The organism is Bacteroidales bacterium (assembly GCA_013141385.1).
Classification (GTDB): Bacteria; Bacteroidota; Bacteroidia; order Bacteroidales; family Tenuifilaceae; genus UBA8529.
Genome location: JABFRB010000008.1, coordinates 1 through 57671 on the forward strand (window position 1 = coordinate 1; position 57671 = coordinate 57671).

Genomic DNA, 57671 nt, shown 5'->3' on the forward strand with positions numbered 1-57671 from the left:
GACTTTAACAACCAATAAAATTATTATAATTAAAAACAAAAGAAAAAAACCTCTTTTTGAACCCGACAGAAAAACAGGTAACGAAAAAAAAAGTAATAAAAGATTATATATAATATTTTTTTTAATAGAGATAGTTCGTTGCAGATAATATATAATTGTTATAAATCCAAAAATAATTGGAATTAATGAAAAATTATAATCATAACTTAAATAATTGTTTATAGGGTCGATTGGGAATTCACTAATCGACAAAATATTTGAAAGTGAAATAATATCAAAAATAATCAATAGATTAACAAACGTAATAAATACTCCAAACAGTAAAATCAAATGAATAAAACTTAAAAAAAAATAATTGATCGATAATTTAGTGGACGATATAACATTCAACATAAAAACAATAGAAATAATAATAAAAAGGTTAATAATATCCTTGAAAATAGATAAATAAATTTTATCTGAAAAATAAAAAGATAATACCAATATTATGAAAAGGATAATTATTATATAAATATTTTTAAAAAAGGAAATACTATCTTTTATTGCCTTTTCTCTATAAAAGATGATAAAATGAAAAATAGAATAAGGATATAAAATAAGAAAAGGATATTTAAATAAAGGAATAGAAGGTCTAAATATAAATAATAATAAAGTAATATTTAAGATATATATTTCAATTTGTATCTTTCTTATTGACTTTGGTAGAATCATTAACATGAAAACTATTATTTAAAAGAAATAAAATTAATTTTTAATGTAAGAAAGTTCTAATAATTCTACTATAGTATTTGTTTAATAGTGAAAAATATAATTTTAAAATATCTACTCGTTGTTGGATTATTAATATATTTCATATTCAAATTTATTTTATTTGGCATTATTTCTTCAATATATGTTTTTTCAGGATTATTTGAAAGAGCGAGGATCTCATTTTCTTTTGAATATTCCAGAGAGGCATAATCTGTAATACCAGGTTTTACAGTTAAAATGATTTTTTGTTCTTCGTCATACAAATCTACATATTTTCTAACCTCAGGTCTTGGACCAACAAAACTCATATTGCCAATTAATACATTAACTAATTGAGGTAATTCATCAATCTTATATTTTCTAAGATAATAACCTATTTTAGTTATTCTATTATCTTTTGCCCCCACTGTTAATAATCCCTTTCTATCAGAATTAACAATCATAGTACGGAATTTATATAATGTAAAGTCAACATTATTTTTACCTACTCGTTTTTGCAAAAAGAAAACATTCCCATAATTGTCAAATATGATTATAGTAGAAATAATTAAAAAAAATGGAATAAATAATATTAGCCCCACTAAACTAAAAATAATATCAAAAAATCTTATTAACATAATAACTATTTTAGATTACCTCATTAACTGATTGAATAACAGCATTTATGACTAATTTAATTTGTTCTTCGTTTAGATCATAATAAACAGGTAAAGAAATTTCACGGGAATAATTATCAAATGCAATAGGATAATCTGATATTTTATAACCTAAATTCTTATAAAAACTTAACATCGGAATAGGTAGAAAATGGACATTAACCGATACATCTAAGTCAAATATTCTTTTAATTATTTCATCTCTTTGACTTTCTGAAATTCCCTTAATCCTCAAAAGGTAAACATGAAAAGATGATATTTTATCTTTTGTTTCATAGATTGGAATTTGAGCCCATGAATATTTCTTAAATATTTGATTATAGGTATCAAATATTTGTTTTCGTTTAATTAATGTGTCATTATCATAACGACTAAGTTCCACCAGTCCAATTGAAGATAAAATATCAGTCATATTAGCCTTGTAACCCGCTTCAATAATATCATACCTCCAATTCCCTTTTTGTACTTTAGAAAGAGCATCCTTATTCTGACCATGTAAGGAATATATACACAAGTATCTATAAATTTCATCATTATCAAATGGCTCCGGTAAATTTAAAGCAATTGCCCCTCCTTCTGCGGTAGTTAAATTTTTTACTGCATGAAAAGAAAAAACTGATATATCTGTTGTACAACCTACTTTTTTACCTTTATAAGTAGCTCCTAACGAATGAGCAGCATCTAAAAGTATTAAAATTCTACCCAATTTTTCTTGATTTTCATTATTTGCTTTAAATAGTTTTATTATTTCTTTTTTTCTTACCAGTGTATTTATTTCATCGATATCAACAGGAAAACCGCCCAAATCAACGGGCATTATTACTTTAGTTTTATCAGTTATAGCATTTTCTATTGCTTTCAATGAAATATTAAAATCCTCTGAATTAACATCTACCATAACAAGTTTGGCCCCACAATGGATAACAACATTTGCTGTGGCACAATAAGTATATGCAGGTACAATTACTTCATCTCCTTCCTTAATACCATACCATCGTAAGATTAATTCTAATCCAGCTGTTGCAGAGTTTAAAGCTATTGCGGACTGACAATTACAGTACTCAACTATTTTTTTCTCAAACAATTTGGTTTTAGGTCCTGTTGTAATCCAACCTGACTTAAGGGTATCAACGACTTCATCAATAATTTTCTGATCAATTCGAGGTGGTGAAAATGGAATCATAATATTGTAATAGATTATTAGTTTACATTATATAATAAAGTAATTTTTAATTAACAATGGAGTAAAATCATTTTAATAATAATTATAATTAATAATAAATCCAAAAATATTTCAAGAAAGTATTAGTTAATTTATTTTGTTAAAGTTCATTCTCTATTTTATTAATAAAAAGTGAAGCCAAATTCTTATAATCGTAATTATTAAATATAAAATTTTTTCCTCGTTCTCCCATTGAAACTCTATCATTATCAAGCATATTATAAATAATCAATATTGCATTAGATACTTGCAAATGATCTTCAGCGGGAATTGTTATTCCACAATTACATTTTTCAACAATCTCATTTTCTACATCAGCTGATAAAATAATCGGTTTTGCAGCCAACATATAATCAATTAACTTATTTGGGGAAATTCCGTGTTTATGCAATTCCGTTTTTACTCCGCCTATATATAAAACATCTAATTTAGCTAATAGTTTTGGAATGGTTCTTTTTGGTATGGGTGGAAGAAAGATAACATTATTTAATGATTTAGCTTGTTTTTGTAAATCTACTTTTGAAGATCCATTCCCTACTAAAATAAAATAAATATCTGAATTATTAATTAGCAGTTGGGCAGCATTGATAAGCACATGCATTGCATTTGATGGTGCATGCCCTCCAGTATAACCAACTAAAAATTTTCCATTATTCTTTAATTCATTTATAATTGCAAAATGTTCAAAAGGAACTTCTTCTTGTATTGATTCCAATTCAATCTTATCATAACCATTTGGAATATGAATGAATTTACTAGGCTCAAGACCATGATTTACCATATGTTTCTTTGCATTTCCCAAAAGAGAAACAACGACATTTGATTTTTTATACGCAAAATTCTCAGCCATTTGTAAAAGCATTATATATGGATGATACTTGGAATATCCTCCAATTATCATTGGTGAAAGCGGCCATAAATCATGAACTTCAAAGCACAATTTGGCTTTAGATATTTTTGCAATCATAAATGATGGGTAAATATCTAAGGGATAAGTTGAAGATGCTATTACCAAATTGGGAGAGAATAACTTTGATATTTTCTTTCTAAAATAAATAAGTTTTAATACAAAAATTAAAATATTTAAAATACGTTTTATATTGCCTGAATATGAAGGTGTTTTAATCCAATAATATGTTATACCCTCAAATTCATCTTTTGATAATTCTTTAACTACACCAGGTTGTGAATTTCTTAAATGAGAATTTGAGGCTCCTATAATAAATACTTTATGACCTAGATTTACCCATTCTTTTGCCAAATAATAAGGTCTAAATTCCATTCCTAGTTTAGGATTGCCAGCATAATGGTTAATAATTAAAATATTCATCTTTTAAAAAATATTTAATTCTAATTTATAATCAAAATGTCTCAATTGTTGAAAAATTTTTAGGTTGTTTATATAAAGCCTTATAGAAATGAACTTTAAAGAAATATTCTTTCATTTTTAGTTTTATAAAATTCATATAACCTCAAGGATTATAGTAGAAAATATATTAAATATGTATCCGTTTAAATAAAAAAATCAAACCTTTGCGCTGTCATTCCTGCGAATGCAGGAATCCGCTTCTTTATATCCAGATTAAGGGACTTCGCCCAGAATGACAGTTAAGTTTGCTTATCAAAATAACCTAAATGGATACTCATATATATTAATATCTTATTGATGATATTATGTTAAAGAATAGAAACAAATCACAATTGTAAAAAACACCTGAAGGTTGAATTGTTACCATAACTATCTTGACTGCTCGTCCTTTAAAGGTAACATCGAATACTCCCTAAAACATCTTAAAATTAACTGAGGCTGCACAATAAATTCTGAAAAAATGATTTACCCATCAAATCCATAGTTTCCTGTTGGGGTGATGACCCGCATATTCACATTTCGCCGTGAAGCTATATAGCATAACATCAACTCGAAGCATTTGATAAACAACATGATATGCTTGTTCTGAATAATATTGTTTAATATGTCTCCAAAAAAACGTATTTCTATTAATTTTCAATACAGGTGATTGTTATAGTAAATAATGTATCCTTTAAGTTTTCTTTTCAACAGTGGGAAGTTAATGACCTAAGTGTAAGAAATTTATAAACGTTGATCCTCCTCTAACTCAATATATAGCGAAACTTTTATGAACTACTATTTTGAAAATTATATTACTAAAAAGAGAAAAAGTAAACAAATTAGAAGAGAAAACATTAATTTTTATAAAAAACTGATTACATAGTCTAATAATACTATAGAAACTATATTCAGTCAGATTATAAAAATATTTTGTAATAGAGAATTAATGTAACAATACTCATCTAATTGATTATCGCACTATTGATACTTGTATTTGCTATTACTTTTCAAAAGTATTTTATAAATAGCAACTTAAATTATATATTTTAAATAAATCATATCTTTAAAATTATTAATTCTCATTAATAGTCAATAATTCTTGCTGGATTTCCAAATACTTTATTCCCTTTTTTAATATTTTTTATTACAACAGATCCTATTCCAATAAAAACATTATCTTCAATATTTAATTGATTTAATATTTTTACTCCAGGTCCAATCCAACAATTTTCACCAATTACAGTGCTTCCTGCAATACAAACATGCCCTGTGATTAAACTATTTTTCCCAATAATTACATTGTGAGCTATAATTGTTCCATCATCAATTTTAACTCCATCATAAATAATTGTATCTGAAAGCGCTCCTTTGTGTATTAAAACATTTGAACCAATATCGACATTGTTTTTTATTACTGTTTTTCCTAACTGAGGGAAAGATTCCCACTCTCCTTTTTCGTTCTTTTCGTAACCAAAACCATCTTTACCAATAATTGCTCCAGCATGTATTTTACAATTTTTTCCTATTTCAACATTATTATAAACATAACAATTACCATAAATAACTGTATTTTCCCCAATCACAGCCTCTCCAACATATGTAAATGCACCGATTGCGGTGTTTGGATGTATTTTTGCATTTGGATGAATTATTGCAGTGGGGTGAATGCCCCAAACTAATTGTTTGTTTAATAAAAAATTAGCGATTCTTAAAAAAGTTAGTTTTGGGTTTTCAGTTTTTATAAAACACTTTACATGAATTAGATTTTCCTCTATCTCAACTTTATTATCGACAATAAAGATTTTTGCATGTGATGATTTTATTATTTCATTCTTATTTTTTTTTGTTGACTTAATCCATACTAACGAAAATTCATTTGCTTTCTCTAATGAATTGAAATTCGTAAAATAAATATTAGATTTATTTCCAATTATTTGACAATTAACTAATAAATTTTCTATTTCTGAAAGAAAATACTGTTTCATCTAACAAATTTTATAGTGAAAAACATATAATAGAACTACTTTATGTATCTCATTCTTGAGTTGTTATCCAATTTTATTCTAATTATTTCAACTTATAGTAGGGTTTTAGGATAGTAAAAAATTCCAATAACACTTCAAGTAATTATATTTAAGGTAACACATTGATATATAATTTTTTATAAAAATAGAAGTATATGGTTTCATGAACCATTGTTAAAATTTCACCAACAAGAATTTATACTATTAACTGATAACAAAAAATTGCATGTTACCTTATAATAAGACCAAATTAAAAATAACTTAAAAAATATTTTAGATTTTTAAAATTGTACCTCCCCAAGAATATCCTACACCAAAGCCAGCAAGAAGTATATTCCCATTTAATTTATTTTCTTTTTTTGCTTCCTTCAATGCTATAGGAATGGTTGATGAAACAGTATTCCCAACATTTTCTAAATAGAAATAAAACTTATCTTCATCTATTTTAATTTTCTTGCGAAGAAAATTCATCATATACTTATTTGCTTGATGGAAGATGAATAAATTAATTTCTTCTTTTGTTAAATTATTTTTAATTAAAGTATCGGAAACCAATAAGGGAACAGCATCTAATGTGAAATTAAATATTTCAGAACCATTCATAAATAAATTATCAGAACATATTGGGTTTTCATTTTCATCAAAAAATAAATCATTTGATTTCAATGGATCCCGTAGCCCACCTGTTTTAATAATTAGATTTTCAGCACCTCGACCATCAGTCCCTAAACTAAATTTCATAATTTCTGCAAACCCTTCAACTGAAACTAAAGTAGCTGCTGCAGCATCACCAAAAATGGTGCGATTACCTTTATCTCTTGAGTGAATATGCTTTGTATATGTTTCCGATGTAATGAGCAATATATTGTTTGCTATACCCCCAGCAATTAGACCTTTGGCTAAAGCTAAACCATAAACAAAACCAGAACAACCTAAGTTAAAGTCCAATGCTCCAGCCTTTGTAGAAATTCCTAATTTGTTTTGTAAAATACATGCAGTTGTAGGTAGAAAATAATCAGGACTTTGTGTACATAATAAAATAAAATCAACCTGAGATGGCGAAACAGAATATTCTTCAAATAACAATTTGGATGCATGTATAGCCATATCACCAGCCGTTTCATTTTTTGCTGAAATGTGCCTTTTTGTTACTCCAATTTTTTCAGCTATCTTATCAACAGACCATTCGGGGAATTCTTTAACGAGGTCATAATTAGTTAAAAAACCTGAAGGTAAATAATAAGAAACCGCTTTGATATATGCTTTCATAATTTATAATAATGTATATCCACCATCAATTAATAAATTGGAACCTGTTGTCCATTTACTTGCATCTGAAAGTAGATATATTGATGCAAAGGCAATTTCCTCAGGTTTTCCATATCGATTGAGAGGATATTTCTTTGTGTCTTCTTTTAGTTGCTCTTCTGATATTATTCCGGCATCTAAAATACTTGTCTGAATCATTCCTGGACATATTGTATTTACTCTAATATTTTTGGGAGCTAATTCAATAGCAATATTTTTAACAATACCATTAATTGCTCCCTTTGATGCAGAATACATTCCACCTGCAACATAGGAACAGTATACTCCCGAAATTGATGAAATAAAAACGATTGAGGCTCCATTCTTTATTTTCTTTTGTTTCAAAAGTGCTTGGGTAATAAGTGTAGGAGCAATAAAGTTCACTTGCATAATTGCCATTAGATCACTCTCATTAACAAAACTAAAAGGAACTGTTTTTGTGAATCCAGCGCAATGAACTAAACCATCAAGAGATGACGCTTTAATAATAAGTTCTTGAATCTCATCCTTTTTTGATAAATCAGCAATTATATATGAATGACCTTCACCATCGAGTAAGTCATAAGTTTCTTTTAATCGACCTTCATTTCTACCTACAATAACAACTTGTGCATTCATCTTTGAACATTCAATCGCAATTGCTCTTCCAATACCTGACGATGCACCAGTAATCAAAATAGTTTTACTATTTAATGAAAACGGATTATAACTCATTTAAATTTCAATTAACGTTGAACATACGATATTAGATAAATCGAAATAAACACTTCCCCAGGAAAGGCCAACTCCAAAACCACATGCTATAACTTTTTGTTTTTTATTAATAAGATTTTTATTACATTCAGTAACAAGAGTTAAAGGTATTGAGGCTGAACTTGTATTACCAAAATCTTTTAATGAGTATGGAACTTTTTCAGGTGGAAGTTTTAACTTTTTCCTTATTTTTTCGTTCATAAATAAATTTGCTTGATGAAAAACAAAAATATCAATTGAGTTTTTGTCAATGTTGAAATGCTCACACAATTTATCAATAGTTTCTGGTGCTTTTGAAATACCAAAGGAAAAAACATCCATTCCATTTAAAAACAGTTGCACATTTGATCGCGCAATACCAAATTCAATCTCATGTTCTATCAATGATAATTCATTAAATGGTACCCTATAACCTCCATCAGATATTTTAATAGCCTCATAACCACTACCATCAGTAGCAAGATGGAAATTAAAACCATAACTTTTTTCATTGAATTCTAAACAAGTTGCGGTACCAGCATCTCCAAAAAGAGGCCAAGTGCTTTTATCATTATTTGAACAAAATTTAGTAACTGAATCTCCAACGAGCAATAGTCCTTTTTTGAAACTATTGTTTTGCATTAGTGATGCTATAACGCTTAATCCATATATCCATCCTGAACAACCCATTGAAATATCCAATGCATAACAATCTGTAGACAGTTTAAGTCTATCTTGTAAAAGACAGGAACTTGCTGGAAGAATATAATCAGGTGTTTGTGTTACAAATATCAGACAATCTATTTCATTTTTATTCCAACTGATATCTTTTAGTAGTTGCTCAGCAGCATGAAAGCATAAATCAGCAGTAGTAGTTTGATTATTAGCCAAGCGATGACGTTCAACACCTGTTGTTGAAATAAATTTTAATGCCTCATCGTTTTGGAATAAATGGTAATTTATATTTTCCTCAATTGTTTTGGGTACACAAGCAGAAATTCCACTTAATCTTACATTTTTAACATCAAGATACGCCATTATTTTTTCAGTTTAACAATATTATATAAGTCTTCAATCGTCTTTGAATTTTTAATGTCATCCCCTTTTATCCTTACATTATACACATCATCAACCATAGCTATTATTGAAAGAGCCAATAATGATGACCACTCTTCTAAACTTCTAAATTCTGTTGTAGCGGTAAATTTATTTGCTTCAGTTTCTTCAAATTGTGAAGCAAAATTTTGAATGAAATCGTTAATTTCCATATTAGTATCTATTAATATTAATTTATAATCTCTTGTACTTATGTATACATTATGTGTTTAAAAATCACTTTTGTCTCTTTTAAAAAGGTCATATTCTTTGTGTAATCAAATTTTACAACTATGCAATTTTAATTTAAACTCATACTTTTCCATAAAATATAAAAATATTTTATGGAAATTTAAAAATAAACTCGAAAGATAAGAATAATTATTCAATAACTAATCTAATTACTTCAAAAGACTCAGCATAATTTGCACCGATTTGAACCCCTCTTGTTCTAGCTAAAGAAAATATAAATTCTTCTGACATATAATCTCTTATTCCTTGAGATTTATATTCTTTTAAAGAGTTAACTTTTGCCTGAATATGTCTTTTTTCTAATCTTATAAAAGATGTAGTATTAAAAGTTAAATTATTCCATATTAACTCATAACCAAGAATAGTTTTTGTTTTAAAAGCTCTCAATCCTTCATTTGCTATTGTGGAATGATCCTGATGAATATCATTAAAACAAGGCATAAAGATTATATCTGGTTCAATTATTTTTTTTATTTTAATAAGTTCTTCAAGAATTTCTTGTCTAACATAATTTAATTTTCTTACTTGATAATTAAAAATAAATAAATTATCATCTTTAATTCCTAATTTTTTTGTAGCTTGCTTTACTTCGGTTTTTAAAATATCTTTTGGCCAACCAACTGGAACTGATTCTTCAGCAGTGGAAAAGGCAGCATAAAATACGGTTGCTCCTTTTTCAATAAAATTATTAATGGTTCCTCCCGCTCCTAATTCACCATCATCTGTGTGAGGTGCTAGCACCAATACTTTTTTAAATTTTTCGATCATCAATTTAGTGTTTAAAAGGATTATTTAATTTAATTTAATTTAATTTAATTTAATTTAATTTAATTTAATTTAATTTAATTTAATTTAATTTAATTTAATTTAATTTAATTTAATTTAATTTAATTTAATTTAATTCAATTCACTTATACTTCAAAATGCTTTCTAGCCCATTTTTCTGCAATAAATACTTTAGAAATATCATCGCAAGATATTTTGTTACTTCCTTTTAAAAACAAGTCATAATAGTTAAGAAATTTCTTTTTATCAATAATTCCTAATTCATCTAATGTACTTTTACTAAATATATCTAATATGTCATGCTTTAAATCTTTTCTTAACCATTTATCTTCTGGAACACTAAAGCCTTTTTTATCACGTCTCCATCGAATCTCTACTGGAAGTTCATTAATGGATTTTCTTAAAATATATTTTGTCCAACCATTTTTAATTTTTAATTCAGTATCAATACTTAATAGCAAATTCACTAAACGATGATCTAAAAATGGTAATCTTGATTCTAAAGAATTAGCAGTAGAATTCCGGTCTTCAAAATGAGCGAGGATAGGCACTGAATATTTATCAATATCAAGTATTTGTCGATCTCTCATAGAATCACATTGCCATGTATTTTCTAATTCACCATTTAATGTGATATAACTATCCTTTTTATTGACTAAAGATGGAATGTAACGTTTTGCAGAACTTAATTTAAATTGCCATATAACAGTGCGATAAAAAATAGATAGTAGTATTTCTTTGCTCATTCTATAATACTTACCTTGTTTCTTCAATTGATCCAAGTAAAAGAAAAAGAATTTCAAATAACCCAACATTATTTCATCGCCTCCTTGTCCGCAAAGGACAACTGTTATATCAGTCTGTTTTTTAATTCTTTCAAAAATTAAATACTGTGCTATCACACTAAAGCCACCAAATGGCTCATCTTGATGAAAAATTACTTTATCGATGTTTTTAAGTACATCATCATTTGTAAATATAAGTTTTTCGTTTTTTATATTTTTTTCGACTGAAAGAATATTAATAAAATGCTCTTCTGAAGCCTTTCGATCATTCGACACTACAGAGAATGTTCGTAAATTATTATTCGATAATTCATTTGCAATTAAAGAAATAGCAGACGAATCAAGTCCTCCAGAAAGAAGTGCCCCAAGATTAACGTCGCTTCTTAAACGTATATTAATGCTATCCGTAAATAGTTCCTTAAATTGTTCAAATACATTTTTTATATCAAAATCAACATTTTCATAATCCCAATATTGCTCCTCATTAATCAATCCATTTTTCAAATTGATAATTAAATTCGTTTTAGGTTTTACTTTTAATATATCTTTAAAAAATGTTTCATTATTATAATCAAGCACAGATTGTTGAAGGTATTTATAAAATACATCATTATTAATTGATTTTTGATTTAAAAAAGGTAATAATTGTTTTATTTCACTGGCAAAATATATTTGATTTTCATTTTCATAAAAATATAACGGCTTAATTGAAAAACGATCGCGGCTAACAATAATTTTCTGCTCTTTTAGGTCAATAATAATAAAAGCCCACATACCATTAAATTTGTAAAACCCTTTTGAACCATATTTTTGGTATATTTTCAAAATTACTTCTGTATCCGTTTTTGTTTTAAAAATTATGCCCTCAGATTGTAATTGAGTTCTTAGTTCAACATAATTAAAGATTTCACCATTAAAAATTATAATATAATCATTATCAATCATTGGCTGATTACCTTCAACTGACAAGTCTATAATAGATAATCTACGATGTCCTAGGAATATATTATAATTTTCACTATCAAATTGTTTATTCTCAGAATTAATAGTTAATAAGCCACATGCATCAGGTCCCCTATAATCTATAATATTAGTAGATTTTTTAAAAATATCGTAATCGTTAGTACTGAAACTAGACTTTAAATTAATGGCTGAAAATATTCCACACATAGATTTACTTATTTAGTTACAAATTCTAGTATATAAATCAATTAAAATAGCTTCTTCTTTTTCCCAGTTGTATTTTTCCTCAACTACTTTTCGTCCATTCTCACCCATTTTTTGAGCTATATCATTGTTATTCAACAAATAATTTATAGCTTGGCTAATATCATTTGTATTCAGTGGGTCCACACATATACCACAGTTATTTTCTTCTATTATATCTTTCCATAAGGGGAAATTTGAAGCTATAACTGGCAACCCAGCGGACATGTATTCAAACATCTTTATGGGTAGTGAATCCATAAAAGTTGTAATTGGATGTAATACGACCAATCCTATTTTAGTTGTTCTTAATATTTCTTTTGTTTTTTCTCTGTTTACAAAACCATAATATATAACCTTTTTCCATCCTTCTAGTGTAGTTACTGTTTCTTTATATTTAATATCGTCAAACAAACCAGCTAAATGTAATTTACACTCTATCAATTCAATTGCCTTAACAGTTTCATACAATCCTCGTACAGAGGTAATTGAACCTAAATAACATATCTCATTTTCCTTTTTATTCCACCTTTTTGTTTCATGAAATTCAGTTAATGATGGATAATTTTTTATATCAATAGTATTAATGTTAATTGCATAAAATCTATTTCTAATATACGGAGTAGAGGTAATTATTGCTGAAAATCTTTTGGCAGCATAATGTTCAAATAATTTAAAACAATTTGAAAGAATTAGTCTGAAATGTTTATTAATATAAGATTTATACAAAATATCTTTGGGAACATCTTCATGAACATCATAAATAACTTTTTTTCCCATACTTAATAATCGTAATCCAACAGGAATAAGTTCAGGGTCATGAAAGTGATATAAATCACAATTTAATTCTTTAGCAGTTTTCAAAATCAGTTTGGAAACACTAAACATCCTGGAAATTCTATTTCCTTCATGCTTCCCAACATCAACTATATCAATGTTATTAATTTTCTCCCTACCAAAACCATCAGATACAATTAAGTAAACAATAAAATTCTTGGATAGACTACAACACTCCTTATAAAAAATTCTTACATCGTTACGCGAATGAACTGATGTTAAATGACAAATGCGTTTCATTAAAAAAGTAATTATTTTTCTTTTAAAACTAAAATACTTAAAATAATCAATAAAAACATGCCACTTGAAAGAATTGATGTTAAAAAAGCACTACTTAAAATTTCTAAAATGAAAATGAAAATAACACCAAAATATCTTTTATCAATATTAATCGAATTAAAATATGCTAAAATAAGTGAAACTAAAAATCCCCAAACTACTCCACCAATTATTCCAAAATTCATATAGCCATCTGAAATAATTCCATTATTAGCATGATTGCCTTTATTAAAAAAAGTTTCGCCAATTATAATTGCAGGATCCGCAGAATATGGGTATTTAATAAAATGACTTAAAATACTATGTGATAAATACAATGGTTGATGTTCAAAAAATTGAAAATAATAATGATTTAGTAATGCTGGCAAAAAAAATATTCGCTGAACTACAATGCTTTCATATATTTTAGTCGAAAATACTAAATCTACTAATGGACAAATTAAAATTATCATTAAAATATAAGTAAGAATTTTTTTTGTTTTTATTTCATAGGTACTTCCTAACAAATAAAATATTACAATTATAAAAATTGAAAAAAAAACACTTTTATGTCCTGAAACCATAAAAATAAACAACATCATAAATAATCCTGTTAAAGCAAACAAATACTTTTTATGAGTAAATCCATAAATAATTGCTATAGGAGCAATTACCTTAATTATCCAAAAATAAAAATATGAAACCGGAAAAGTTAGATTTTTTGTAAAAATCGCTCTTGTAGAGTAGATGTCATGTAATAACAAAGTTTGTAAATTTATTGAATGAATATATTTAAAAAAAACGGGAATAAATAAAAGTAATGGTAGCACAAATAAAACAAGAAATGTACTAGTTTTATTTAAACTAATTTGGGGTAATTTAAAACGAATTGTTGAGACAAAACAAATGAATATTAAAAATATTCCTATAATACAAATAATGCTTCTTTCAACATTCATATATGAAAATAAAATCAAATTTGGAATAAAAGACCAAACAAAGACAATAACATATACCAGGTATATAAAGCGGCTTTTACTGTATATGTATGTTAATAGTAATAAAAATAAAAAAAACAATATTTTAGCCTCAATATATCTAAACCAATTAAAGTTTAGGGTAAAACCATAGTATTTAAAATTAGAAACTATATAGGTACAATATAATACTTCAAGTAAAATTGAAATTATTATTAATAAACCTGCAACAATTAAAATATTTCTATTTATTTTATAAATCATTAACCTTAAATCTTAACTTGATTGATAAGCATATTATTTCAAATAATAATTTCTTCGTTAATCATTTTATGGTTTTTTAAATAACCCATCACCGGCAGAGCCGGTGGCTTTAATATCAGAACCGTCTAAAAGAGGGAAGATGGATTACTCTCATCTTTAAGTTCTTCATTTTCTTGATATTTTACATACCGTCTAATCATATCGGAATCAAGTCCGACTGAACTGATAAAATATCCCCTCGCCCATAAATGGTGGTTTCTTTTTCAAATTAGGGCAACTTTTGAATAACTTAATGGCTAACTTCTCTTTTAATATCCCCATGTAATCTAAAATGGAAATCTTTGGGGGAATCGAACACACCAGATGGACATGATCCTCTTGAACGCTGAGTTCCTGAACCTCGACTTCTTTCCATTGGCTGATGACGTTGACGTCATGTTCATCTAGGTTTTTTAGCAAACCTGTCAAAATTCTATACCGGTATTTTGGTACAAATACGATGTAATACTCGCATTGGTAATACACATGCGATAATTGTCTATATTTACCCATGATGTAAATGTATTAGTTCATGGGGAAAGCTAATGGCATGGCCTAATTTACATTACCACCGTCAAAGACGGTGGTTTTTTACTAAAAAATAAATTCTGTAAACTTCCAATAATCCATTATTTATTTTATCGATTTTAGAAATTTGTTGTAATTTTTTTTTATTTCAATTAAAAAATTCAATTGAGTAACATTAAACATTACCCTTTGCAAATGAATATGTCATCCTCAAATTGATCAAATAAACAAAACTTCTCCCTATTGAAAAACAAATCAGCGTATACTTGATATCATGAAAAACTATATGTCCAATAACAATTGAAAATATTGTAAAGAATAGGAATTGTGATTGCCATAATAAAACAGATTTCATCTTATTTGCAATAAAAAACATTCCCCAAAAACATTCTGCAACAAAACTTATCATAATAGTTGGGCATAGTATTCGAGCATAAACTCCAGCCTCTCTCCACTTACTCCCAAAGAAAAAAGAGATAAAATCAGGTAGGATTAGAAATAAAATAAGAAATATAACTATTGATAATGCTAAAACAATCTTAAATGTCTTCATGTAAATTGAATGGCAGTTTCCTCTTGCCTTAAACTCTTCATTTGCTCGTTGTCTAAATACATCCCTTACTGTTAAACTAATCAGTGATGCCGGAACAGAAAGAATTAATCCTGTCATAGAGTAAAGGCCAACCTCTGTCTCTGAAAAAAAGGAAGCTATGAGTAAAATGGCAACTTGACCTGCAATTGTATTTAAAAATTGACCCGGTAATACATATTTTGGACAACTACTATTTTTTTGAGATAAAAAAAGCATTCGTTTCCAAGAGATCTTTTTAAATATCTTATAATCTATCCTAAATGCACTATAAACGCAAGAAACTGCCGATAAAAATCGACCTGTCAATTCTCCCAAAATTAAACCTCCCTGAAATACTCGTATTATCCCATAAAACAAATTAGAAATAGTTATTGAACTTGAATTAATTATCTTATTAATCGCCAAATTTGAAAATTTATTTTCTCTAACCACCCACTCATTGTAACATTGATAAATAGAAATTAAAAAAGAGAGTAGTGGGCATAAAAAAATCCAATTTCCTAATCGAGGTTGATTTAGTAACTTTATTAGAATATCGGAAAAGAAAAATAAGAATATAGTTGCAAGTACCGAAATAATGAAAGAAAGAAAAATTGAAATCCCAATAATATTAACTGCATCTCTTTTATTCTTTGCGATTAAAACAACTGTTTCATATTTACCTGTTGATATTACATTTATAATTGAAGTTATTGATCCAAGAATTGCTAGTAATCCAAATTCTTCTGGTAGAAAAAGGCGAGTTAAAATAGGAGAAACAATAACAGGTATTGCCTGAGCAATAACTGTCCCTAACGTAAGAATAATAGATTTGCGAATAAAATCATTTTTATTCGTAATATCTTTAATAATTAAACTTATATCGGAAAAGTACCTTTTAATCAATTATTTTATATTTTGTCAATATCATTTATTAATAATTTTCCATGTAATATGATTTTATTTTCAACACACAAACGGGAAAATATCAATAAAATTAAGAATATATATTAATATTTATCAATTAAATAAAAAAACACCAACCATTAATTACTAATTTTTTATTTCTTTAATTCAACCTTTTTAATAACCACATCATCATAATAATAGAAAAATCCATCGTTATTGCCCAAAGTAACACAAACATACAAAAGAGGCGAAACAGCTTTTCCGTAACCACTAATTTTTGTCCAAATATTGGGTGGTACTACTTTTTTAATTGATGAAGCTCCTCCTCCGATATCAATTGAAAACTCTTTCCATTCATTTGAATAAACCCATGCTTCGCAATAATATAATTGACCCTCTTCAAGTATTTTTTGCATAATCCCTGCAAAAACATTATTTGGAGCAGTTATTCTGGTGGAATAAGGTTTGCTATGAAAAATAAGACTATCCTTTGTTGCTAAAGTATTTTCTCTGATTTTATTCCATGATTTTGCTAATCCGTTTTCAAAAGTTGACATAGCATTATTCATAACTATGTTTTCACTTATAATTTTATGCATATTTTTTGTAGCACCATATAGTTCAAACATTTTATTTGAATAAATCAAAATATAATTACTTTTAGCGTATTCTTTAAAATAGGTATAATTAACTAAATCGAAATCATATACGGGAAATTCTTCATCTATCGGCCAATTAGGGTTTCGTGGATTTTTAATCGAAAATATTAAATAATCAGGTGGGGCTTCTTTTTCTATTTTTTCTTCAAATTCTTTATGTGGAACGTTCCATAAATCTGATAGGTAATATTTAAAGTTAGTTAAATAATAAAACATTTGATTTGCATTTATAGTTAAAACGGTTTGATTCTTTTTAGCAAGTTTATTAAAATTAACAATCAATGAATCTATTGCGTTAACTCTTTCAGGATGACTATATATACCCCATAATGCTTTTGTTTCAAATTTCGTTTTTAATTCATTACGCGGTCTTTCTCTATAAACATCAACTTTTTTTCTATCGTACAGTAAAAGTATAGAGAAGCCAATTAAGATGTAAATCACAGGCTTAAAATTTAAATTATTGTTTAATAAGTTAAATGAAAGTTTTTCAATAAATAAAAAAGATAAGGATATTGCTAAAATGCCACTACCCGAATAAAATATCATCTGTATTCCACTACTTGACCCAATGAATGAAAAAAGCATAAATAAATAAGAGCATAAAATTAATTCCACATGTCTATAATTTTTTGTATTGAACAAGTATAAAATTATTGAAGCAAAACTTAGTGCAATTGTCACGTAAATCCAATTCTGCGAATTTCCTTTTTCAGTGGCATAAATGAATAATAAATATCCTAATAGTATAAAAAAAATGTATTTTAAATATTTACTAATTGAAGCCTTAGAGATAATTGCAGGAATAAAAAATAAAAATATAAAAATTAAGGTATTCATAGACGTAAACCAAAGATTTTCTTTATAAATAGCAATTAATTGATTTTGAGTATGCCCTTGAATTTCAGATGTATTTGATAATAAATAAAATGTCTTTGCTATTGTATTAATATAAATATTAAAAGAAGAAGTAGCAATCAGAATAATAAGACCAATTATTAAGCCTATCAATATACCAAATGAAGAATATAATATCTGTTTTTTTAATATTTTGATTTCGTTATTTTGGTAATAACGCCAAATAAAAATAATAAATGGCAAAAATATAAAGCTTATAAAAAATAAACGTGTATATATTGTGAAACCTATGAGAATTCCTGATATAAATAATGCTTTAAAGTTTTTTAAATATTCATTCTTTAATAAGAAGAAAATTGAAAGCAAAATTAACAATACAGGTAAATTATTATAGTTTATAGTCTGGGCAGCACTACTTGTAATTAAAATAGTAACAATAAATACCATCCAAAAAGATTTTATTGGATTAAAATATTTTTTTAGAATGATAAATGAAACACAAGATGTTCCTGATGTTACTAATACAAATCCAAGTCGCGCCCACAGAACTGATGGTGCTCCGATAATAGAAAGCCATAATCCATTTATTAAATTACTACCCCAGATTAAATCCATATTCTCATGCCACATACCATGTAGCATAAACCACGATTTAGAAAGAGTAAAACCCTCATCAGTTATATCTAAGCCCTGAGAAATCCAATAAAGGGAATATATGAGTACTAATACAAAAATTTGTAAAGATAAGTACGCTTGTTGTAGTTTTTTTCTGAAATGCAGTTGAGATGCTAATATTATAAAAAGAATAATCCATAATAAATAGCCGATATTATCAAGAATAAATTTAATCATGTTATTAACTTTTAAAATACTTAAATATATTTGAGACCATATAGTTAATTTGATCATTAGAAAGATCTATAAATAATGGAAGCCGAATTATTCTATCGCTATAAAATTTACTCCAATATAAATCTTTGTCATAGTAAACATGTTTATAAAATTCAGAATTATGCAATGGTAAATAATGAAAAACTGCATGTATATTATTTTTTTTTAAGAAAGCAATTAAAGAATTACGATCATCTAATGATCTACAAATTAAATAAAATAAATGTGCATTATTGGATGCATATTCATTAATATATGGTAATGTTATGTATTTATTATTTTGCAATTCGATTAGCTGAGAATAGTAATGCTTCCATATTTTAGTTCTTTTTTTTTGAATTAATTCAAGATTTTCTAGTTGAGCATATAAAAATGCCGCAATTATTTCTGATGGTAAAAATGAAGAGCCAATATCTACCCAACCATATTTATTTACCTCACCTCTAAAAAATTCAGCTCGATTAGTGCCTTTTTCCCAAATAATTTCAGCCCTTTTAAAAAATCGCTCATCATTAATCACAAGCATTCCGCCTTCTCCGCATTGAATATTTTTAGTCTCATGGAACGAAAAACAACCTAGGTGTCCTATCCCTCCTAGCGGTTTCCCTTTATAATATGAATCAATTGCTTGCGCAGCATCTTCAACAACTAATAGATTATACCGTTTTGCAATATCCATAATGACATCCATATTGCAAGCAACACCTGCATAATGAACAGGAACTATGACTTTCGTCCGTGAAGTAACCAGTGACTCAATTTTATTTTCATCAATACCTGGATGATCCTCTCTACTATCTGCAAAAACAACCTTAGCCCCACGTAACACAAATGCATTAGCTGTAGAAACAAATGTATACGAAGGCATTATAACCTCATCGCCAAGTTGAATATCACAAAGAATGGCAGCCATTTCTAGGGCATCCGTACAACTTGTGGTTAATAAACATTTTTTAAATCCATATTTTTGCGTAAAAAAATCATGACATTTTTTTGTAAATATCCCATTACCTGAAATATGACCATTTAGTATTGCTTGTTCAATATAACCTATTTCATTTCCTGATAAATAAGGTTTATTAAATTGAATCATCATTTAACGATAATTAAATTCTAACAAAAACTTTTTTAAATATATTAAGCCGCTAATCAAATGACTTAACCATACGAAGCATAACAAATAATCCTTAATATTATATTCACTTCTTTTAAATAAATCTTTTAAATAAAAAATGGTAGTAATTAAAAAAAGTAAATAATTAGTCATCGGAACCTGCCAAAAAAAATTCCAATGCCACATTCTAGGTCCATCTTCATATAAAACTGATGCAATTATTAACGCAGTCAAAAAAAGCAACCAAACATATAAAAACAGATATGATTCTTTTATTTTATTTCTATAAATAATTGTCACCAACAATGGGAAAGTAATTGAAGATAGTAAATCAATAACTATATTTTCTGAATAATGCCTCCATTCTCTAAAAAGTTCTATTCCAACGCTTCCTTTTTCATTATTATATAGAATTCCTCCATAATTATTAAGAATATAAATAAAATAATACTCAATTAAAAGAAATAAGCCAAGTATAAAAAGTATAATAATTCCTTTTAAAAAATATTTCGAAAATCGAAATTTTAAAAATAATATAATTGGATAAACAATTATAAAACAGATTACAAATGAAGGTTTTATTAAAACATTTAGAATAGAAAAAATTAGTATTAAAAATAACTTTTTATTTGAAGGTTTTTCTAAATATATGTATGAGTAATAAAATAGAAGTATGACAAAGGGCATAATAAATATTGTAGTCGAATTATGCCAAATATTTATACTTGCCTTGCCTAAGTAAAAATATCCATTTTTAAAGTCTAATGGAGTTATTATGGGATGTATTATTAATAACAAACTACATATCAACAGAATAATAATTAAATACTTGCTGTTTGAAGACATTTCTTCAAATCTTAATATTTTATTCATCATAATTACCGAAAAATAATATTTTAATGTAATGGCAATAGATAAAACTATTAATGAAACTGTAAAAAGAGATGTAATATTTCCATTAAATCCACTTATTATATATATAACTAGATAATATAAGAAATTAGCTGGAAGCGTATTATTCTCTATTGATGTTTTTATCATTTCAGAATGCGTGTGAATATCTGTACTAATATCATTTAAGCCAATAGATAGGAATACATAGAGAGAAAAAAGTTGTACAATGATTAATACAAAAAGAAAATTTAAACGATGTTGTAAATTCATGAATAAAATCTAGTTCGATAATTTTTTAATGGTAAAATACTATTTTTAGTTTCAGAAAATATGGCTTCAGTAATTTTTAATAGTCCATTACCGCAAATAACAATTGGATACTCTTTATCAAGTAGTATTACCTTGCCAATGTCGTTTATTTCTATTTTTAAATCTGAATACACTTCACTGTTAATAATAATAATCTCCTGATTTTTAATATAAGTTCTTGCTCCTAAGTATGGATACCCAACTGCATCTACAAAACGCTTAATATAAGAGCTACTTCTATTCCAATCAATAAAATAATCTTTATACTCACGCCAAATGCTATAAGATGCTGATTCTTCATCCTGTTTTATTCTTGGTAATTTTATATTCGCTATAATTAATTCTAAAATATGAATTATTATTGAGTTGTAAATCTCGCTAACTAGTTCAATTGCCTCATTAATTTTAATTGGATAATTAATACTAATCTTTTCTTGAAAAATAATATCTCCCTTATCGAATTCATTAGTAGCATAAAAAGCAGATACACCAATCTCTGTTTCAGCATTTAATAATTGATTAACCAACGGGCTAAATCCTCGATATTTTGGAAGTAAAGATTCATGAAAAACAATAAGTTTTGTTTTTTTGTATGGTATAATCTTATTCCAGGAGATTGCAAATGTGTATTCACTTTCATCAAAATCTGATTCTGTATTATTTTCTAAACAATACTTTAATTGATAGAAAGCACATAAATTAATTATTTCATTTGAATAATCATTTTCGCTATTTTTATCAATACCTATAATAACTCTATTAACTAGATAATGAAAATTTTTACTAATAATAGCTTTTAATACGGATAACCCTTTATAAGTTTTAAGGTATAAATCTATTTTATATTGCATTTATTATAAATTAAGTTTGTCAGAAATAATATACATTGGTCTTTGTTTTATTTTATCAAATATTTGTCCTATATATATACCAACTATTCCTATTACCGAAATAATAATTCCGGATAAAAACCATATCGAAATAATTAAACTTGTATATCCTGTTACAATTATATTCCCTTTAAAATATTGTAATAGATTATAAAAAGCAAATAGAATAGATGTAAATACAATTAAAAATCCAAATTTAATGACTAGTTTTAATGGTTTGTTTGAAAAAGCAATGATATTATTAAAAGCCAAATTCAATAAACTTTTAAAATTATATGATGATTTTCCATTGACCCTATAGCAATGTTCTACACATATTTCAATTTTTCTAAATCCGACCCAATGAACCATTGTAGGAAAATATCTGACATTATCTTCCATTCTAGAAATACTTTCAATAACTTTATATTTGTAAATTCCAAAATTGGCTATTGTTCTATCTTGCTTAGTATCTGTAAAATAACTTAGTGCTTTATAAAAAAGATATGACCAAAATCGCTTAAAAAAAGTGTCTTTTCTCTTTTCACGTCTTGCTAATACAATATCAAATCCTTCTTTCGCTTTATTATATAATTTAACAATTTCCTCCGGTTGATCCTGGAGATCACAATCCATTACAACCACCCATTCACCATTACAATGATCTAATCCTGCAGTTATAGCATAATGCTGACCAAAATTGCGGGAAAGGTTAATCCCTTTAACTCTTTTATCTTTATTTGCAAACTCCAAAATAGTATCCCAAGCACCATCAGGACTTGCATCATTTACCATAATTATTTCATAATCAGTATTTAAGGTTTCAAGTACCCCTGTAAGTCGAAAATACAATTCATACAAACTGGTTTTACAGCCATAAACTGGGGTTACAACAGAAAAGTATGGCATAGTTTTTTATTTAAATAATGTCCAACTTCATCTTTGGTAAAGCCGAAAATTCATTAATCTCGAAACCCTCTCTCAAACTATCATTCATAATACTCTTTATACCATTCTATAAACTTATCAATACCCTCTTGAACATTAGTTGAAGGCTTGTAGCCAGTAGTTTTTATTAGATCTTCGACATCTGCCCAAGTAGCAGGAACATCCCCTGCTTGAATTGGTAAAAAGTTTTTAATAGCCAACGTCCCAAGTGAATTCTCTATTGCCTTAATAAAATCCATAAGTTTAACTGGATTACTATTACCAATATTATAGATTTTGTATGGTGCAACTGATGATGAAGGATCAGGTACATTACCTGTCCATTCTGAGTTTGGCCTGGGAGGATTATCTATGACCCTTACAATTCCTTCAACAATATCATCAACATAAGTAAAATCTCGTTGCATGTTGCCATTATTGTAAACATTGATTGATTTACCCTCAAGAATTGCCTTTGTAAATAGAAACAGAGCCATGTCGGGTCTTCCCCAAGGACCATATACAGTAAAAAATCTCAAACCAGTTGTTGGCAATCCATATAGATAACTATATGTATGAGCCATAAGCTCATTGCTTTTTTTACTAGCGGCATAAAGACTAATAGGGTGATCTACGTTTTGATGGGTTGAAAAAGGCATAATTTCATTTAGCCCATAAACGCTTGAACTACTTGCATAAACTAAATGCTTAATTTCATTTTGCCTACAACCTTCAAGGATATTAATAAATCCAACTATATTACTATCGATGTATGTAAATGGGTTTTCAATACTATAACGAACACCTGCCTGTGCCGCTAAATTGCAAACTTTATTAAATTTTTCTTTTTGAAATAGTTCAAGTATAGATTCTCTATCTTCGAGTTTCAACTTGATAAACGTGTAATTATTGAATTTTGAACTTTGAACGAACTTTCCATACTCAATCTTGTCCCTGTTAATCCCCGTTTGGTCAAGACGTGAGTATTTTAGATTAACATCATAGTAATCGTTAATGCAATCCAATCCAACTAGCTCATCTCCCCTTTCAATAAGTCGTTTTGCAAGATGGAAACCAATAAAACCGGCAGTACCTGTGATTAGTATTTTCATTGATTTAGGAAAATTTAAGTTCGTAAACTTTTTTCATTCACTTATATATACAGCTTCGCTTAGTCAGCCACATTATGTACATGACCAAGATTGGTTCTTCGAAAACAACACTTAAAATGGTAGTGAACAAAACAACTTTTTAATAAAAAAGGGCTTGAAATTAGCCCTCGAAAAAGCAAATTTTATTACTTAAAGACTCCAATAGGTTAATTTAGATATCTTATTTCTAAATACCCCTTTAATGTCTATAAAAACACAATCTTTATTTGCATAATTTAAAAACCAAGTCTCATCTAAATTGAGATACTGCTGATGACTAACTGCAACTATAATAGCATCGTACTTACCTGATGGTTCACTTGCTAATTCAAATCCATACTCCTCTTTTACCTCGTGGGAATTGGCAAAGGCGTCTATAATATCTATATTATTAACACCAAAAGATTTAAGTTCTTTATAGATATCTACAACTTTTGAATTACGAATATCACTTACATTTTCCTTAAAAGTAATGCCCATTATTAGAACCCTTGAATCTTTAGGGTTTTTATCAGCAGCGATAATTTTCTTTACCGTTTGTTTTGCAACATAGCCTCCCATAGAGTCGTTAATAAAGCGACCTGCACTAATAATTTGTGGATGATATCCTAACTCTTTGGCTTTGTATACAAGATAGTATGGATCAACACCTATGCAATGACCACCAACTAAACCCGGAAAAAACTTCAGAAAATTCCATTTTGTACCAGCCGCCTCTAAAACATCATAGGTATTAATTCCTATCCGACTAAAGATTATGGATAATTCGTTCATAAACGCAATGTTGATATCGCGTTGGGTGTTTTCAATAATTTTAGCGGCTTCAGCAACTTTAATTGAACTTGCTCTATGAATTCCTGCTTTAATTATAAGTTCATACGTTTTAGCTATCTCTTCTGCAGATTCTGGATCACAACCTGATGTGATTTTTTTGATAGTTGTTAAAGTGTGCTCCTTATCACCCGGATTAATCCGTTCAGGCGAAAAACCAACTTTAAAATCAATAATATACTTTAGACCTGATAATTTTTCCAATAGTGGTACACAATCATCCTCGGTACAACCCGGGTAAACAGTTGATTCATAAACCACATAATCGCCTTTCTTTAATACCTTACCAACGGTTTCAGTTGCTGCAAGAAGAGGTTTTAAATCTGGTAAATTATGTTCATCAATTGGTGTAGGAACTGCAACCACGTAAAATTTTGCTTCCTTAATCTCCTCTAATCTATGAGTATACTGAATATCACATCCCTTGAAAGCATCTGATTCAAGTTCGCGACTAGGATCAATACCCTTTTTCATCAATTCCACTCTATCAGGTTTAATATCAAAACCTATAACAGATAGTTTTCGAGCAAATTCAAGTGCTATTGGGAGTCCAACATACCCCAAACCGATTACAGCAAGTTTCTCTTTCTTACTCAATAATTCATTGTACATATTAGTAACTTCTAAAGATTATTATTACAAAATGGATGATAATCACCTTTCAATCCAAGTATTTGAGCATTTCTGATTGTGTAAACAGTTTGAATTGATTGCCTAGCCTCTTCAAGACCAAATCCCATTCCTTCAATAATTTTTCTATAGGTATCAGTATGAAGATCTGTAAAACCTTCACTGAATTCAATTTCTTTTCCTTCAATTGCTATTGACCTAAAGGTTCTTTGACCTTTAGCTTTTATCTCGGAGGGGATATCATTATAATCAACGCTAAGGAACCATCGTACACGGGCGTTTTTGAGTTCCAAAAAACCAGCAGTTTTGTTTGGTTCTGAAATATGGACTAAGCTATCCTTAACATCACCAAAAATCCAGGTAAGCATATCAAAGAAGTGAACTCCAATATTTGTTGCTACCCCACCTGATTTTTGTATATCTCCTTTCCAACTTATTCCATACCAACGACCTCTACTCGTAATGTAAGTTAAATCAATATCATACACTTTATCTTTTGGTCCTTCTTCAATTTTCTTTTTTAATTCAATAATTGCAGGATGTAAACGCAACTGGAGAACGGTGTATACCTTTTTCCCGGTCTCTCTTTCTATTTCTTGTAGAGCATCTATATTCCAAGGATTAAGAACAATAGGTTTTTCACATATTGCATCTGCACCTTGACGAAGAGCAAAACGAATATGTGAATCATGAAGATAGTTTGGCGTACAAATACTTACATAATCGATTTTTGTTCCTTGTCTTTTTAACTTATCGATATGGCGATCGAAACGTTCGAATTCTACAAAAAAATCAGCATTTGGAAAATTACTATCCATAATTCCAACACAATCGTGTTTATCTAATGCCGCTAATAAATTATTACCAGTATCTTTAATTGCTTTTAAGTGGCGAGGAGCAATAAACCCAGCAACACCAATCAGACCGAAATTATACATTATGTTTAAATTTTGATTATAAAAGTAATTAGTAAAAGGTATATAAAATATGATTTTTATCAAACTTTCGATACATAACCATCAAGAAGTTTATATTTTCCACCGCTTTCAGAGCAGATTGCTAAACCATCTGGGTTAAATTCAAGTCGTTGTCCAAATTCGCTCATCCAGCCAACCTGACGAGATGGATTGCCAACAACCAAAGCGTATGGTTTAACATCTTTTATAACAACAGCCCCTGCACCTATAAAACAAAATTCTCCTAAAGTTACACCACATACAATAGTGGCATTAGCGCCAATGGAAACACCATATTTAACATGTGTTTTCATATATTCGCTTTTCCTGTTTACCGCACTTCGAGGGTTAATTACATTGGTAAAAACCATAGAGGGACCAAGAAATACATCATCCTCACAAATAACACCCGTATATATTGATACATTATTTTGAACTTTAACATTTTTACCCAAAATAACACCAGGAGATACAACAACATTCTGCCCAATATTACAATTATCTCCAATTTCACAATTTGACATTATATGACTGAAGTGCCATATTTTTGTGCCTTTTCCAATTTTACAATTATCGTCAATAACGGCAGTTCCATGTGCAAAGTAATCAATCGCCATAGTAAACTAGTCTAGAAAATTAATGATTGTATCACATATATACTTCTGAATATCTTCTGTAAGTTCAGTATGCATCGGTATTGAAAAAACAGATTCACATAGTAAATCGGTATTGGGAAAAAGTTTGTTGGTAGCCTTATTCTGATATGTTTCGAAAGCTTTTTGGTTATGAAGTGGAACAGGATAGTAAACCATTGAGGGAATACCTTTATCAGATAAGTGTTTTATCAGCTCTTTCCTATCTCCTTTTATCAATCGTAAAGTATATTGATGAAAGATATGATCAGACCATGATATCCGTCCAGGAATTTTAATACTTCGACAATCATCTAAAAATCTATCGTAAATACTCGCAGCAATAGTTCGATTGGTATTAAAATCATTTAGATACTTCAATTTAACCCGTAGGATTGCAGCCTGAATAGTGTCAAGCCTTGAATTTACTCCTATTTTATCGTGATAGTAACGGACTTTCATTCCATGGTTAGAGATAGATTTAATCTCCTCTGCTAAAGCATCATCATTTGTGAAAAGAGCACCACCATCACCAAAACAGCCCAAATTTTTAGAAGGGAAAAAAGAGGTAGTACCAATATCTCCAATTGTTCCAGCCTTTTTGATATTCCCGTTTTTAAATTTATAGTTAGCACCAGTGGCCTGAGCAGTATCCTCAATAACAAATATATTATGTTTTAGGGCTATTGATTGAATCTCCTCCATATTGGCACATTGACCAAATAGATGGACAGGTATAATTGCCTTTGTTTTGGGAGTTATTGCATTTTCTAATTTCTTTGGATCTATTGTAAAATTATCTTTATCAACATCAACAATAACAGGTACCATTCCAAGAAGAGCAATTACCTCAACAGTTGCAATAAATGTAAAATCAGGTGTAATTACCTCATCTCCTGGCTTTAAACCTAACGCCATTAATGCAATTTGAAGAGCATCTGTACCATTAGCACACCCAATTACATGTTTAACTCCAAGATAACTAGCTAACTCATCTTGAAAAAGACTTACCTCTTTGCCCTTTATAAATGCTGTACTATCAATTACCTCTTGTATAGAAGCATCGATCTCTTTTTTAATTTTAAGATATTGACCTTTTAGGTCACACATTTGAATTGAATGGTTCATTACGTTATCTAAATCAAGGTTTAATGTTTACACGCAACCAATAAACTGTTAACTTTAATCTTATAACTTTTACTTAGCATAACTTATAGCTCTTGTTTCGCGGATAACCGTAATTTTAACCTGTCCTGGATAGGTCATTTCATCCTGAATTTTTTTAGCTATATCAAAAGATAGTTTTGCAGCATCCTCATCGCTAATTTTTTCGCTACCAACAATCACACGAAGTTCTCTACCAGCCTGAATAGCAAAGGTCTTAAGAACTCCTGGATATGAGAAAGCCATATCCTCCATCTCTTTCAATCGTTTTATGTAAGATTCGACTACCTCACGACGAGCACCTGGGCGAGCACCTGAAATAGCATCACATACCTGAACAATTGGTGCAATCAAGGTAGTCATCTCTGTTTCATCGTGGTGAGAGCCAATTGCGTTGCAAACATCTGGTTTTTCTTTGTACTTCTCTGCTAATTTCATGCCAAGAATTGCATGTGGTAATTCTGGTTCATCATCAGGAACTTTACCAATATCGTGTAATAGTCCAGCTCTTTTAGCAGTTTTAGCATTAAGACCAAGTTCAGTTGCCATAATAGCACAAAGATTTGCTACTTCACGGGAGTGCTGCAAAAGGTTTTGACCGTATGATGAACGATATTTCATTTTTCCAACCAAACGAATAAGTTCAGGGTGCAAACCATGAATACCTAGATCAATAGATGTACGTTTACCAACTTCAATAATCTCCTCTTCGATTTGCTTTTGTACTTTCTGAACTACCTCCTCAATTCGAGCAGGGTGAATTCGCCCATCGGTTACCAATTGGTGAAGAGCTAAACGAGCTATTTCTCTACGAACTGGATCAAAAGCTGAAAGAATAATTGCTTCGGGTGTATCATCAACAATAATTTCAACTCCCGTTGCTGCTTCCAGTGCTCTAATATTTCTTCCCTCACGACCAATAATACGTCCCTTTATTTCATCTGAATCTATGTGGAAAACTGTAACTGAGTTTTCAATTGCAGTTTCAGTTGAAACGCGTTGAATAGTTTGAACAATAATTCTTTTAGCCTCTTTTGTTGCTGTCATTTTTGCTTCATCCATAATTTCATTTATAGATGACATTGCAGCTGTTCTGGCTTCAGCTTTTAATGAATCAATAAGCTGATTTTTTGCTTCATCGGCAGAAAGGCCCGAGAGGGATTCAAGTTTTTCAACGTGCATTTTATGCATTTTATCAAGCTCTTCTCCTCTCTTTTCAACGAGTTCTAACTGAGAAGTTAGGTTTTCCCTAATAACATCTGACTCCCTCTGCTTACGCTGTAACTCCTCGAACTTTTGTGCTGTCGCTGTTTCACGTTGTTTAAACTTATTTTCAGCAAGAGCCATTTTAGAATTTTTATCAGCAATAACTCTATCGTGCTCAGTTTTAAGTTGGAGAAATCTCTCTTTTGCTTGAAGAATTTTTTCCTTTTTAATAACCTCTGCCTCAGATTCAGCATCCTGAATAATTGTTTTTTTTCTACGAGCTAACACCATGTTCCATAGGAAATATGATAAAACCAGTCCTACTACAAGTGTTAATGCAGATATGATTATGTACTCCATAGTTTAGTTTTTTGTTGATATATGTTGATGTATAATATATAAAAAATGCCCGCATTAATTTCCTTAAGTTTTATGAAACCCCAATTTGACATGGGTGGAGAGGCCGCTGACTTCAGACTTCCAACGTTCCAACTAAATGGAATCCCGACTAGCGGTACTAGGCCTGTCTTAGGTTAGCATAAGTCCAACTCCAATTTTTGTAATGTTGAGTTTCGCAAAAATGTTAAGGAAATAATGCGGGCAATGCTATTTTAAAGAACTTATATTACTCTTTTCAAGATATTCACCAAGCCATTCATCCAATTCCGTTAATTCATCTAAAACTGGCGACACATCAAATTTTGTCTCGCTTTCAATTAACTTTATCACAAATTGTAAGGCTGCCATCGCTAAAAAATCCTGCAAGTCCTTATCGTTGTATCTTTGCTTATACTGCAGGACTTTCTCATTTATCATCTTCGCTGCCTTACGAATCTTCTCCTCGTCATTCCTGTCAATCTTTAGAGGATAATACCTATCAGCAACATTAACACGTATAGAAAGTTTATCCTCCATATAAGCAATCTTGGTCTATCTGTTTAGAAGAGCAATGCACTTGTCAATTTCCCGCACAATCCTATTCACTTTAATCTTTGCATCGTGCACCTCTTGATTTGATGCTTGAAGTGACTTTGCAAATTTCAATCGATCATGATGTTCTTTAAGCTCAATAAAAGTTTGTTCTTTTTCATTTAACAATCTTTTAAGCTCAATATTCTGATTCAGAAGCAACTCATTTTCATGCTTTTCTTTATCTAGAGCAGAAACAAGTAACTGAATCTTTTGTTTTATCCTAACGCCAATATTATCCTGTTGAACACTCATTACCTAATTAAAGTTGTACAAAAATAAGATTGCTTTGACAAAAAACAAAAATATTAAACCTTTATTTGGGTTGGGTAGTCGAAAAAAGTTAGTTTTACAACTCTCAAATAATGCACTAGTATGATTCACAAATCTTTCTTAATCTTTTTGTTAATAACAATATCGTCAAAATTTTCATCCGCTCAGACCGATACAAGCAAATTAAAAAATATAATGCCTATTACAGGGATTTTAGGAATTACAGGTTCATTTGGCGAAATCAGGACAGATCATTTTCATTCCGGAGTTGACTTAAGAACTGATAATAAGATTGGTAAAGAATTAAGAGCCACAAATAATGGATTTATTTCAAGGATTAATATAAGTCCTGTAGGGTTTGGAAAAGCAGTTTTTGTTGATCATCCAAATGGACTAACAACAGTTTATGCCCATTTGGATAGATATTCCGATCAGATTAATAATTATGCTAAAAAAATTCAATATCAACTCAAATTGTTTAAAATTGACGCTTTCCCGAAACCAACTGATATTCCAATAAAAAAAGGAGATTTACTTGGTTATAGCGGAAATTCTGGTAGTTCAGGTGGGCCACATTTACATTACGAAGTGCGCACATCTACTGATCAAAGGCCAATAAACCCTATTCCTAATTTTTTAAATGTTATTGATAGTATCTCTCCCATTATAAAATCTTTACATATTTATAGACTTGATAGTTCGAGCTATGCTAATGGTTATTCCAGAAAAATTGATATTATAGTTTTTAAGAACCGAAATGAATACTTAATTAACAGCAAAATAAATGCTTCTGGGAAGATTGGAATAGGAATAGACGCTATGGATAGGATTAATTCTCTTAGCACGCAGTGTGGCTTTAAAAGCATAAAACTTACGGTTAACAACAGTATAATTTACAATCTAACACTTGATAAGTTTTCGTTCGCCGAATCCCGATATGTAAACAGCATTATAGATTACGCAACAAGAATAACCTCTGGTAAAGAAATTGTTAGGTTATTTGTTGATCCCTGTAATTTCTTTTCAGGTCTACATAATATTTACAACAAAGGGATTATTACTGTTAAACCAGATAGCATTTATAAAATTGTTATTCAGGTGGCTGATGCAAGCAATAATACATCCAAACTTTCCTTTACCATTAATGGTATTAATCCCCCAGCAAAACCAGAAACAACAGGAATAAAAAAGGGAAATACTCTTCTTCTTTCATGTATGATGGACAACACGATAATTAATGATACGTTTGTACTACAAATACCGAAATATTCATTTTACAATAATCTCTACTTTACTCACCAATGTTTTGAATCACCAAAATATACTTATTCCTCTTTAATCAGGCTACAAAACATAAGAACACCCTTACATCAGAAAATTAAACTTGAAATTAAATCGAAAAATATACCAGCAAAATACCATAGTAAAGCACTTTTTGCAACATTTGACGCAAGTCAAAAGATCGTTTCAGCGGATGGCGAATGGAAAAATGGCTCTGTTAGTGGTACTATAAACAAATTGGGAGATTACTTTATTACTCTTGATACAATTGCACCAGAAATACTCCCTGTAAACATCAGGTCAAATATGGTTTCCTCTCTTGGTATACAAGCTTTGGTTAAGGATGATTTTTCGGGAATAAAGGAAATAAACGGATATATAGATGGTAGTTGGGTGCTTTTTGACTTTGATCAGAAGAATAATTTAATATTTTATCAATTTGATGAGGAACGATTGGTGAAAAATAAAAACCATCATCTGGAAATTGTTGTAAAGGATGGTAAGGATAACGAAAATCGTTATAGTTACGATTTCTTTTGGTAATTGTACTCCATAATCTGGATTACAAACCTCTTCTTGTGTATTTATTAAATTGTCTTTTAGTTATATCTTTGATACGGAATATAATAAACCATTTACCTAACTAAAAATGAGAAAGATAATAGCATTAACAACATTTATTTTTATGGTAATTATACCTTTTCAAGTGGGTTCTATTAACTATAAAAACAAGGAGATATCCTTAATATCTTTCAACATTACCATTCACCCCGATATAAAAAAGTTTTTAGACCAGTTTGAAGGCTCTTTTCCTGTTATAAAAAATAGCAATGCAGATAAAATAGTTGCAAAAATCAAAGAGCAAACATGGAGTTCATTAGTGGATAAACTACAAAGTGATATTGGAATGATTATTCTTCCAATCAGCACATTTGGTAAAGATATTAGCTACGATGCATATGGATTTCCTGATATAACTATTAGTAAAGCTCAAAGAAAAGGATTCTCAAAGTTTTACATGAAAATTGATTTAAGAATCGAACCTGAATCCGTTCAATTCACAAATAGCTACAAATCAAAATACGACACAACCCAACATTTATTGATGAAAAAAGGTGATATTAAACCAATGGTAACAATAACCCTAACAACTTATCCCAAAAATGGCATAATTCCTTTAGGTAAATATACGGGGATAACCATTTCATCAAATGCTTGGTCTGCCAGCGATACATCTTTTCTTGAGGGTTTAATTAATGCCAATACCAAGAATGATCTTACAACCCTAATGGGCTTAATCAACGAAGCTATAAACGATTTATCCTTAAATATACTTTCATAATAAATGCTAAAGTCTCTTAGCAACAATAAGCATTCATTCAAGGTAATTGGTTTGATGTCTGGTACATCGCTTGATGGTTTGGATATTTGCTTTTGCATCATAAACAGTAAAGCCAATAAGTGGAACTATAAAATAGTAAAAACCTGTACTATTCATTATAGTGATGAAATGAAGAAAAAACTATCTTCCGCTTTCAATATGTCAGGAATTGAATTAACGAAGATAGATTACGATTACGGGAAATGGATTGGAACTCAAGTCAGGGAATTTTTAAGTGATTGTGAATTAAGACCAGATTTTATTGCCTCACATGGGCATACTGTATTTCACAAACCCTCGGAAGGGTATACACTTCAGATTGGCAAAGGATCCGCAATAGCTGCTGAATCAGGTATTCCATGTATATGTGACTTTCGAACTTCGGATGTATGCAACTCAGGACAAGGTGCTCCTCTTGTTCCAATTGGCGATAGGTTGCTCTTTTCCGAATATGATATTTGCTTAAATCTCGGAGGTTTCGCAAACCTTAGCTATGAAAAAAATAATGAAAGATTTGCTTTTGATATTGGACCTTGCAACATTATACTAAATTACCTCGTCCAAAAAGATGGACTTGATTTTGATAAAGATGGAGAATTAGGTAAAAAAGGATTTATTGATTCAAAACTATTAAATGAATTGAATTCATTAGCGTTTTATCAAGGTCAATCACCAAAATCCTTAGGTCGGGAATGGGTTGAAGAAGTTGTTTTACCTATAATTGAAATATCATCAATTTCACTAAATGATAAGTTAAGAACTTTATATGAACATATTACAGATCAGATTTGTGCCAAAACAAATTCAATTATTGGGGAAAGAATTTTAGTCACAGGAGGTGGAGCTCATAATAGTCTTTTAATCCATTTGCTTCGAAGCAAGTCAAACCAATCAATTGTTCTACCAAACAAACAAACAATTGATTTCAAAGAAGCTTTGATTTTCGCGTTGTTAGGGGTTCTTTACTTACAAAAAACACCAGGGGCATTAAGTTCTGTAACCGGAGCAAAACACAACTCTATTTCAGGATGCCTCTATTATTAGAAAAAATGTGGATAATGAATGAAAATGAACAAAATACAATTAGTACCAAATATCAACCAAAACATATTTTTATATTTTTGTCATCACTGAAAATTAAATAATCAATTTATGAGAAAACCACTTCTTTTTAGAATTTTAGCATTATCAATAGCTCTTGTTACACTAAATTCTACAAGTAATGCTTGTACTAACTATTTAGTAACAAAAGGTGCATCCGTTGACGGATCAACCTTTCTAACCTACGCAGCCGATTCACACGTTCTATTTGGAGAACTTTATTTTCGACCTGCGAAAGATTATCCCGCTGGAGCTTTAGTGAAAATCAAAGAGTGGGATACCGGAAAAATTCTAGGTGAAATACCTCAGGTTAGCCATACATACTCAGTTGTTGGAAATATGAATGAATATCAGGTTTCGATTGGAGAAACAACATTCGGTGGCCGTGAGGAACTTATAGATTCAACTGCTCTTGTAGATTACGGAACCTTAATTTATACTGCCTTGCAAAGAGCTAAAACAGCTCGTGAAGCAATTAAGGTAATGGCTGAACTCGTAGCAACTTACGGTTACTATAGCAGTGGGGAATCATTTTCAGTAGTAGACCCAAATGAAGCATGGATTTTTGAGATGATTAGCAAAGGAATAGATATGCAGGTTGATAAAAAAACAAAAAAATCATACAATGCTAATAAAGGTGCTGTTTGGGTAGCTGTTAGAATACCCGACGGATGTGTTTCGGGCCATGCAAACCATCCTCGCATTACAACCTTCCCACAAGAGAATCTAAAGAATTCAATTAGTTCAAAAAATCTTGATAAAATCTTTATTCCAGAGGTTGAATTTGTTTACGTATATGATGTAATTGATTTTGCTCGAAAGAAAAAATATTTCAATGGTAAAAATGAAGAATTCAGTTTTTCAGACACCTACGCTCCACTAGATTTTGGTGGTGCACGTTTCTGCGAAGCAAGGGTTTGGTCGTTCTTTAAAGAGGTTAACAAATCGATGTGGGAGTATTTTGACTATGCAAAAGGTATTAATCTAACCAAAAGAATGCCCCTTTATATTAAGCCTGATCGAAAAATCTCTGTTCATGACATGATGAATTTTATGCGTGATCATCTTGAAGGTACAGAACTCGACATGAGTAAAGATCCTGGTGCTGGCCCTCATAGCCTCCCTTATCGTTGGCGTCCAATGACTTGGAAGTACGAAGGTAAAAACTATATACATGAACGTACAACTGCTACTCAACAAACTGGTTTCTCTTTTGTATCTCAAATGCGTAACTGGTTACCAAATCCCATTGGAGGTATTCATTGGTTTGGCGTAGATGATGCTGCATCAACCGTTTATTTCCCAGCATATTGTGGCATAATCTCAGTTCCTGAAGCCTATGCTGAAGGTAAGGGTGATATGCTCACCTATTGCAACGATTGTGCATTCTGGACTTTTAATAAAGTTACAAACTTTGCTTATTTACGATATGATTTGATGCATGCAGAGGTAGTTAAGGTACAGACTGAACTTGAAACTCGTTTCATTTCAAACACTCAACTTATTGATAGTACTGCCAAAGAACTTTACCAAACTGAACCAAAGAAAGCCATTCAATATTTAACGGATTACTCTGCTAACATGGGCAACTATGTTGTTAACCGTTGGGAGAAACTTTTTCAGTTCCTTTTAATTAAATTTATGGATGGAAACGTAAAGCAAGAAGAGAATGGAATATTTAAATACAATGAATATAATCTTTGCCCTGCTGATGTTGGACATCCAGGTATGCCAGATGCATGGAAGAAGATCATTATTGATGCCACTGGTGATAAACTATTGGTGCCAGAAATAAAAAAATAGAAAACATAAAATATTTATTCCTAAGAGGTTGTAGAGAATACTTTACAACCTTTTTACTTAATAGATTTTTTTATAGAATAGTGCTGTGGTATTCATTTTTTTTCATACTTTTGCGACCTAATTTCGTGCGCATTCCCTAACATGGACATAGGAGCCTGTAATATTGCGTATAAGTGGATCAAACAATAAAACAAAAAACGATGGACTTAATTAAAGTTGCCGAAAGTTCTTTTGCAGAAGCAATCAAAGAACACCCAGATTTCAAAAGTGGTGATACTATCACTGTTCACTATAAGATTATTGAGGGTAGCAAGGAGAGAATCCAGAACTACAGAGGTGTAGTTATTCAACGTAAAGGTAGTGGTGCAACTGAAACATTTACAGTTCGCAAAGTATCTGGCGGTATCGGTGTTGAAAGGATTTTTCCTGTAAACTCACCATTTATCGATAAAATTGAGATTAATAAAAAGGGTAAAGTACGTCGTGCTAGAATTTACTACCTACGCGACCTAACTGGTAAGAAAGCTCGTATTAAAGAGAAAAAACAAAAGGTTGAAGCCTAGATATAACATAAAATCCTCCGAAAAATCGGGGGATTTTTTTATTTAATACTTGACAAATTCAAAAAGATGTCTACCTTTGCACCCGCATTAAGGCTCCGTAGCATAACTGAATAGTGCATCTGACTACGGATCAGAAGGTTGGGGGTTTGAATCCCTCCGGAGTCACAGGAAAGGTCAATCCAAAAGGTTGACCTTTTTCTTTTTTAAATTTGAAGCCTAATAAGATATCTTTACAATCTCTTATCTTTTCAAAGTTATCTTTTATGAAAAAAATAATAATTATTGTGTTTGCAATTATTGCTTCAATTAAAGTAATTGGTCAAAATCCAATTGTTCAAATCTCAACTGAACTTGGTGACATTGATGTTGAAGTATATCTTAATAAAGCACCCATCACTGCAACAAACTTTCTTGCATACGTTGATGCTGATAAGTATAATAATCAGGCTTGTTTTTACAGAGTAGTTCGTCTAGACAATCAACCTGATAAAGTCTTTAAAATTGAAGTGATTCAGGGTGGATTCCAAGAAGATTCTATAATTGAAAAGAATCAATATACTCCAATTAAACATGAAACAACCAAAGAAACAGGGATACTGCATAAGGATGGAGTGATTTCGATGGCCAGAATGGAGCCAGGATCGGCATCATCGGAATTCTTTATATGTATTGGAGATCAACCCGAGTTAGATTATAATGGCAAAAGAAATCCTGATGGACAAGGCTTTGCTGCATTTGGTAAAATAATCAGAGGAATGGAGGTTGTACGTAAAATCCAACTCCTAAAGGATAATGACCAATACCTTATGAATCCTGTAAAAATAGTAAGCGTTAAAAGGATTAGGCAATAATCCCCTAGCTATAACTTAATTGTAACAATTAGCATTTCGTAAACTGCCTTCTTCCTATTCAGTAAGAATTTTAAAGTTTCCTTATCACTGAAATTATTTCTGTCGGCAATAAGCGGTTTTATCGAAAAGGGAAATATTATAAGTGCTAACATGCTAATATAGAATTGTTCAGAATCAATGGATTTTATTCTACCCATTTCGGCTTCACGTTTCAACTGTGCAACAAAATGCTCTGAATTATACAAATTCATTATTACACGCATTTTGGTTATTTTATCGTTGTTTCTGTGGATAATAGATAGTACAAAAGACACTAATAATGGATCTTCAATAAGTAAATCGATGTATTTATACACATAATCTCTTATCTTGACCTCAATTGGTTTATCGGAATCGAGAATTTGGCGAAGAATTATCGCTTTATCCTCTATTAGCATTTCAAATATTGTCTCTAAAAGCTTTTCTTTACTGCGAAAATAGTAATTCATCAATGAGAGGTTAATGCCTGCTTTTGTTGCAATCTCCCTAACTCCAACTCTATCAACCCCCTTAACAAGAAATAGCTCTTTGGCCGTTTCAATTAACTTATCACGTGTTGAATTTCCTATTGATGCATCCATAATTATATTTTTCTATAACAATGCAAAAATATTAATAATTAACTTTAAATCTCCCAATTTAAAACAATCGTTTATTCTATAATATTAAAAAAAAGCAGATAATATCTCTAAATGGGAAACCTAACGCTAAATGAAGTTTTTAAACCCTGAATCGATTTTACACCAATTGTACCGCCCAATAAATGAATCAAATGTTGTGAAAGGCTAAGACCTATACCAGAACCATCCTTTTTTGTTGAAAAGAATGGAATAAAGACTTTTTCAAGATTCTCGGAAGAAATTCCCTTACCATTATCTGTAATTACAATGGCTATACTATTCTCAACAAGCAAAGAGTCTATGGTAATCTCAGGTTTAAAGGTATTATCTAAAGCCTCTATAGAATTCTTTATCATGTTAATTAAAACCTGCTCCAACATTACCCTATCAACTAGAATGGTCTCGATATCTGGGGAGATATAAACTGAAAGTTTAATTCCCTTTTCATCAATCTCAGCTCGATAGAGGGAAATTATATTTCTAAGTAGATTTTCAACCTGAACTGCTTCGATTTTGGGTTCTGGTAACCGGGTTAAACTTCGGAAATCGTTTACAAATCGCATAAGAGCTCTACTCCTAATCTCAATTGCTTCGTATCCAAGAATCAAATCCTCGGCATCCTGTTTACTAATATCATTTAGCTCCTTTACATTTCCCGATTCATCCTTTAGATTCTCATTCATCGATTCGCTGAGAGATAGAATTGGAGTAACGGAGTTCATAATCTCATGAGTTAAAATTCTTATCAACTTCTTATGTGAATCTAACTCATGTTCTTGTAGGGTAGAATGAAGATTATGTAATGCAACCAATTTGTATCTACTGTCGAGCAATCTTATTTCATTACAAGAAATTGAGTACTTAAAGAATTCACCATCCTTAAATACAGAGATCAGTTTCTCTTCGCCAGTTTTAAGCAATTCAATCTCATTGCTGAGATTTTTATCAATTCTATTCAGAGATGATATATGGACAATTTCATTAAGTCCACATAGCTTTTTTATCGACTTATTCGATAAACTAACCTTTCCATCGGCATCAAAGCAAATAATACCATAATTCAGTTGATTAACTATTAAATTAAGAAACTGGTAGTGCATCTCCTTTTCGATTCTTATATCTCGATACGATTGCACCAGCTGGGTTAAAATTCTGGCTTGACCACGGAAAACTTTTCCCTCTTCAACAGGGTTAAACTTAAGGCTGAAATCACGCTCTTTAAGCGATTCAAGCATTTGATTTATTTGACGATGACCTTTTTCTATAAAATGAATAAGCTCTATGATTAATGCTATAACCAGAAGCAAAAGTTCACCAACAGTAAAATAGTAATAAGGTCTAGTTATAAAATAGATAATTAAAACTATTACCGTGGTAATTAGCAACAATCTTAATATAATCTTTAATCGAAACGACTTATACCGATTCGCTTTCATATATATCGTTTTAGTTCACTCCGTTCCTAAAACGATAATGAAAGTCGATCGGCATAATATCAAATTTCTTAGATCGATCTTTTCTCATGTGTAAAAACAATTTTATATTAAATACCATATTTTGTCATTTTACGATAAAGTGTAGTTCTTCCCATTCCTAACTCCAGCGCAGCAGTACTGATATTCCCATTATTTACTTTTAATGCCTTAATGATTGTCTGCTTTTCGACCTCATCGATATGGAGGCTAGTATCTCTCTGCTGAAGCATTGATGGGTTTTGATGAGCGAAGAGGATTGAATCGGGTTCAATCGTAGTTCCATCGGTCATTATAACTGCACGTTCAATAGAATGTGCTAATTCCCTAACATTCCCAGGCCAACTATATGTATGTATAAGGCGTTGAACTGCCTTTGATAGTTTTATGTTCCGTTTACCATATTTTCTACCATAAATATCGAGGTAATGATTTGTAAGAAGAAGAATATCATCTCCCCTTTCCCTCAGTGGAGGTATTGTTATCTCAATAGTATTTATTCTATAGTAAAGATCCTGTCTAAACTTTCCCTCATTAATCAGCTGGTTAATTGAGGCATTTGTGGCGGATACTAAACGTATATCAATATTTTTACTTGCCACTGAACCTAATCGTGAAACTTGTTTTGTTTGAAGAACTCCAAGCAGTTTTGCTTGTAATGTTAACGGGATATTTGCAATCTCGTCAAGGAAAAGTGTACCTCCTGTTGCCATCTCAAACCGACCGGGTCTATTCTCACGAGCATCGGTGTAAGCCCCTTTAACGCAACCAAAAAGTTCGCTTTCGAAGAGCGTATCGGGTATTGCTCCCATATCAACAGAAACGAATAACTGTGATGCTCTATTTGAAATCCGATGAATTGCCCTTGCAACTAGCTCCTTTCCTGTACCATTTTCACCGAGAATTAACACATTGGCATCAGTTTTGGCAACCTTTTCAATGGCAGACATTACCTTCTTCATAGGTTCTGAATCCCCTATAATATTTATGTAAGGTGTATCGATATCATTTGCCAAAACCTTTCTACTTTGTCTAAGATCTGCCGATTCTCTTTTACTTTTGGAGAGATTATAGGCAGATAAAACCGTTGCCAGTAACTTTTTATTCTCCCATGGTTTAAGTACAAAATCAGTAGCACCTTGTTTCATCGCTTCTACGGCAATATTTACATCACCATATGCCGTAATCATAACTACAGAAATTGTAGGGTCAATTGAAATTATCTTATTAAGAAAATCCAGCCCCTCCCTTCCACTTGTGGAGCCAGGTGTAAAATTCATATCCAATAGGACTACATCGTAATTACCAGAGGTAATCTCTTTAATTGCATCATCACTTGGGGAAACGTAAAGTTTAATCTCCTCAAGATGCTTTGAAAGTGCTATCCTAAGCGATAAAAGGATTTCCTGATTATCATCAATTGCAAGAATTCGACCTGTTCTAGTTTCCATAATTTAAATATAGACTATCCAATAAAATAGAATCAGCCTGACTCTCATATTAATCCAGCCCTAATCATCCTTCACAAAGGTATCAAAATTGCAAGAATGTTCTGAAATGAAACACTTTTAAATTTGATAAATTTGGCTATTATATTAACCACATTGCTGTTAGATGATGCTTTAATGGATTTATTCTTTCACTTGATAAATTAAAATTATTTACATCACATTATTATTCCCATTTTTGTAAAAATATTTACAATGAAAAAGATTAATAATCCATTTACAAATATTGATGGCTACAATTGTTTTGGCTGTTCTCCCCATAATCATCTAGGATTAAAACTTGAATTTTGGTTAAATGAGGAAGATAATTCTATTGAATCCAAATGGAATCCGGATAATTGCTTAGAAGGTTTTAAAGACGTTGTACATGGTGGCGTACAAGCAGCTGTAATGGATGAGATTGCCAGTTGGGTAATTTTTGCTCAACTTGGAACGGTAGGAGTAACTTCAAAAATGGAGGTACGCTATCTAAAACCTGCTAATATGAGTTATGGTACTTTTACAGTTAAAGCAAAACTTATAAGTAGAGAAGTTCCTTATGCCAAAATTAGTGTACAGATATTGGATGGTATGAATGAACCTTGCACGGAGGCAGATATTCATTTCTTTGTTTATCCCGAAACATTTGCGGTAAAAAAGTTTAACTACCCAGGAATTAAAACGTTTATTGAATAAGTTAAAATTATCAATGTAATACTATTTTATAGAGAAGAACATATAAACCTCAAGGGTACAACACTGAGTTTTTGAAACAATATGTTTAGTTAATTTGTCAAATTTTGTATCACTTACAAACTGCCTTGTTCGAATCCGAACAAGATCTATACGGAACTGAACAATAAAACTTCCCATATATTATTAATAATTAGCTGATAGTCTTTTCACTATTGGGGATGGCACATAATGTGATTGCTCTTTACTCAATAGGATAAACGGCTATTATTTTTAAAATAATTGATTAATTGTGATTTACTCTTTCAGAATGAATAACTTATTTTCTTATTCCAATGCAACAAAATATAAAAATAAATGTCTCTTGTGAGAATGTGGTGGAAAGAAACTTTCTGAAGACAAGTTTATTAACAAAGTAGCTAGTGGAAAACTACTTCTGTTATTGTAGCTTTTGAAAGTATAGATGGTATTATTAATAAATAATGGGATCTTTTAAAATTTAAATTAAAGATGAAGGCAAAGCAACTTATAATCGTATTAGTAATTCTAATGGCTAGTAGCAGAACTAGCATTGCTAAGATTACTTATGAAAAAAGGTCATACGAGACTAAACTTATAGGGACTGAGGCGCCAATGATTGATGGAATACTCAATGATGCTATATGGCAAAAAGGAGTGTGGCAGGGTGGATTTATTCAACGCGAACCTCATGCGGGTAAAGATCCATCACAAAAAACGGAATTTCAGATAATCTATGATCATGATTTTTTATATGTAGGAATTAAGGCTTTTGATAATTCTCCCGATAGCGTATCCTACAGAATTTCACGTCGTGATGATACTGATGGTGATGCAGTAGGTTTAGCTATTGATTCATACCATGATCAAAAAACAGCATTTGGTTTTTGGGTAAATGCCGCTGGTGTAAAAAAAGATTTTATTCTCGCCGATGATGGTAATAATCAGGATTTGAACTGGGATCCTATTTGGTGGGTTAAAACTGCAAAAACGAATGATGGGTGGAGCGCAGAGATGAAAATTCCTTTGAACCAGCTTCGGTTTGCCACCTTGAATGATTTAACTTGGGGGTTGCAAGTTGGTAGGTTCTTTTTCCGCAAGCAAGAATCATCGTATTGGCAGTTTATACCTAAGGATGCATCGGGTTGGGTAAGCGAATTTGGAGAGATAAATGGGTTACGATCTCTCACGCCTCGCCGTCAGGTTGAATTTGCTCCCTACATAGTTACAAAAACTGAAAGGTTTAAAAATGAGGTGGGAAATCCTTTTATGACAGGTAAAAGGAATGGATTAAATGCTGGTATTGATGCAAAGGTAGGGATAACGAATAATTTCACCCTCGATTTAACCATTAATCCTGATTTTGGTCAAGTAGAGGCCGATCCATCGGTAGTTAATCTCTCTGCTTTTGAAACCTATTTCCCCGAGAAAAGACCATTCTTTGTTGCAGGTAGTAATCTTTTTAGCTTTAACCTAGTGGCTGGAGATGGTGATCAAGCAGCAGAAAATCTTTTCTATTCAAGGAGAATTGGAAGATCTCCACAGATATCACCTGATTTAGCAAAGAAAGAGTTTATAGATATTCCATCGAATACAGCAATTCTTGGAGCAGCAAAGATAAGCGGCAGAAATAACAATGGTTTATCAGTTGGCATAATGGAGAGTTTAACCTCGAATAGCTACGCGAAAATCGATAGCCTTGGGAAAAGGCGGCGTCAACTTGTTGAACCTTTAACCAACTATTTTGTAGGTACTCTGAAGAAAGAGTTTAATAAAGGAAACACCATAATTAATAGCATTATTACCTCAACAAATCGTCAGCTAACCGATGCATCCAAGGATTACCTACACAAAGATGCATTCACTGGGGGTATTGATTTTCAGCAGTACTGGAAAAACCGTGTCTACTTCTTTAGCACTAAACTTTACTTTAGCAATGTTAATGGTACAAAGGAAGCTATTGCTGCAACTCAAACGGCTCCTGCACGGTATTTCCAACGCCCAGATGTAAGATATGTTAGGGTTGATTCATCCAGAACCTCTTTAACGGGAACTGGAGGGCTGATTCAGTTTGGGAAATTCGGCGAAGGACATGTTCGCTATATGACGTTTGTATCGTGGAAATCGCCGGAACTTGAGGTAAATGATATTGGCTACTCACAAAATGTTGATGATATTTTTCAGGTTGCTTGGGTTGGATTGCGCTACTGGGAACCGGTATTTATTTTCCGAAATATCAATATCAACTTTAACCAGTGGACTGGATGGGATTTTGGAGGAATTTCGGCTTACAAAGGTGGAAACGTAAACTTTAACCTTCAATTTACTAACTACTGGAGCTTTGGTACTGGAGTTAACCGTAACGGGATGAGCTTATCGAGCAGCTCATTACGCGGAGGGCCAATGCTTAAAAGGGAAGGTAATTGGAACAATTGGTATAACATTGAGTCCGATCAACGAAAAGCATTAACTATCTCGATTGGTGGTTCAAACAATTGGGGCGATAATAATTCAAATATTTACCATAGCTACTTTGGTTCAATAAGCTACAGGCCATCAAAGAATCTCTCCATTTCAATTGCACCTGAAATCTCCAAAAGCAATTCCAAAATACAGTATGTTACAAATACCAATTGGAATGGAGATCCAAGATATATTAATGCTTCAATTAGCGAAAAATCATACGACCTTTCATTTAGGCTTGAATATAGTATTAACCCCGAACTCACAGTACAATATTGGGGCAGGCCATACTTAACAAGCGGCAGGTATACTGACTACAAAATGATAACCAACCCAAGGGCAAAGAAATTTACCGATAGATTTTATGTTTACCAACCATCGCAGCTTACCTATAATGCTACAGATAATGAGTACCACGTTGATGAGAACAATGATGGAACAAACGATTACACGTTTCCTAAAATGGACTTTAACTTCCTCGATTTTCAATCGAATATGATAGTTCGTTGGGAATATCGCCCTGGCTCTACCCTATTCTTTGTTTGGACAATGGGCAAGCAGGATTACTACGATTCTTATAGCACCTCAACAGGAAGCGATATCAATAATTTATTCGATACACATCCACATAGTATTTTCCTTGTAAAGTTTTCGTATAGGTTTAATTAAATTTTAGTTGTTAGTTAATAAAAAGTTCAAGATTCAATGGGGTTAGCATTGAATTTTGAACCTTTTTTATTTATGATGCTTGGCGCAGTTCCTATGCTAGCGGGAAATTGATTTCAAACGGAAAAAATTGTAGAATCTCTGGCAAAGCCTGAAAGAATAAATTCATCTTAGGTACAGTTTAAACTGAAATGGGTTTATTCTATTGTGTCAAGAATGTTTTTTATTTTTTCCTTCAAGTCAGGTAGGTCGTTCTTTATTATTTCCCAAACAAGGGTAGAGTCAACACCGAAATATTCATGAACAAAAACGTTTCTCATGCCAATTATCTGCGACCATTCAATTGAAGTAAATTTAGATTTTGTTTCGTTGGATACGTGGTTGCTTGCTTCCCCAATGATTTCCATCTGTTTGATACAAGCAAATCGCATCATGGAGTTTTCCATGAAGTCTGAGAATTCTTTATTTAAAAGATATGATTCTATTTCAAGAATTGCATCAAAGATGTGTTGCAATCTAACCCTATCGCCCAATTTACCTCGCATAAATTAGCTGTTTTTCGCTTTCAACCATAGGTTTAATGTATTGGGAAAGGCCATTTGATGAAACAAGATCTACTTTAGAATTCAAAAGTTTCTCAAGGTCAATTTTCATTTGAATAAACTGCAATCCTATTCTTTGAGAATAATCCAGATCAACAAGAATATCAATATCGCTATGGGAGTCGGCCTCATTTCGCGCGTATGAGCCAAATAGGTATGCCCTCAAAACAGGTCTTGTCTCGAAGTATTTTTTGATAGTCTCAATCCTATTGGCATCTAATTGCATAGAGCAAATATACAAAAAATTCTCAGAGCACATTGTTCAAAGCAATTACCGTTACAACCAATGCCTACTGTTTAAATATTGGTATTGCTCTTAATCTTTAATTTGTATTTTTAAACACTACACGTTCCAAATCCAAAGATAGCAGGGTAAACATTGTAGAATCTCAGGCAAAGCCTGAAAGGATAAATTTAACTTATGCGCCACTTAAACTGGATGGGGGAAGTTCTACGCTTTTTATTTATCGTACAAATAATCTATCAATCCAGCTTCTTTTATCAATGCCTTTAATCTTTTATCCTTTGTCCAAATCTTTTGACCAGGTCTAACATAAACAAGAAAAGCTAAATCATACCAATCATTTTTCTTTATTTTCATACTCGTTGTTTCAAGTTTGAAAAAGTAATAATCCAAGGTTTTTTCAAACAATTCAACTGTAGTCCAATCAAAGTTTTCAGGTAAATCTTCATTTGTAATAGATTTGACTATAAAAGAAATAAAATCTCTAGAAATTTTCGTATTTCTTGTCTTTTTAAGAATTGATTTATCTTTAAAACAATCCTTAAAATCAGCAATTAGTTTTGTAAAATATTCTGATCCCTTTAATAATCTATCCTTCCGAAATGCAATATAATCCCTAAGCTTTTGTTTATCATCTTGCGTTAATTGTTTGTTGCTTGCAATTGATTTTGTAAAATCTAGGATATTAAAATCATTTGCGATTATATCATAATTATAATCTGGAATAGATTCAACTAATAAACGAAAAAAAGGAGGTTCATAAATCACATTTTGATTTACAATCATTTTTTGAATTGATAATCTAACATTTTCGATAAGTTTATCATCTAACAATTTATCAGATCTCGACAATTCATCTATTGAAAGATATGTCGACCAAAGTTTACAATTTTTGTATTCTTTTGGCTTTATCAATCCACTCCCAAGATCATACCAAATATTTGTATCACAAATTACATCCATAACAGAGATTTTTTAAAATATTGTCCAACATTTCCGCATGAGGTATTTGGGAGTTAATCGTCTACATTGTCATCCCACTTTATAATTTTCATATCGTTACAAAACAAATCAAATTAATCATCCATACAATAATGACTTAACCAACACTTTAGTCGTTAGAGCATTATTTTACTTCTTTAAAATTTCGAAAAAACTATTTTCACAACTTAGAAGTTGTCATGATATATTTCAAGTATCTAGGATCAATACATTCAAATTCATACATAGACAAGCCTGATGCAAGAATTTCCTCATTGTTTATGTCAACTATTTTTTCATTCCAATACCCAAAAAGTTTTTCAGGGTTTGGAAGATTTGAGAATAAAAATTCAGGAATAAAGTAAACAAATCCAAACTTATTTCCTGATTTGACTTGAACTTCAATAATGCCATCTTCTGAATTTGATATTAAACTTATAACTTTCGCATAATCGCCAATGTCATAGTGGTTAATTTTACCCTCATAAAGGATTGAAGATCTTTTTAACTTAGAAAATTCTTGAGAAAATAATCGGCCAGAATTAATATTGTCACGTTCAATTACAATATTTTCCTTATGATAATTTGATGCACTAAAAGACCAATTAAATGATCCCGTAATAGAAGTAACTAGATCAATTGTGCAGAATTTATTATGCATTATTGATTTGTTATCATTCTGATATAAAAACAAACGACCACCATAACTTCTAAATTCGTCAAATTGGTTTTTACTTTTTTCAAATCTATCATCTCCATTAATCACTAGTTCAACGGATATACCTTCTTTAAGTCTACCTATAAGTGCTTCAATAATTTTGTAATCCGTAATCCAAGCAACCGCTGCAAGAATAATGAATTCAGCTTTGTTTATTTCTTTTATAAGTACTTCATTAATATTTTCAAAAACAGGCTCCATAAGCATTTGTGTATTAATAAAAAATCCTTTATTTCATATTTTTAAGTTTATTCATCTTGCCTTACGCCTTATGGTTAAGACTATTACCAGTAGCGGTATGCATAGCACTTAGTTGACAACCAGCACAGATGTATGTGCGGGGGAGGGAGATTCAATTATGTTTCCAAACCCGCCATTTCTTATAGCCTTTGTTAGAGGATGCTTCTTCTTTCATTTAGTTTCGATACTGCCTCTTCAAGCATAGTCGGAATTACAAACATAAGCAAGTTTAAAATTATCCCATTCAATTGATAGCGTGTAATAATTAGATTTCCTCCTTTATCATATGCAACAGTTTCAGAAAATGTTTTCAAAATAAGCCCTTCTCCAACTCCTAAAGTAACCGGTGGAATAACTTCATATCCGACTGTTGATGCAACAGCAATTCTTTTATACGTTATTAGTCTATCTTTCATTGCAATACCTTTGTGATGTTCCAATCCATTTCGAACATCAAAATAACTTTGAACAGACACTTTTATTTCCTCATTTTTGTGATTGACTAATAAAATCTCTAGTTTCTTTGGAATATTCAAGGTAAGGTCTGACGAAACTTTAAGTAGCAGCTCTGCAAATTTTGATTGAAGGAGTATTCCAACATCTTCTATCTTAGAACCACTGGGAGGAATTATATCTTCTCCACCAAGTCTATGAATGGCAATTAATTTGTCCATATAGTCTTGAAGAGAACTTATAATTGATTTAAAGCATTTATTTAATTCTCTTTGTTTCAAGAATTCTATTGGTGGGACAGATACAGTTGAAGTCAAACTCCCTTGTGTTAAAGTATAACAAGTTGTTGAATAATTTTCAAGTTTGACTGCGTCATTAATAATTTGCAATGTTTTTAAGTCACTGCTTATCTCACCATACAGTTGGTCAGCAAATTTGTTTAGGTCTATGTTTATTCTATTGGTCTGATTTTCCATACAGTCGGTTTTTTTGTAAAGTTGCCCCTAACTCTTTTACACATGCCCTAAAAGTATATTTAGGAATATATTATGTACCTTCTCATAATCTTTTATCAAAGTTAGCCAAAATTATTAACCACCAAAATGAATTTGATTTTCTGAATATGTTCAATAATCACCCCTCCTGACACAGTTCATTGAATAGACCCCTTACCTACATTGCCAAGTCACTTTCCTACATACAAAAGTAACTTTACTACATTGTTTTGTCGTTTTTCTACATAGAAAAGTGACTTTCCTACATTCCCAAGTCACTTTCCTACATCCAAAAGTGACTTTCCTACATTGCCAAGTCACTTTCCTACATGGAAAAGTGACTTTCCTACATTGCCAAGTCACTTTCCTACATGGAAAAGTGACTTTCCTACATTGCCAAGTCACTTTCCTACATGGAAAAGTGACTTTCCTACATTCCCGAGTCACTTTTTTACATCCAAAAGTGACTTTACCATATCAATATGGTGCTATTTTACCCAATAAAATAGCAAGGCGATATAAATTTAACATTTATTATGAAATAATTGTCATATAAAAGCAGTTATATAAAATAGTTTTTGCTAATTTTATTCTATGGAAGTTAGCCAACCATAATATCGATTTTTAGCTTTTGGCTATGCTCTTTATTATCTGATTTTATTACTTAATTCTTAAATTTTTCAACTATGGCGTACAAAAAAAGAAGTACCTCATTGGAACAGGAAAAGGCGCAGAGCCGTCTTGATGGCACAAAACAATTCGAAAATCCAATTAATTTTGGCAGAGGACTTACCGAGGTAGACTACACCACCCAAATTACTCTAGTAGATACCCTAACTAAGGAGTACAATTCCATGCTTATTAAAGCGGATGGGATATCGACCCAGCTGGATCAGGCGGAGAAGGATTTGGCAGAGCTATCCAAGCGTTTCCTAAACGCTGTGGGTGCTAAGTACGGCTACGATAGCGTAGAGTACGAGAAGGCAGGTGGCGTTCGCAAGAGCGATTATAAGCGCACCCCAAGGAAAACCAAACCAACGGCTTAGCGATTATAATATCACAGTAAATTAGGGGGGAACCCTAGTGAAATTATTTTTGGGGGATTTAGAATCCCCTTTTTTACTTTTGAACAAATAAATTCTAGAGATAAAGATGTCTCAAAAATCTAAAAACAACTCTCTTTTCTCTCTTTGTATCTCTGTGACTTCTTCGTGATCCTTTGTGTAACAATATTTAAAAATTACACAAAGTTCCACAGAGATTAACACAGAGTTTCGCAGAGGGCTTTTCAGATAGCCTTATCTCTTACTATTTGATGTAAGGTAATCCGAGATTGATTCGTCCCAAAAAACGGGACTCACAATGACATTCCTCGAAGTAGGGTGTCCCCCAACTGCCATTTCTTTTCCCTTTATATTTTAATTCTACTTTAACAGATTGCTTATAACACGAAAAATCAACCCAATTTTACCCCTACCCCTAAAGGGATTGGGTTGATTTTTCTGCTTTCTCCCTTTAGGGTTTGGGGTAAAAAAGCAGAAAAATCAAGTTTATTTCAAATCTGTTAAAGTAGAATTAATTAACTTCCATTTTCTTTGTATCTTTTGTAACCATTTGTCCCCATTTCGGTAATCAATACAGACGATAATAAAAATGTATATCTCAGATATCTCAGACGAAGCGTTGATGCTAAAAGCCCAAGGGGGTGAATTGGATGCGGTGGGGAAACTTTACGAGCGGTATAGCAAGAAGCTCTTTAACTTCTTCCTAAGGCTTACGGCTAATCGCGATACGAGTTCGGATCTTACGCAGAATGTGTTTTATAGGGTTTTGAAGTATCGGGGCAGCTATAACCCGCAGCATCAGTTCAGAACTTGGATGTACGGGATGGCCCGGAATTGCCTTTCCGATTACAGGTTGGATAGCAGCAAACATCCAAACCTACAGGATAAGGATAACGTTCTTTCAACACTATTGGATGATGAAATATCCAGTAATCAGGCATCGCAAGATGCGATACTTTTTAAAGCAATGGAGAATTTATCCTTTGAAGGTAAAGAGCTACTGGTAATGTGCAAGTTTCAGGATTTGAAGTACGAAGAGATTGCCAAAATTACAGGCGATTCAATACCTAATATCAAAATAAAGGTGCATAGAACATTAAAAAGATTGAAGGAGATTTACTTTGAGATGGAAGAATGCTAATTTGAAAATTGGGGGATTTGGGAATTTGAGAATTAACGTCAACTCGATGTAAGGTGTCATCCTGAGCGAAGCGAAGGATCTAATTACTTAAAGGCCAGATGCTTCACTTCGTTCAGCATGACAAAGCAACAATCTAGTACTATATTTAGGATCAATATGTTATGCTTACATCGAACTCACGTTAATTAAGAAATAACCCAATAACCAATAACTCAATAACAAACAACCAACATATGAACTGCAAGGAAGTAATCGAACTTTTACCAGACTATATCGAGGAATTGCTGGGGAAGGATGTGCACGATGAGGTAACAAACCATCTGAGCGGTTGCAATGCTTGCAAGGATGAGCTGGATAAGATGATACATATCGAGGGACTTCTTTCTCAGGTTAAAGAGGAGGAAACGCCAAAGCAGGTTGATTTTGCTTTCCAGATGATGCTTGAGAACGAGAAGAGTGCAAGTAAGCAGAGTTTGTCCGATAAAATAAATCAGAAACATATCTCCCTATCAACCCTAATAAGAGTTGCAGCTGGGTTACTCCTACTTATCTCTGGAGGGTTTATTGGTTACTATATCCGCCCTGCCGAAAAATCAACGGGCGAGGTTGCCAGCCTGAAACAGGAGATGGTTGAGATGAAAAATCTTGTGATTCTTTCGCTTATCAAGCAGGAATCGCCAAGCGAGAGGATTAAGGCGGTAAGCTATATCAAGGAGATATCAAAGCCCGATCCTAAGCTGATAGAAACGCTGTTCAATACGCTAAACAACGATAGAAATGTGAATGTTCGGTTGGCTGCGGCTCAAGCACTATCGAAGTACAAGGATAATAAGGAGATTGCTAGGGGGATTGTTAAATCGCTCGAAGTGCAAACAGAGCCATTGGTTCAGATAATGCTTATCAACCTTGCTGTTGAAACAGGTGGCGAGGATGTTGCGCCCGAGCTTAACAAAATGCTTAAGCGTTCCGATTTGATGGATGAGGTAAAAAGTTACGCACAAAAAGGGATAAAATCCTTAACAATATAATCCCGAATCGCCGGCTTTGGGGTTAAATAAAGAACCTGTTTAAGTTTTTTGATATATAAAGATTTTCGATAGATCAATGCAGGTAGGATTTCCCCCTTTTTTAAGGGGGAACACAAGGGGGTAAATTAGGAACAATTGCATTTTTACCTCCCCTACCCCTCCTTAAAAAAGGAGGGGAGCTGTTTCACCAAAGATTGCTAAAGAATGGCAGATATATAAGGCTTTCATAATAAAACTTAAATAGTTTCTATAAATCAAACAAATAATAACATTAATAATAATTGCCATGAAAACTATAAAACAAGTATTGCTGATATCCATTATTCTCACTGGTCTTTTCGCATACCCTGTAATTGCTCAGGAAGAAAAGGAACACGGTCGCCTACAAAGAATAAATGAGGATAACGATGAAGATGATGAGGATTATGTTACCCCTGCCCCAGTTCAGTATAAAGTGCCTGTAAATGGGAGTCAAATTAAGAAGATTGTTATTAAAAATCTTTTAGCCGAAATCAAGATTATTGGTAGCCAGGATAACGATATCATAATTGATGCTAAAGGACTAGAGGGAGTACCCCAAAGAGCAAAGGGTTTAAAACCGCTTTATGGTAATGGTTGTATGGATAATACTGGTGCTGGTGTTGCAGCAAACGAATCGGGTGGGATTCTAACCATTTGTGGTGCATCAAAGGGTAGCGAGGATGCCAAATACGTTTTTACAGTACCCAAAGGGGTTTCAATTAGTATCGATTACAATTCCCCTTTTGCCAATGAGGATATTGAGATAAAGGATATGGAAGGTGAAGTTGAGGTATCGACATTAAACTCCAGTATCAAGTGTTTAAATGTAACTGGCCCCTTGGTTTTAAATAGTATCAGCGGTGATGTTGATATTAATATCTCGAACCTAAATCAGAATAGCCCTACTTCAATATCGTTAATTAGCGGTGATTTAGATATTACCCTGCCCGCTACTTCCAATGCCAACCTTGAAATGAATTCGCTTTCGGGCGGAGTTTACACCGATTTTGATATAAAGGTCGATTCAAAGGAAGGAAACTTAAAACGTATTGGGGGTAATAATATCGAAACAAAGCTGAATGGTGGCGGTGTTGAGCTTAGTTTGAGCTGTACGAGTGGGAATATATACCTAAGAAAAAAGTGAAAAGTGGAAAATGAAAAGTGAAAAGTGGGAAGTGGGAAGTGGAAAGTGAAAAGTGGAAAGTGAAAAGATAGAAGTTGGAAGATGAAAGTGAACAGCCCCACAGCATCACGACAACACAGCATCACAGCAAAACAATTGAACAGCATCACATTTAATAAATTGATAACGATGAAAAAGTATATAATAGGTTTTATAATATCGATGATTGCTTTTACGGTGAATGGACAAAGGGTTGTTGAGAAGGAAATAACCGTTAAGCCAGCATCGAGCATTGATCTTAAGCTTGAGTTTGCCGATACAATTCAGGTAAAACAATCGAAGGATAATATGCTACGGATTAAAGCCATCGTAAGCATAAACGATAGTCAGAATAACGATAAGTACGAGATAATTGTAAGAGATGATGGCGATCTTTTAAAGGTCAAGGCAAATATCAACGATATGAAATCGATTCAAGTTCCTTGTAAAAACCACAAAGGTTCAAACTCCGAATCGCACAGTGGTGGGTGTGTAAATATCGATATTTACTATGTAATTGAAGTACCCGCTGTTGCTAATCTTCATATCGAAACAATAAACGGCAACATAACTATTGATAATGCGCTATGCGCAATGAGCATTGAATCGATTAGCGGTTTTATCGATTTAAGAATTCCTGCCAAAGCAAACTTGGATCTTAATCTAAAAACCATTACTGGAGGTGTTTACACCAACCATGAGTTTAATATAAATACCGATAATTTTAAAGGAAATCCGGGCGGAACAAATGCATGGTTCAAGCTAGGTTCGGGTGGAAACAAGGTTAAACTATCAACCATTAGCAGTGATATTTTTATAAGAAAGATTTAGCTTTTCGGGTTAGGTCTCGTTATAAAATCAAATAAGCCTGCTGAGTTTTATGCTTGGCAGGCTTTGAAGTTGATTGGTGAGTTTGTCTATACCTCAACCCCGATGAGTTTTTACAGTTGATGGCAACTGTACTTTTTTCCTGTTTAGTTGATAATCTTTCACAAGGATATTCGCTGAGAGGTTAAGTCGAGAGGTTAAATTTCTAATCATATCTACTGTTAGTTTCCTTTTTCTATTCAGTATTTCCGATACTCTGCTTTTACCTCCAATTTCATTAACTAAATCCGATTGCTTTAGATGCATTTCCTCCATCCTTATCTTAATAGCTTCAATTGGGTCGGGTGCTTCAATTGGGAAGTGCTTTTTCTCATAATCGTCGATAACTAACGCCAAAATATTCGCTTCATCGCTCTCTACTGTTCCCTCCGGTGCATCGAAAAGAAGTTCCATTCTTTTCAAAGCCTTTTCATAGTCCTTGTTTGTTTTTAATGGTTCTATATTCATGGCTTTCAGTATTAAATTACGTTTGCATCAATCCTGTCATATTCAGCATGTGTTCCAATGAATCGAATGAACGCCCATTGTTTCTCAAAGTTGAACTTAACAACCAATCGGTAGGAATTTCCTTTAATGTTAAAAACAACTCGACTATCCTTAAGGATACTTGCTGTTGCATAGGTAAGTTTTACGTCATTCGGGGTTTTCCATACTGAACTCATTGCTGTATCAAACCATGTTTTCAGATATTGCTCCGAATCAGGATGTTTCTCCCAATAATCACGCAGTGTACCTTTTGCAAATATTCTTTCCATTCCTTTCTATTGGATTTCGAAACAAAGATAATGCAAAGTTCTCGTTATGGGAACTTATTGGTGGGATTTCTTTTAGTATGGATGTCAAAGTTCCTATGAACCCAAAATTCTAGCATAACTATTGGGTTTTAAACTTGGCAGGCTTTGATGTGTTGTATAAATTTTATCCAAACTCTGACAGGTGGGTGTTGAAAATGATAACGTATTTAAAAAAATGTTCGTTATTTTCTAGCAACGTAGTTGCGTAATATTTGTAGAAAAAAATCGCATTATGTATTTAAGCTCCGTAGGAGCGAAATATAAAACGCTGATTAATATTTCGCTCCTACGGAGCTTAAAATTTGACATTATTTATTCTCTACCAATATTTCGTTTCTACGGAACTTTTTAAAGGCGATAAAAAAAATGAAAAAACTTGAATTTTTAACACCCCATCTGACAGAGTTTAAAACCTTGACTGAGTTATAGGATAATGATTATGTAATTTGTTAATGGAATTTATATAAAAAGTAAAATGTGTAGAATTTACCAAAACATCATCAGCTCAAATGCAATAAAGTCGATACTAGGCACATCCATCATTCTTGTATTTCTGCTCCATTGTCAACTCCCCAGTAAATTTTAGTTGTTTTACCCGGATTGATCTGAAAACCAATTGAAGAGTAGAAAGTCCCTGAATAAACTTTAATGTAATAATTTCCAATATTTAAATCTTTTTCTGCGTTCCCGTAGATATCAAGTTTTAAAACACAAATCGATATATCCGTATTTTCCATTGAATATAGAACTACATCACTATACTTGGGTGGATGGTTGTAAAATGATATACTCAATTTCCCAATATTTGTTTCAGTATCTTTCTTACAGTAAGTCAACGTACTCAATAATATAATTGTCAAAAGTACGATTCGAATACAACTATTTTTTTTCATTTTCAAAAAGGTTATTTGTTACACTTTTATAATTTTAAATCTAAATTAATCATTATTTATATTTATCCATCAAAGTTAAAACTCTTTTTTACAAATTATTAAACTATGATTGGAGTTTTACTTTCATTGGCTGAATTAAATAATTTCCAATTAATTGATTTTGATTGCTATGAAATTAATTTCTTATGATGCTTACATAACTTTACATTCAATGTCGTTTAGTTAAGTTACAAGTCCGATAGGACTTGAATTTGAATAGCCCCCAATGAAATTGGGGGAATTGATAAAGGATAACAATCCAACCCTGAGAAGGGTTGAATGCGACACTTTGTTTAAATATTCAACCCTTTTCAGGGTTGGTAAACAAGAGACTTACCACCTCCGGTGCTACCGGAGGCTATTCATATTCAAGCCCTTCGGGCTTAACTAAACAACATTGATTTTGCTTTCAATATCACAAATCAGAAAGACATTTCTTACAACCCCCAATTATTTAACATGCCAATCGCCCCATGAATTCTGAATTACAGGGCTATTATAAGTTTGTGATTGTTGTTCCTTTTCGTTCACCAAAATCGATTTCACACTTACCTGCTCCTTTAGATAATCCGAAAGCTCTTTATAGGTGATATTCCCTTGGCTTTCCTTTAACTTCTTTAGTAAAAAATAGGTAAACAATCCATGTTTTTTATCCTGGTAAGGTAAAGCAGATTGATCTTCGCTTGTTGCAGTATAAACCACAATATTCCCGGTTAGCATATTATCTTTTGGTTTCACCTTAACGCCACGGGCAGTTAGTAAACCCTGATTTCTTGCACCGCCACTAAAACAGGCATCGAGAAAAACGGTCACCCTTTGATTAGGGAATTCTGTAAGCTCTTTATATATCTCGGATAGCTTAAACGCATACTTTAAATCCTTTGCCGAAACATCTACGGGTATAATATATGGTTCTTTTGTTATTTCATCGGGAAATCCATGACCAGCATAGTAAAAAATCAGCTCCGCTTTCCCTTGGGTGTTCTTGGATAACAGATTAATCTTGCTGATTGCTCTATCCATCTCAATAGATCTTGCATTAATCATGAAGATGATATTGTCTTCGGGGACTCCAAAAACATTAACCGCATACTCCTTGAATATTCTGGCATCACGCTCGGCAAATTCAACGTTTACCTCGCTGTTCAAATCACGCTGGAACGATGAGTAATCCTCGTTTCCAATGATTAATGCAAACCGATACGGATATTTAGTTGGATTATTGGGAATATTAATATCAACATCAACTTGTGTATCGGATACTACTTTTGGACTTATTGCTTCTGTTGATACTTTTTGAGCTTGCTGATTATCCGATGCTAAAGTCTTATCTAAATTGATTTTAATATTATTTCTATCGAGTAGTAATTTGAATTCAGGATCATTCTTTATTAACCTAAAATCATTTAGATTTCTCTCAAATGCTTGTGCATCATTAAGACCTTTGCTAAATGCGCGATTTAGACTTTTATATGCATCACTTCTTTTTCCATTTAAGGCAAATATTCTTGCTTTCTGATAGTATGAAAAATAGCTAAGAGAATCCAATTCAATAGATTTATTAATTGAATTATATGCCTCATCAAAT

At 31.5% G+C, this 57671-nt stretch carries 51 protein-coding genes, 1 tRNA gene and 1 pseudogene (1 of these 53 running past the window's edge); 14 read left to right on the forward strand and 39 right to left on the reverse strand.

The annotated features are described in order from the left end of the window. Positions 1-779: 779 nt before the first annotated feature. From HOO91_04795 to HOO91_04925, 27 genes and pseudogenes are all read right to left on the reverse strand, one after another. Positions 780-1367: a sugar transferase gene (locus tag HOO91_04795; GenBank protein ID NOU16859.1), complete on the reverse strand. Its 588-nt coding sequence runs from the start codon at positions 1365-1367 to the stop codon at positions 780-782. Between the two features lie 10 nt (positions 1368-1377). Continuing rightward, the gene (locus HOO91_04800) at positions 1378-2589 is read right to left on the reverse strand and encodes a DegT/DnrJ/EryC1/StrS family aminotransferase (protein NOU16860.1); all 1212 of its coding nucleotides are present in this window, start codon (positions 2587-2589) and stop codon (positions 1378-1380) included. Positions 2590-2728: 139 nt separating this feature from the next. After that, complete coding sequence (locus HOO91_04805) at positions 2729-3958, reverse strand: glycosyltransferase family 4 protein (GenBank protein ID NOU16861.1); 1230 nt, start codon at positions 3956-3958, stop codon at positions 2729-2731. Between the two features lie 1103 nt (positions 3959-5061). Further along, positions 5062-5964, reverse strand: coding sequence for a UDP-3-O-(3-hydroxymyristoyl)glucosamine N-acyltransferase (locus tag HOO91_04810; GenBank protein NOU16862.1), 903 nt, complete (start codon positions 5962-5964; stop codon positions 5062-5064). 312 nt (positions 5965-6276) lie between these two features. Continuing rightward, a complete protein-coding gene (locus HOO91_04815) occupies positions 6277-7272 on the reverse strand; it encodes a ketoacyl-ACP synthase III (GenBank protein NOU16863.1) in 996 nt (331 codons plus the stop codon). 3 nt (positions 7273-7275) lie between these two features. Continuing rightward, entirely contained in the window at positions 7276-8025 is a 750-nt protein-coding gene (locus tag HOO91_04820) for an SDR family oxidoreductase (GenBank protein ID NOU16864.1), read from the reverse strand. After that, positions 8026-9081, reverse strand: a complete 1056-nt coding sequence (locus HOO91_04825; protein ID NOU16865.1) for a ketoacyl-ACP synthase III — start codon at positions 9079-9081, stop codon at positions 8026-8028. Beyond that, positions 9081-9311 (reverse strand): acyl carrier protein, encoded by a 231-nt coding sequence (locus HOO91_04830; protein ID NOU16866.1) that lies wholly within the window; start codon positions 9309-9311, stop codon positions 9081-9083. The genes HOO91_04825 and HOO91_04830 overlap by 1 nt, the downstream gene beginning before the upstream one ends. A 208-nt stretch (positions 9312-9519) precedes the next feature. Then, positions 9520-10158 (reverse strand): PIG-L family deacetylase, encoded by a 639-nt coding sequence (locus HOO91_04835; GenBank protein NOU16867.1) that lies wholly within the window; start codon positions 10156-10158, stop codon positions 9520-9522. Positions 10159-10301: 143 nt separating this feature from the next. Then, positions 10302-12131, reverse strand: a complete 1830-nt coding sequence (asnB, locus tag HOO91_04840; GenBank protein ID NOU16868.1) for an asparagine synthase (glutamine-hydrolyzing) — start codon at positions 12129-12131, stop codon at positions 10302-10304. A 12-nt stretch (positions 12132-12143) separates the two neighbouring features. Then, positions 12144-13244 (reverse strand): glycosyltransferase family 4 protein, encoded by a 1101-nt coding sequence (locus HOO91_04845; protein ID NOU16869.1) that lies wholly within the window; start codon positions 13242-13244, stop codon positions 12144-12146. 11 nt (positions 13245-13255) lie between these two features. After that, positions 13256-14503 carry a hypothetical protein gene (locus HOO91_04850; GenBank protein NOU16870.1) on the reverse strand — a complete coding sequence of 416 codons (1248 nt, stop codon included), beginning with the start codon at positions 14501-14503 and terminating at the stop codon, positions 13256-13258. Between the two features lie 125 nt (positions 14504-14628). Beyond that, a pseudogene (tnpA, locus tag HOO91_04855) lies at positions 14629-15055 on the reverse strand (IS200/IS605 family transposase). Positions 15056-15245: 190 nt separating this feature from the next. Beyond that, complete coding sequence (locus tag HOO91_04860; GenBank protein NOU16871.1) at positions 15246-16547, reverse strand: oligosaccharide flippase family protein; 1302 nt, start codon at positions 16545-16547, stop codon at positions 15246-15248. Positions 16548-16702: 155 nt separating this feature from the next. Then, positions 16703-18919, reverse strand: coding sequence for a hypothetical protein (locus tag HOO91_04865; protein ID NOU16872.1), 2217 nt, complete (start codon positions 18917-18919; stop codon positions 16703-16705). Between the two features lie 4 nt (positions 18920-18923). Then, positions 18924-20051: a dTDP-4-amino-4,6-dideoxygalactose transaminase gene (gene rffA / locus HOO91_04870; GenBank protein ID NOU16873.1), complete on the reverse strand. Its 1128-nt coding sequence runs from the start codon at positions 20049-20051 to the stop codon at positions 18924-18926. A 3-nt stretch (positions 20052-20054) separates the two neighbouring features. Further along, positions 20055-21236, reverse strand: coding sequence for a hypothetical protein (locus HOO91_04875; GenBank protein NOU16874.1), 1182 nt, complete (start codon positions 21234-21236; stop codon positions 20055-20057). After that, a complete protein-coding gene (locus tag HOO91_04880) occupies positions 21233-22126 on the reverse strand; it encodes a methionyl-tRNA formyltransferase (protein NOU16875.1) in 894 nt (297 codons plus the stop codon). Before HOO91_04880 ends, HOO91_04875 begins: the two co-directional genes overlap by 4 nt. 3 nt (positions 22127-22129) lie before the next feature. Further along, entirely contained in the window at positions 22130-23053 is a 924-nt protein-coding gene (locus HOO91_04885) for a glycosyltransferase family 2 protein (protein NOU16876.1), read from the reverse strand. 80 nt (positions 23054-23133) lie between these two features. Then, on the reverse strand, positions 23134-24183 hold the full coding sequence (locus HOO91_04890; GenBank protein ID NOU16877.1) for an NAD-dependent epimerase: 1050 nt from the start codon (positions 24181-24183) through the stop codon (positions 23134-23136). Positions 24184-24372: 189 nt separating this feature from the next. Then, positions 24373-25665: a nucleotide sugar dehydrogenase gene (locus tag HOO91_04895; GenBank protein ID NOU16878.1), complete on the reverse strand. Its 1293-nt coding sequence runs from the start codon at positions 25663-25665 to the stop codon at positions 24373-24375. A gap of 11 nt (positions 25666-25676) precedes the next feature. Beyond that, entirely contained in the window at positions 25677-26621 is a 945-nt protein-coding gene (locus HOO91_04900; GenBank protein ID NOU16879.1) for a Gfo/Idh/MocA family oxidoreductase, read from the reverse strand. 59 nt (positions 26622-26680) lie between these two features. Continuing rightward, a complete protein-coding gene (locus tag HOO91_04905; GenBank protein NOU16880.1) occupies positions 26681-27256 on the reverse strand; it encodes an N-acetyltransferase in 576 nt (191 codons plus the stop codon). 6 nt (positions 27257-27262) lie between these two features. Then, positions 27263-28381: a DegT/DnrJ/EryC1/StrS family aminotransferase gene (locus HOO91_04910; GenBank protein NOU16881.1), complete on the reverse strand. Its 1119-nt coding sequence runs from the start codon at positions 28379-28381 to the stop codon at positions 27263-27265. A gap of 87 nt (positions 28382-28468) precedes the next feature. Further along, positions 28469-30001 (reverse strand): ribonuclease Y, encoded by a 1533-nt coding sequence (gene rny, locus HOO91_04915; protein ID NOU16882.1) that lies wholly within the window; start codon positions 29999-30001, stop codon positions 28469-28471. 246 nt (positions 30002-30247) lie between these two features. Then, positions 30248-30556, reverse strand: a complete 309-nt coding sequence (locus tag HOO91_04920; protein ID NOU16883.1) for a cell division protein ZapA — start codon at positions 30554-30556, stop codon at positions 30248-30250. A gap of 15 nt (positions 30557-30571) precedes the next feature. Continuing rightward, entirely contained in the window at positions 30572-30865 is a 294-nt protein-coding gene (locus HOO91_04925; protein NOU16884.1) for a hypothetical protein, read from the reverse strand. Between the two features lie 120 nt (positions 30866-30985). Between HOO91_04925 and HOO91_04930 the strand changes: the two genes are divergently transcribed. The 7 genes from HOO91_04930 (at position 30986) to HOO91_04960 (ending at position 37863) form a co-directional block, all read left to right on the forward strand. After that, positions 30986-32707 carry a M23 family metallopeptidase gene (locus tag HOO91_04930; GenBank protein ID NOU16885.1) on the forward strand — a complete coding sequence of 574 codons (1722 nt, stop codon included), beginning with the start codon at positions 30986-30988 and terminating at the stop codon, positions 32705-32707. A gap of 106 nt (positions 32708-32813) precedes the next feature. Continuing rightward, positions 32814-33506 carry a hypothetical protein gene (locus HOO91_04935; protein NOU16886.1) on the forward strand — a complete coding sequence of 231 codons (693 nt, stop codon included), beginning with the start codon at positions 32814-32816 and terminating at the stop codon, positions 33504-33506. A 3-nt stretch (positions 33507-33509) separates the two neighbouring features. Beyond that, positions 33510-34589 carry an anhydro-N-acetylmuramic acid kinase gene (locus tag HOO91_04940; GenBank protein NOU16887.1) on the forward strand — a complete coding sequence of 360 codons (1080 nt, stop codon included), beginning with the start codon at positions 33510-33512 and terminating at the stop codon, positions 34587-34589. Between the two features lie 108 nt (positions 34590-34697). Beyond that, positions 34698-36449, forward strand: coding sequence for a dipeptidase (locus HOO91_04945; protein ID NOU16888.1), 1752 nt, complete (start codon positions 34698-34700; stop codon positions 36447-36449). A 200-nt stretch (positions 36450-36649) separates the two neighbouring features. Beyond that, on the forward strand, positions 36650-37012 hold the full coding sequence (gene rplS, locus HOO91_04950; protein ID NOU16889.1) for a 50S ribosomal protein L19: 363 nt from the start codon (positions 36650-36652) through the stop codon (positions 37010-37012). A 91-nt stretch (positions 37013-37103) separates the two neighbouring features. Then, positions 37104-37177 (forward strand) — tRNA-Arg (locus tag HOO91_04955). A 98-nt stretch (positions 37178-37275) separates the two neighbouring features. Then, a complete protein-coding gene (locus HOO91_04960; GenBank protein ID NOU16890.1) occupies positions 37276-37863 on the forward strand; it encodes a peptidylprolyl isomerase in 588 nt (195 codons plus the stop codon). A gap of 8 nt (positions 37864-37871) precedes the next feature. Here the strand turns inward: HOO91_04960 and HOO91_04965 are convergent, their stop codons facing one another. The 3 genes from HOO91_04965 to HOO91_04975 all read right to left on the reverse strand — a co-directional run bounded on the left by HOO91_04965 (position 37872) and on the right by HOO91_04975 (position 41445). After that, positions 37872-38483: a TetR/AcrR family transcriptional regulator gene (locus HOO91_04965; protein ID NOU16891.1), complete on the reverse strand. Its 612-nt coding sequence runs from the start codon at positions 38481-38483 to the stop codon at positions 37872-37874. 107 nt (positions 38484-38590) lie between these two features. Next, complete coding sequence (locus HOO91_04970; GenBank protein NOU16892.1) at positions 38591-39958, reverse strand: HAMP domain-containing histidine kinase; 1368 nt, start codon at positions 39956-39958, stop codon at positions 38591-38593. Positions 39959-40065: 107 nt separating this feature from the next. Continuing rightward, positions 40066-41445 carry a sigma-54-dependent Fis family transcriptional regulator gene (locus HOO91_04975; GenBank protein NOU16893.1) on the reverse strand — a complete coding sequence of 460 codons (1380 nt, stop codon included), beginning with the start codon at positions 41443-41445 and terminating at the stop codon, positions 40066-40068. Between the two features lie 252 nt (positions 41446-41697). Here HOO91_04975 and HOO91_04980 point away from each other — a divergent pair, with 252 nt between their 5' ends. Together HOO91_04980 and HOO91_04985 are read left to right on the forward strand one after the other, a co-directional pair. After that, complete coding sequence (locus HOO91_04980; protein ID NOU16894.1) at positions 41698-42177, forward strand: PaaI family thioesterase; 480 nt, start codon at positions 41698-41700, stop codon at positions 42175-42177. A gap of 507 nt (positions 42178-42684) precedes the next feature. Then, positions 42685-45324: a carbohydrate binding family 9 domain-containing protein gene (locus tag HOO91_04985; GenBank protein ID NOU16895.1), complete on the forward strand. Its 2640-nt coding sequence runs from the start codon at positions 42685-42687 to the stop codon at positions 45322-45324. Positions 45325-45518: 194 nt separating this feature from the next. Here HOO91_04985 and HOO91_04990 read toward each other — a convergent pair whose 3' ends face one another. From HOO91_04990 to HOO91_05010, 5 genes are all read right to left on the reverse strand, one after another. Further along, entirely contained in the window at positions 45519-45866 is a 348-nt protein-coding gene (locus tag HOO91_04990) for a DUF86 domain-containing protein (protein ID NOU16896.1), read from the reverse strand. After that, the gene (locus tag HOO91_04995) at positions 45856-46149 is read right to left on the reverse strand and encodes a nucleotidyltransferase (protein NOU16897.1); all 294 of its coding nucleotides are present in this window, start codon (positions 46147-46149) and stop codon (positions 45856-45858) included. Before HOO91_04995 ends, HOO91_04990 begins: the two co-directional genes overlap by 11 nt. Positions 46150-46383: 234 nt before the next feature. After that, a complete protein-coding gene (locus HOO91_05000; GenBank protein ID NOU16898.1) occupies positions 46384-47130 on the reverse strand; it encodes a hypothetical protein in 747 nt (248 codons plus the stop codon). A gap of 199 nt (positions 47131-47329) precedes the next feature. Beyond that, positions 47330-48067, reverse strand: a complete 738-nt coding sequence (locus HOO91_05005) for a hypothetical protein (GenBank protein NOU16899.1) — start codon at positions 48065-48067, stop codon at positions 47330-47332. Positions 48068-48258: 191 nt separating this feature from the next. Next, complete coding sequence (locus tag HOO91_05010) at positions 48259-49035, reverse strand: hypothetical protein (protein ID NOU16900.1); 777 nt, start codon at positions 49033-49035, stop codon at positions 48259-48261. Between the two features lie 704 nt (positions 49036-49739). Between HOO91_05010 and HOO91_05015 the strand changes: the two genes are divergently transcribed. The 5 genes from HOO91_05015 (at position 49740) to HOO91_05035 (ending at position 54300) form a co-directional block, all read left to right on the forward strand. After that, a complete protein-coding gene (locus tag HOO91_05015; protein ID NOU16901.1) occupies positions 49740-50099 on the forward strand; it encodes a hypothetical protein in 360 nt (119 codons plus the stop codon). Positions 50100-50706: 607 nt separating this feature from the next. Further along, positions 50707-51258 carry a sigma-70 family RNA polymerase sigma factor gene (locus HOO91_05020; protein ID NOU16902.1) on the forward strand — a complete coding sequence of 184 codons (552 nt, stop codon included), beginning with the start codon at positions 50707-50709 and terminating at the stop codon, positions 51256-51258. 233 nt (positions 51259-51491) lie between these two features. Beyond that, complete coding sequence (locus HOO91_05025; protein ID NOU16903.1) at positions 51492-52286, forward strand: hypothetical protein; 795 nt, start codon at positions 51492-51494, stop codon at positions 52284-52286. Positions 52287-52572: 286 nt separating this feature from the next. Further along, complete coding sequence (locus tag HOO91_05030; protein ID NOU16904.1) at positions 52573-53451, forward strand: DUF4097 family beta strand repeat protein; 879 nt, start codon at positions 52573-52575, stop codon at positions 53449-53451. Positions 53452-53619: 168 nt separating this feature from the next. After that, on the forward strand, positions 53620-54300 hold the full coding sequence (locus HOO91_05035) for a hypothetical protein (GenBank protein ID NOU16905.1): 681 nt from the start codon (positions 53620-53622) through the stop codon (positions 54298-54300). Positions 54301-54393: 93 nt separating this feature from the next. On the opposite strand, the gene HOO91_05040 is transcribed toward HOO91_05035, so the two are convergent. From HOO91_05040 to HOO91_05055, 4 genes are all read right to left on the reverse strand, one after another. Then, the gene (locus tag HOO91_05040) at positions 54394-54804 is read right to left on the reverse strand and encodes a transcriptional regulator (protein ID NOU16906.1); all 411 of its coding nucleotides are present in this window, start codon (positions 54802-54804) and stop codon (positions 54394-54396) included. Between the two features lie 11 nt (positions 54805-54815). Continuing rightward, the gene (locus HOO91_05045; GenBank protein ID NOU16907.1) at positions 54816-55112 is read right to left on the reverse strand and encodes a type II toxin-antitoxin system HigB family toxin; all 297 of its coding nucleotides are present in this window, start codon (positions 55110-55112) and stop codon (positions 54816-54818) included. 578 nt (positions 55113-55690) lie between these two features. Next, a complete protein-coding gene (locus tag HOO91_05050) occupies positions 55691-56044 on the reverse strand; it encodes a hypothetical protein (GenBank protein NOU16908.1) in 354 nt (117 codons plus the stop codon). Positions 56045-56533: 489 nt separating this feature from the next. Beyond that, on the reverse strand, positions 56534-57671 hold the 3' portion of the coding sequence (locus HOO91_05055) for a hypothetical protein (GenBank protein ID NOU16909.1). 773 nt of this gene lie beyond the right edge of the window; the window shows 1138 of its 1911 coding nt (coding positions 774-1911); its start codon lies off the right edge, out of view — the gene reads right to left on this strand; the stop codon is at positions 56534-56536.

Bases quoted from the DNA above. Each gene is read 5' to 3' on its own strand.
- asnB (NOU16868.1), bottom strand. From the start codon at position 12,131: ATGTGTGGAATATTTTCAGCCATTAATTTAAAGTCTAGTTTCAGTACT.
- HOO91_04845 (NOU16869.1), bottom strand. From the start codon at position 13,244: ATGAAACGCATTTGTCATTTAACATCAGTTCATTCGCGTAACGATGTA.
- HOO91_04810 (NOU16862.1), bottom strand. From the start codon at position 5,964: ATGAAACAGTATTTTCTTTCAGAAATAGAAAATTTATTAGTTAATTGT.
- HOO91_04800 (NOU16860.1), bottom strand. From the start codon at position 2,589: ATGATTCCATTTTCACCACCTCGAATTGATCAGAAAATTATTGATGAA.
- rplS (NOU16889.1), top strand. From the start codon at position 36,650: ATGGACTTAATTAAAGTTGCCGAAAGTTCTTTTGCAGAAGCAATCAAA.
- HOO91_04865 (NOU16872.1), bottom strand. From the start codon at position 18,919: ATGATTAAATTTATTCTTGATAATATCGGCTATTTATTATGGATTATT.
- rny (NOU16882.1), bottom strand. From the start codon at position 30,001: ATGGAGTACATAATCATATCTGCATTAACACTTGTAGTAGGACTGGTT.
- HOO91_05050 (NOU16908.1), bottom strand. From the start codon at position 56,044: ATGAAAAAAAATAGTTGTATTCGAATCGTACTTTTGACAATTATATTA.
- HOO91_04935 (NOU16886.1), top strand. From the start codon at position 32,814: ATGAGAAAGATAATAGCATTAACAACATTTATTTTTATGGTAATTATA.
- HOO91_04995 (NOU16897.1), bottom strand. From the start codon at position 46,149: ATGCAATTAGATGCCAATAGGATTGAGACTATCAAAAAATACTTCGAG.
- HOO91_04960 (NOU16890.1), top strand. From the start codon at position 37,276: ATGAAAAAAATAATAATTATTGTGTTTGCAATTATTGCTTCAATTAAA.
- HOO91_04875 (NOU16874.1), bottom strand. From the start codon at position 21,236: ATGAATTTACAACATCGTTTAAATTTTCTTTTTGTATTAATCATTGTA.
- HOO91_04885 (NOU16876.1), bottom strand. From the start codon at position 23,053: ATGCCATACTTTTCTGTTGTAACCCCAGTTTATGGCTGTAAAACCAGT.
- HOO91_04925 (NOU16884.1), bottom strand. From the start codon at position 30,865: ATGAGTGTTCAACAGGATAATATTGGCGTTAGGATAAAACAAAAGATT.
- HOO91_05005 (NOU16899.1), bottom strand. From the start codon at position 48,067: ATGGAGCCTGTTTTTGAAAATATTAATGAAGTACTTATAAAAGAAATA.
- rffA (NOU16873.1), bottom strand. From the start codon at position 20,051: ATGATTCAATTTAATAAACCTTATTTATCAGGAAATGAAATAGGTTAT.
- HOO91_04970 (NOU16892.1), bottom strand. From the start codon at position 39,958: ATGAAAGCGAATCGGTATAAGTCGTTTCGATTAAAGATTATATTAAGA.
- HOO91_04905 (NOU16880.1), bottom strand. From the start codon at position 27,256: ATGGCGATTGATTACTTTGCACATGGAACTGCCGTTATTGACGATAAT.
- HOO91_04975 (NOU16893.1), bottom strand. From the start codon at position 41,445: ATGGAAACTAGAACAGGTCGAATTCTTGCAATTGATGATAATCAGGAA.
- HOO91_05045 (NOU16907.1), bottom strand. From the start codon at position 55,112: ATGGAAAGAATATTTGCAAAAGGTACACTGCGTGATTATTGGGAGAAA.
- HOO91_05020 (NOU16902.1), top strand. From the start codon at position 50,707: ATGTATATCTCAGATATCTCAGACGAAGCGTTGATGCTAAAAGCCCAA.
- HOO91_05010 (NOU16900.1), bottom strand. From the start codon at position 49,035: ATGGAAAATCAGACCAATAGAATAAACATAGACCTAAACAAATTTGCT.
- HOO91_04795 (NOU16859.1), bottom strand. From the start codon at position 1,367: ATGTTAATAAGATTTTTTGATATTATTTTTAGTTTAGTGGGGCTAATA.
- HOO91_04825 (NOU16865.1), bottom strand. From the start codon at position 9,081: ATGGCGTATCTTGATGTTAAAAATGTAAGATTAAGTGGAATTTCTGCT.
- HOO91_04900 (NOU16879.1), bottom strand. From the start codon at position 26,621: ATGTATAATTTCGGTCTGATTGGTGTTGCTGGGTTTATTGCTCCTCGC.
- HOO91_04820 (NOU16864.1), bottom strand. From the start codon at position 8,025: ATGAGTTATAATCCGTTTTCATTAAATAGTAAAACTATTTTGATTACT.
- HOO91_04895 (NOU16878.1), bottom strand. From the start codon at position 25,665: ATGTACAATGAATTATTGAGTAAGAAAGAGAAACTTGCTGTAATCGGT.
- HOO91_04965 (NOU16891.1), bottom strand. From the start codon at position 38,483: ATGGATGCATCAATAGGAAATTCAACACGTGATAAGTTAATTGAAACG.
- HOO91_05040 (NOU16906.1), bottom strand. From the start codon at position 54,804: ATGAATATAGAACCATTAAAAACAAACAAGGACTATGAAAAGGCTTTG.
- HOO91_04920 (NOU16883.1), bottom strand. From the start codon at position 30,556: ATGGAGGATAAACTTTCTATACGTGTTAATGTTGCTGATAGGTATTAT.
- HOO91_04945 (NOU16888.1), top strand. From the start codon at position 34,698: ATGAGAAAACCACTTCTTTTTAGAATTTTAGCATTATCAATAGCTCTT.
- HOO91_04890 (NOU16877.1), bottom strand. From the start codon at position 24,183: ATGAAAATACTAATCACAGGTACTGCCGGTTTTATTGGTTTCCATCTT.
- HOO91_04985 (NOU16895.1), top strand. From the start codon at position 42,685: ATGAAGGCAAAGCAACTTATAATCGTATTAGTAATTCTAATGGCTAGT.
- HOO91_04910 (NOU16881.1), bottom strand. From the start codon at position 28,381: ATGTGTGACCTAAAAGGTCAATATCTTAAAATTAAAAAAGAGATCGAT.
- HOO91_05030 (NOU16904.1), top strand. From the start codon at position 52,573: ATGAAAACTATAAAACAAGTATTGCTGATATCCATTATTCTCACTGGT.
- HOO91_04880 (NOU16875.1), bottom strand. From the start codon at position 22,126: ATGCAATATAAAATAGATTTATACCTTAAAACTTATAAAGGGTTATCC.
- HOO91_04815 (NOU16863.1), bottom strand. From the start codon at position 7,272: ATGAAAGCATATATCAAAGCGGTTTCTTATTATTTACCTTCAGGTTTT.
- HOO91_04850 (NOU16870.1), bottom strand. From the start codon at position 14,503: ATGATTTATAAAATAAATAGAAATATTTTAATTGTTGCAGGTTTATTA.
- HOO91_05000 (NOU16898.1), bottom strand. From the start codon at position 47,130: ATGGATGTAATTTGTGATACAAATATTTGGTATGATCTTGGGAGTGGA.
- HOO91_05025 (NOU16903.1), top strand. From the start codon at position 51,492: ATGAACTGCAAGGAAGTAATCGAACTTTTACCAGACTATATCGAGGAA.
- HOO91_04980 (NOU16894.1), top strand. From the start codon at position 41,698: ATGAAAAAGATTAATAATCCATTTACAAATATTGATGGCTACAATTGT.
- HOO91_05015 (NOU16901.1), top strand. From the start codon at position 49,740: ATGGCGTACAAAAAAAGAAGTACCTCATTGGAACAGGAAAAGGCGCAG.
- HOO91_04830 (NOU16866.1), bottom strand. From the start codon at position 9,311: ATGGAAATTAACGATTTCATTCAAAATTTTGCTTCACAATTTGAAGAA.
- HOO91_05035 (NOU16905.1), top strand. From the start codon at position 53,620: ATGAAAAAGTATATAATAGGTTTTATAATATCGATGATTGCTTTTACG.
- HOO91_04990 (NOU16896.1), bottom strand. From the start codon at position 45,866: ATGCGAGGTAAATTGGGCGATAGGGTTAGATTGCAACACATCTTTGAT.
- HOO91_04940 (NOU16887.1), top strand. From the start codon at position 33,510: ATGCTAAAGTCTCTTAGCAACAATAAGCATTCATTCAAGGTAATTGGT.
- HOO91_04930 (NOU16885.1), top strand. From the start codon at position 30,986: ATGATTCACAAATCTTTCTTAATCTTTTTGTTAATAACAATATCGTCA.
- HOO91_04805 (NOU16861.1), bottom strand. From the start codon at position 3,958: ATGAATATTTTAATTATTAACCATTATGCTGGCAATCCTAAACTAGGA.
- HOO91_04835 (NOU16867.1), bottom strand. From the start codon at position 10,158: ATGATCGAAAAATTTAAAAAAGTATTGGTGCTAGCACCTCACACAGAT.